Here is a 57,671-nt window from a genome sequence, read left to right as displayed (position 1 = left end):
GGCTGAGCAGCGTGCTGGATGTCAATGTGAGAAAGGTGATGAAGGTTAGTAGGTATTTCATTGGAGTTGTTTAAGTAGTTGCCGAAGGCCAGCTCAATATAAGTCAATAATGTTTGATTGCAATCAGGAATACGGCAGGGTATTCAGCAACAAACGCTACTGCCTGGCCCAAGCAATCTGGCATGAATAATGTATAAATGACTTTATTTACCTTTACTTTTTTGACTTATGAAAACTATTTTTTTAATGCTGCTACTTGCTGCGCTATGCACCGGATGTGTGAGTACAGGTGTGCTCTTTCAGGATGGAAAAACGGCTGGGAAGAAAGAATTCGATGGTGCCATTGGCATTTCCTACAATGTGGTTCCCTCTTACACCACCGACTCAGCCTCACAAACAGTTAAGCTAAATCCCTTCAAAGTGCCTGCGCCGTGGATCAATATTCAGGCACAGTATGGCCTGGCAGAGCGGCTGGATGTGGGTGGTTCTTTTGGCCTGGGCCTTTTTAGTGCCGGACTCAGCGGTTTCGCCAAGTATGCGCTTTTACCTAATGAAGGTGTTTTTCATCTGTCACTTTATGGTGGTGCGGGCTTTGCCGCCTCCACCGACAAAGTAGAAAATGGCACAGCCACATTTGCCCAACTGGTCGGCGGTATTCCCTTTAGTTTTGATGTTACTGAAACAAATACACTTGTGATCCAGCCGTTGTACAGCCACGATTTTTACAAAGTGAAAATTTCAGGCGACACAGTATATGACGACCGATTTGATGCACACCTTGTACATTTGGGGTTTGGGGTGATTCGAAAAAATTTGGACAAAGATAGGTCTGTGTTTTACAATGTCACGATAAACTATTCGCCATCAGAAAAGAGGGCTTATCCTACTTTTGGCGTGGCGATAAGGCTGTGATCGATAAATGAAGGAGGCTTATTAGACCATTTTTGAAGCGTTAAGCTTTTTGGAAATTGAGCTATCAACCAAATAGCTAACACAAGCAATGATACTGTTATCGGCAGAGGTGCCAGGCAAATTTGCTCCATACTCAAAAATAAACAGAAAATGCGGTTTGTGACTTTCGGCGTGGGGTCGTAATGTCAGGCTTCGCAATTTTTTTTAAATCCAATTGACTAGTTTAGAAGATCATTGAAACCGAACCTGACAAGTCTCAAAAGAAGATATGGTGTCATATGATAATGCCATTTCAGGAAGTAACTGGATAAAGCCGGTATTGATAATCGCTGGAATTATAGCTGCGCTTATCGTTTTCGAGGGTGCGCAGCAATATTATTACCTTCAGAGGTATAACCTTTTCCCTAACGCTAATATTACGCTTCTTGATTTGACCATTGGCCACCTTAAAAGTTGGCTGATCTGGATGCTGGTAGGAATTCCGTTGATTGTATTCGCCCTGCGGCACCCATTTGACAAGGAGGGTGACTACAAAAGTCAGGCACTTATTTATCTTGGATGGGTGTTTGGTGTTCTTTTGCTCTGCATTGCCTTCATCGCTATGGAGGAGGTGTTTTTTCAAGGTGGAGCCGCCACAATCGAGCGATTTATTGGCGGGCTTACGTTCTACACTTTCCAAAAAGGCCCCATTTTTCTTTTGGCTTACACCTCCCTGATTATAACGCTTCATTTTTTTGTGAACATACTGACGCTGGAGCTAACGGTGAAAGAGCTAAGCTCCATGAAGGTTAGCAATCAGTCGTTGTATGAGGAGCTGAAAGCCCAACAGTACGACGATGCTACTCAGTTCATTATTGTCAAAACTGGCAACCGCAGCAGGGTAGTGGCGCTCGACGATATTCGCTGGGTAGAGGCCGACGACTACTGCGTGAGGCTCCACACGAGAACCCAGGAATCGTACGTGCTTAGAGGTTCCATGAAAGCGATGGAGCAGGCCTTGCCTGGAAAGAAGTTTATCCGTATCCACAGGAAGTGCATCGTGAATCTCAATGACGTGGACGAATTTCTTTTCTCTGATACACCCGAAGTGGTGCTCACTGGTGGGATGAAACTGCCGGTGGCTGTTTCGAGGGTAGGACAGATCAAGAAGCATTTGAGCCTGTCGTAACCACCATAAGAGACTTCATTTACCGGTTTCACTTTTACCAGCCAGGCTAGCCTGTCTCCGCAAACCCACCCCCTGCCTTTCTCTTTTTTCGCCGCAATAACCTGGTCTTGACTGAATATCGACAGAAGATGACGCAAAATCGACAGTAGAAGTAGCTAGTATTGAGCACTTTTGGATGTCTGACGGATGTCACTAGTAACAGGCGTTCGATTTCTGACAACAGCTATGGGACTAGTTTTGAATTATCACCTTCAATAGCTATGATCCAACAACTTCCAAAGTCATTCAAGCGTTGTCAACCGCCTCATATGTCTGGCATGATGACTGGTTCATCCGCAAAGCGGGTGGTCAGTTTCTTGTTGGGTAACTTATTCACTGTTTTTACTTCATACGCTCAGGACGTTGTCATCACTCAAATGGCCCTGGAGCCCGATGGCAAAGTGGTGCTCAGGTACAACCTGAACGACGACCGGCTGGATAGGAAGTATTCCCTTTACCTGTACGCTTCTTCCGATAACTACATACAGCCACTGGCGCACGTGAGTGGCGATATAGGCGTAGACATTGCCGTAGGCGGCAACAAAACCATTACCTGGAATGCCAAGGAAGAGCTGGGAGACACCTTTGCAGGGGATGTAAGCCTGGAGCTAAAGGGCAATATCTATGTGCCTTTCATTGCTCTCGACAACTTCGACGATTACAAAGTGCTGAAGCGGGGCAAGCCCTACGAAGTCACCTGGACAGGCGGGCGTGGCGACAATGTGCTGCTGTTCGAACTCTACGAAGAGGATAACAAGATCAAAGTATTCGAAGAGCGCCCGAATGTGGGGAATACTACCATTATCATTCCCAAGGATGTGAAAAGTGGTAGCTACCGCTTCAAAATCAGTGATAGCAGGAACAGGGATGAGGTGGTATTCACTAAAGACTTTAGGGTAAAAGCCAAAGTCCCAATGGTAGTCAAGGCTGGTTTAGGTTTGGCACTGCTTGGTGGCGTGGGATATATCGTTTCGCTGGGTGGGACTGAGGCACCAGAGGAAAAAATTGGAGATCCGATATCTCCACCAAGTAAATGAAGAAAGGAATGAATAAAGTGAAAGTCTTTTTTATTGCTGTGCTTTTTTTGGACGGCCTTGCACAAAACCTTTTCGCTCAAACCACTTACTTTTCTTGGGAAAGTGGATCTCAGACAGGAAATCAACAACCAACCGTGTTCTATCCGCCGCCTGGAAGTAGGTATTCACCCGTTTCCTGGTCTGACGACGATGGTAATTTATGGTTGTTTGGTGGATGGGGTTTCGATAAAAATGGTGTAAATCTTTGGCTGAATGATTTCTGGAAATACGAATTCGCAAATGACAAATGGTCTTTTATAGGAGGTAGCGAGATCAACTATGCTGCTGGCATATATGGAGCGAAGGGAGTGGCCGCTTCTTCAAACTTTCCAGGTGCACGACAAGATGCTTTAACCTGGAAAGACACAGATGGAAATTTTTGGCTATTTGGGGGAAGGGGTGTCACAAGTCAAACAGGTATATCAGCTCAATTGAATGACCTTTGGAAATTCGATCCCACAACTGGCGAGTGGACGTGGGTTAGTGGGCGGGACTATGCTGGGCAGCCTGGTCAAGCGGGCATTTACGGTACGCTGCAAGTAAGTGATGACACTAACGAGCCTGGTGCCAGGTTTGGTGCTGCATTTTGGGAAGGAACATCTGATTTATGGATGTTCGGCGGCACGGGCATTGACAAGACGGGATCCTTTGGGAAATTGAATGACCTATGGAAATTTGATTTGACTTCGGGGCAATGGACATGGATGGGTGGCAGCGATATAGTCGAACAACCAGGAAACTATGGAACGAAAGGAACTGGTAGTACGACCAACATCCCCGGAGCCAGACAACAGCCATTTTTTTGGACTGACGCCAGCGGCAATTTCTGGTTGTTCGGAGGCCAAGGTTTTGACAAGCTGAGTACCGACGACGACCTTCAAGACTTATGGATGTATGAAGTCTCGTCGAATAAGTGGACTTGGGTGTCTGGTGCAGATATTGGGAATGGGGCAGGTGTTTATGATACGAAAGGCGTTGGTAACGAGAGTAATTTGCCTGGTGCCAGGTCAAGTGGTAATTCGTGGATCGATAGTGCAGGAGATCTTTGGTTATTTGGGGGCCTTGGTAATAAAGAAAATGGAGCGAGGGCTTTCCTTAATGATTTGTGGAAATACGAAGTGGGGACCGGGCTATGGGTATGGGTAAGGGGCAACCCGCTGGGTAGTTTAGAAGCATCTTACGGAACAAAAGGTGAAGGAACAACCACCACAACACCAGGCCCCAGGCAATGGTCTGCTTCCTGGGTTGATGAGAGTGATCAACTGTGGTTATTTGGAGGGATAGGATATACCGTTGGATTTGAGTTCGGTTCATTGAATGATCTCTGGAAATACGATATTTCCTCCGACCAATGGATCTGGATAAGTGGCACTGACTTGTTGGACCAATCGGGTGTATATAGTTTTTATGAAATTGAATTGGACACAAATGAGCCAGGTGGCAGAGAGAACGCCAGTTCATGGGCTGACGGCGCTGGCAATCTGTGGGTCTTTGGCGGAGTTTGCGACCAGCGTGACGAGGTGACAAATAGGGGAACTTTGAATGATTTGTGGAGATATGATATTGCCACCAAGAAATGGTCGATAATGACCGGGGAAGTTATCATCAATCAGGCTGGTGTGTACGGTACAAAGGGTGTTGGATCGGTAAATAATAGTCCGGGATCAAGAGCGGGAGGGCATACCTGGAACGACGGAGATGGCAATTTATGGCTATTTGGGGGGGTGGAAAAGGAAGGGTTTCAGGGTTATTTTAATGACCTTTGGAAATACGAGATAGCCACAGGTGAGTGGATGTGGGTCAACGGAAGCAACACTAAGAATCAGCCTGGGATTTACGGCACCAAAGGCGTGGCAGCCGAGTCCAATGTTCCGGGAGCCAGGGAGTTTGCTATAACGTGGTTTGAAAATGGCGACTTGTGGCTTTTTGGAGGGCGTGGCTTTGATAAAAATGGTACTTCAAGTATGCTAAATGACCTCTGGAAGTACGAAATATCGACTGGGCAGTGGGCATGGATGAGTGGAAACGATATTGTCAATCAGTCGGGAGTTTACGGAACAAAGGGAACTGGGTCTGTTAACAACTTTCCCGGGGGACATTGGCATTCCACGGGATGGAATAACCAGAATGGTAATCTGTGGTTGTTTGGCGGATATGGCTATGATAAAAATGGAGCTATTTCTGATTTGAATGACCTTTGGAAGTATGAAATCGGAAGCGGTAAATGGACCTGGGTGGCTGGAAGCGATATAATCAATCAGCCGGGAGTTTACGGTGAGTTGGAAATTGGAACTTTAGCCAACACACCTGGTTCCAGGTACAATGCTGTTAGTTGGACAGACGTCGCCAATAACTTATGGTTATTTGGAGGCAGAGGTAATGATACAAATACTGCTTCTGACGGGTATTTGAATGATTTTTGGAAGTTTGATATTGTTGAAAATGTCTGGATTTGGATGGCGGGTAGTAATGCCCGAAACGAGGAACCAAATTATGGAAGTCTTGGGGCTCCGACGGTCGACAATATTCCAGACGCCAGAACAGGATCCACAGCTGTTACTGATGAGAACAACAACCTTTGGCTTTTTGGTGGTCGACGAAATTATGGAGCTACCTTAAGCAACTGGGGTGAACATAAAGGCGATTTGTGGAAGATCGCATTTTCGCCTTTGCCTACAGAGATAACTGGTATTAGCAATGTCACGCAATCATCATTTACTCTTTCCTGGGCAGGTGTTGATGGCCTTTATCCGGCAAATGATTATCAGATTGATCTAGCGGCAGATGTTGGGTTCACCGAAATCGTACCTGAGTATGAGTCCCTTTCTACTACAAATACCAGCATCGATTTGAGTAACCTTTCCTCAGGGGTAACATATTTTGTTAGAGTGCGTGCTAGCAATGCTGTAGGTGTGTCTAAAAATTCCAGTGTTGGGTCGCAGCTCCTGATTCCTGCCAATCCGGTGGCCACGGCAGCAACGGGCGCCACTCAAACATCTTTTTCAGGCAATTGGGAAGCAGTAACAGGGGCATCCAACTATTACCTGGAGGTGTCTACTAACGAAAATCTTTCGTCTCCTTTGACCGGATACGACGGTGCAGTGGCCATTGCCTCTTCCAACACCAGCGAAGAGCTGAGCGGCTTGTTATCCGGAACGACTTATTATTATCGGGTGAAAGCAGGGAATGCAGCAGGTACTTCGGCTGCGTCGAATACTGTATCACAATTGACTTTGCCAGCCGATGCGGTAGCCGCCGCTGCCACGAATGTCGGCCAGACTGGCTTTACAGCGAACTGGGAGAGTGTGATCGGAGCAGCCAATTACTTTTTGGAAGTTTCAACCAATAGCGATATGTCGTCGCCGATAGCTGGTTACGATGGCACCACCGCCATTGCTTTTCCGGCTACAAGCAAGGCATTGCCCGACCTGGCATCCGGCACGACTTATTTCTACAGAGTGACTGCAAAAAACTCAACAGGGGCCTCTGCTGCCTCCAATATTATTTCTCAAATTACCATTCCCGCTAATCCAGTGGCAACAACTGCGACGGGTACTACTCAAACATCTTTTTCTGCCAACTGGGAGGCAGTCACAGGCGCATCCAATTATTACCTTGAGTTGTCCGCTAATGAAGATCTTTCGTCGCCTTTGGCCGGTTACGACGGCACTGTGGCGATTGCCTCTTCCAACACCAGTGAAGCGCTGACCGGCTTGTCATCTGGTGTTACCTATTACTATCGGGTAAAAGCCGGAAATGCGGCTGGCACCTCTGCTCCGTCGAATATCATCTCACAATTGACCTTGCCGGCCGATCCGGTTGTAGGTGCAACTACAACGGTCACAAAAGATGCCTTTACTATCACCTGGTCGGCAGTGGCAAGTGCTACAGGCTACCACGTTCAGTTATCCACTGATGATTTTACTTCCTTCATTGGCGGAGTCGATGGGAGTACAGTATTGACTGGGGAAAGCCTGATGGTCAGTGGCCTGCTACCAGCTACCGCCTACAAATACAGGGTACAGGCCGTCAATGCCACTGGTAGCACAAACTACTCTGCCCCCGGTAGTCAAACCACCAAAACAGAAAGTCCTGCTGCATCTGCTGCTACAAATGTGACACAGTCAGGAGTCACTGCCAATTGGTCGGCCGTGACGGGAGTGGTTAATTATTACGTCGAGATGTCGCCAAATGCCGACTTTTCGTCTCCTGTGGCAGGCTTCGATGGTACTGTAGCGGTTGCTCCGGACTTGTCTTCAGTAAGTGTGACAGGATTAACGGCTGGAATAACCTATTTCTATCGAATCATTTCAGAAAATGCTGGCGGTCGATCAGTACCCTCTAATACCATTTCTCAAATTACCATTCCTGCCAACCCTGTGGCATTTGATACGGCTGAAGAAGACATTACTGCTACTAGTGTCAAAGCAAACTGGAATGGCGTCGCTGGGGTGGTCACTTATGAATTGGAGTTCTCTCTTGACAACTTCGCCACGCTGGTGGAAGGATTTAATCCTTTGATTGTAGAATCTGCTACAACAAGTGTCATTGTTTCCGGTTTATTGCCTCAAACGTCTTATCAGTTCAGGGTGAGGGCGAGAAACAGCGCCGGAATCTCCGGAAACTCCAATGCCGTGTCGGTGTTAACCATCAGCAATGCTACGTCCCTGCCGCTGGCAGTGGCAGCACTAAGCTTCTCGCCAAAACAAGACAACACCACGTCTCAGACCTTGAACATTTCTGTCACAGGAGGTACAGCGCCTTATGTTGTGACAGCGAGTCATCGGGGATTACTTCAAAGTGAATATACTATTGCAACGCTCACGGAGATAACAACTGGCAACTACTCCTTCACCGTTAGTCCTGAAATGCTCGATGAAATGGGTGTGCAGTTTGAAATTACAGCCACCGATGGCAAATCGAACAAACAATTTAGAAACGGGAGTATTGCCCGGGCGTTTGGTGAGGCAGCCAGCCCGGCCCTCCCCTTCGAACGCTTTGGAGGCACCACACTGACCTGGAACCTTTTCACCATTCCTTATGAGCTGGACAATAAGCTGGTGAGCAACATCTTTGCTGACCTTGACCAAAACAGGCATGAGTTCGACTGGAGAATTGTGCGGTACCGTAACTCAACCAACGACTATGTCAATTTTAATACTGGTCAGGTAAAAGTAGGGGAGGCTTATTGGTTTAATTCCAAAGCCAATGTCAGCATCAACGTAGGGGCTGGCCAAACCACCGCCTCAATTCCCTTCCCAATGACTCTCCTGAAAGGCTGGAATCTCATCGGTAATCCTTATACTATTCCAATCTCCTGGGATCAAGTATTAGCTGACAATCCAGACAAAACAGGCATTGACCCCATCCGGCTTTTTAATGGCACTGCCCTGGTCATTGGGGACGTTGTGCAGCCATTTTCTGGAGGCTTTGTCTTCGCCGAAGAAGCCACGTCAGTGGACATCGACCCCATCGCTTCCAAGCCTAATGGCAGAATGCTGGCTGGAGAGGGCAGTATAGAAAGCACCGATATTGATGATTTGGCCTGGCTGTTCCCGCTACAGCTGAGCGATGGACAAACCATTACCGCCGTCGGCGGTGTGGGCATGCACCCAGATGCCCTGGAGTTGAAAGACGAATTCGACGGTATGGTACCCCCTCGTTTTATCCACTACAGCGAGATGTATACCACACACGAGGCTTATTTCTACCCGTACTTCTCCACTGATGTCGTGCCCACCAAAGGCGGCCACACCTGGAGCTTTACGTTATCATCAAACAAAGTAGTAGGACCAACCAACCTGACCTGGGACATGGAGGCTTTGCAAAACAAAGCCTCCGGTCTCTACCTGCTCGACCAGCAAAGTGGCAAGCTGGTGGACATGAAAACCACAGATAGCCATACTGTTGACCTCAGCAAAGGCGACTTTAAGTTTGAGGTCTACTTCGTTTCCGGCGGCGATCAGGTCATCCCTCACCAGTTATTGCTGGGCGATGCGTATCCTAACCCCGCCAGCACACAGACGATGATCCCCATACTGCTGCCAGGTGACGCTAATGAGCTGGTTGACATCGATTTGTCGGTGTTTGATATGAATGGGAACCGGATCACCACTTTAGCCAATGGGAAATATCGGCCCGGAGTGTATGAGTTTATTTGGGACATAGGAAGCCAGCAAAAGAGGTCTGTTAGTGGCATGTTCTTTTATCGACTGGACTTTAACGACAACAACAGGGCACCACTTTACAAAAAACTAATTCTGCGATGAGGAAGATAAAGCAAATTTTGGCGGTAGTTGGATTCATTCTTTTTGCTGTAGCGCAAGTCAATGGCCAGGTGGTGGTTGACAGAACCAACAAAGTATCGCTGGATTTTACGAAGCCCATCAAGGCAACGGTACTTCCGGAAGTCAATTGGGTGCTGCCACGCCTGGAGTATACGAATAGTGAGGAAAACAAGGTAGATATCAAAGCCAATGTGAGCAGCAAAGTGCCCTTGAAAAGGGTGACGCTTTCGGTTCTTACTTCGCTGGATGATGAACCTATGGCTACCATGGATATTCCCTTACTTAGCCCGACCTCAGCGGAATTTGAAAAGAATATGTACCTGAGCGATGGCCAGAACTATGTGAGGATCACTGCGGAAAATGTGGATGGAGGCATTGTGTCGGACGACCGGTCGGTTATTGTCGGCATGGATGCCCTGAAAGACGCCATTGCCATTGATAGAAAAGACTACGCCGTGCTGTTTGCTACAGATAAGTATGACAACTGGAGCGACCTCACCAACCCAATTTATGATGCAAAAGCGATAGGCAAGGAGCTGGAAGAGCGGTATGGTTTTGAGGTAAGGATTGTTGAGAATGCGAGCCAGGACCTGGTTTTCAATACGTTGAGAGAATATGCCCAGAAGAGCTACAAACCGCAGGATCAGCTTTTCGTGTTTTTCGCAGGGCACGGACAGTACGACGAAACCTTCGGTGAAGGATTTGTGGTAGCTCGCAACTCTATAGCCAACGACCCAGGCAAGAATAGCTATATCAGCCACAGCCGACTCAGAAATATTATTGACAATGTGAAGTGTCAGCACATTATGCTGGTGATGGATGTGTGCTTTGGCGGTACTTTCGATCCGGTGCTGGCCTCATCAAGAAGTATTTACGAGGAAATGGACAACTCCGAATTCATCGTCAAGAAGCTATCGCTGCGAACCAGGAAGTACCTGACCAGTGGGAGCAAGGAGTATGTGCCCGACGGCACACCGGGCAGTCACTCACCTTTTGCTGTAAGGATGCTTGAGGCGCTGAAGACCAGCGGCGGAGGAGACAGGTTGCTGACCATTTCCGAAGTAAATGTGTACATGCAGAAACTGCAAACCACACCAAGGTTTGGTTCTTTTGGTGCTGACGACCAGGGCAGCGAGTTTATGTTTATCGCCAGGTGAACAACATGCTGATGATGGTTGCTGATAATAAGCAGCACGCTGTTTAACGGCTAATGTAGCAGAACTATTTTTTTGGTGTCCAGCAAACAAGCGGGGCAGCTTTGGGCAAATACCAATTGCTTTTTTTTTGCCTTGGTACCTTTTTTCCCAGCACCCCACCTCTCTTTGCCAGCCTCACACAAATGTCATATTCCCGACTGACAAAGGTCAGGACATCAGGGATTTGTGGGGAATACCTTAGCATCACTGACCACCAAAAAAGAGCAAGTCATGAAAAATCTTCTCATACTCGGCGCAGGGTCCGCAGGTACAATGATGGCTAATCACCTCTCAAAGAAAATGTCATTAAAGAGTTGGAACATCACGATTGTGGACCAGTTCGATAAGCATTATTACCAACCTGGTTTCTTGTTTCTTCCTTTCGATGTTTACAAGGAACAGGATGTATACAGAGAAAGAACAGACTATTTGCCAGACAATGTTAATTATGTTCAAAAGGCTATAGATATCATTAAGCCCGAAATAAATCAGGTTGTATTGGCCGACGGGACTATCCTCAAATATGACTTATTGATCATTGCAACCGGGTCACAAATTGCTCCAGGTGAAGTAGAAGGGATGCAGGGTAGCGAATGGTATAAGTCTGTGTTCGACTTTTATACCTTCGAAGGATCCCGCAACCTACGTGACAAACTACGTGGCTGGAAGGGTGGGGATATGGTCATCCATATTACAGAAATGCCCATTAAATGCCCGGTGGCACCCCTTGAGTTTGCCTTTCTTGCCGATTGGTATTTCCACGAAAAGGGTATCAGAGACAAGGTGAATATTTACTATGTGACACCGCTCGACGGTGCCTTCACAAAGCCGGTGGCGTCTTCCAAACTAGGTCATTTACTAGAAGAAAAAGGCATCAACATCGTGCCCGACTTTGCCATAGCCAAGGTAGACAACGAAAATAAAAAGATTGTATCCTGGGATGACAAAGAAGTCGCATTTGACCTGCTTGTGACAATTCCTACCAATATGGGTGACGATGTAATTGCCAAATCTGGCATGGGCGATGACCTCAATTTTGTACCAACAAATAAACACACGCTACAATCCAGCAATTTTGAGAATGTGTTTGTAATTGGCGATGCAACCAATGTGCCGGCGTCAAAAGCGGGCTCTGTTGCCCACTTCCAGGCTGAGGTACTCACCGATAATATCCTGAGGTATATAGAAGGCGAGCCACTCAAAGAGGACTTCGATGGCCACGCTAACTGCTTTGTGGAAACAGGCTACGGCAAGGCCATGCTGATAGACTTCAACTATACGACTCAGCCAGTTCCAGGAAATTTTCCTTTCGCTGGCGTCGGCCCGATGAAGCTCCTCAAGGAAAACAAGGTCAACCATTGGGGGAAACTAGGATTCCGCTGGGTTTACTGGAACATGTTGATGAAAGGGTATAGTATCCCTTTCATTACGGCTCAGATGCAAAAAGCAGGAAAAGAGCTGGAAGAAGAAAAATTAGAAACTGTATAATCATCATAAAACCAAAAATGACTATGGAAGCTGTAATTGCAAACCGTCCCGTAGAAGTGAATGAACAAGGTTACTTGTTAGATATGAACCAGTGGGACAAGGAAATAGCACGTGGTATTGCTCTTGAAGAGGGCATTGAACTGACTGACCGTCATTTTGAAGTACTCAATTATTTGAGGAAGGAACAAGAGAGTGGCACGGCGTTGTCTATCCGCAGGGTCGGTAAATCAGGAGTGGTAGATATCAAAGAGTTCTATGCTCTGTTTCCAGAAGGCCCACTCAAGAAGGCCTCTCGCATAGCAGGTATTCCCAAGCCAGCAAGTTGTATTTAGTCACTTAAAAATTTGAACCATGGAAACTGTAGAAGCACCCGCAAAAGCCCCGACAAAAAAGGAAAAGAAGCTGAGGAAGATAATGATCATCAATTCTAAGGCAACTATCGACTCTGTGTATGCTGCCCTTATCCTGGCCAACGGCGCAAGGATGGAAGGTATCGAGTCAGAGATTTTCTGCACATTCTTTGGGCTGGAAATGTTGCAAAAAGATAAGATGGATCATTTGCATGTGGCCACCGTGGGCAACCCCGGGTTGCACATACCTACCATGATAGGTGGGCTGCCTGGTATGGAGACACTGGCCAGTACAATGATGCGTAAAGAAATGGACAAGCTGGATATTCCTCCGGTTAGCGAATTTCTCGAAATCTATAAGGCGTCTGGTGGCAAAGTTTTTGCCTGTAAATTGGCCATGGAAATGTTCCACCTGGAGAAAAAAGACCTTTGGGATGATTTGGATGAGGTGCTAACTGTCGGCGATTTTTACAATCGGGCTGACGAAGAGGGCACGCAGATCATTTTCGTTTAACAGTTCCAAGTTGTCTGAAAGGAGCCCGGGTTATTCGAACCCGGGCTTTTTTCGTTTTGTGTTTGGCTGCCCAGGGGCTATTTTAACTTCCCTTTATAAGTGCGTTTAAACTTCTCGTACCTGGGAATGGAAACTCCCCGCACATAACCACTGCCCGGGTTGTGCTCGATATAATCCTGGTGATATTCCTCTGCTCTGTAGAAAGCTTTCAGTTCCATTATTTCAGACACAATGGGCTTGCTGAACATGCCTGAGCTATCGAAGGCCTTTAGCGATTTTTCTGCTATGGCTTTCTCCTCCGGTGTCATATAGAACAAGATGGAGCGGTAAGAATTGCCGACGTCCGGTCCCTGACGGTCCTTGGTAGTTGGATCCTGCGACGTAAAGAATACTTTGGTCAGCTCTTCGTAATTAATCCTGGAAGGGTCGTAGTAGACCAACACTGTTTCAGCATGACCCGTCGTTTCAGTATTCACAAGTTCGTAGGTGGGGTTTTTGGTGTGCCCACCTGCGTAGCCCGACACTGCCGAGTCGACACCCACTACTGCCTCAAAGATATGTTCTGAACACCAGAAGCAGCCTTCTGCAAAAGCAGCGATGGCTTTTCCGGCAGGAGCCTTAAGGTCAACCTGACGTACGCCACCGTCATTTTTTGATTTTTGGGCATCGCAGGAATAGAAGCCTAATACGGCTATAAGTAGTGATGATTTGGCAAGAGTATTTCTCATGATGTTGATAACTTGGTAAATGGCCGATAAGTTTCAAAAAATACTATTCATTAAAAGTCCCGACCAAGACAGAATGGATGCTAAACCATCATCAACGGGTTATCTGGTTAACCTGTAGAGCAGGATCGCAGCTCTTTTCGTCTGCATCGGCAATGTCTTTAAATTCCCTGTTTCATTCACAGTATGGTCGTTTTTACCACCCATTCCCAGTCCATCTAACCCCATTTCGATGTAGTCAGAGGTAAATGAAATGTCGGCCGCACCAGCATTGCTTGGGTTTACGGGCTCTACAGCCATAAAACCCAGATCGGTGCTTACTTTGCTGAGTTGTTTCAATAACTCATAGTTGCCTTCGGTAGGGGCAAAGGGTGGGTAGCCTTCATCAAAACTGATGGTAGCATTGGTCTTGGGCAGGTGTTTCGCCACAACCTCTGTCATGGTTTTTTGAGTGCGCTGAAGTTGCTCAGGTGAAATGGTGCGAATATCACCTGTTACCACGGCATCCTTGGCTACCACGTTGCTTTTGCCGGTAGCTCTTCCTCCGTCTATAGATTCCTCGTAGGCGACGTTGGTGCCGCCAAGAATCATTCCCGGATTGAAAGTGAGGTACTCTTCTGTGCTTAGCGCTGCGTAAAACTCTGTCAGGATTCTGGCGGCTTCGTAAATAGCACCAGCACCTACCTCAGGTTTGAACACCTGAGAAGAATGGGCGGCATTGCCTGTTACTTTTAGCGTCCAACCTGATGAGCTTCTGCGGGCAACATTCGCTGTGCCTGGATTGCCGTCCCCATTTTCAAAACCAAGAGCGATGTCAGCCCATTTGGCTGCTTCTACCAGTTCCTGTTTCGAAAGGGAAAGCGGGTCACCACTCAGTTCCTCGTCGCCAGTCATCACCACAGTAATGCTCATGTCTTTTAGCAGGCCTGCATTATTAAGTGCTGACAATGCCTGAAGAATGATAATGTCGCCACCCTTCATGTCAGCAATGCCGGGCCCACTGGCTGTTGTGTCATTCAGTACTTTGTATTTTTGAAATGGGCTTTCCAGCTCAAATACTGTATCGAGGTGGCCGATGAGTAGAATTTTCTTTCCTTTTCCTGCCGTAGTTTTGGCTACCAGATGACCTGCCCTGTTCCAGGCACTTCCGTCTTTCCATTCTACTTCCATGCCAAGGGCTTTGAACTTGGGCATGAGTACGTCGGCAACGGCTTTCACACCATCGAAATTCATCGTACCGCTGTTGATGTTAATGATTTCCTCAAGTAGCTGAAGGGCCTCGTTGTTGTGTTGGTCGATGTATTTTGTAAGGCGTGTCTCTGTTTTGGAAACCTGGCCTTGTAGTGAGGTAGCAACAAAAAGTAACATGAGGAACACGATGGGCGAGAATGATTTCATAGCTACAATCTATTATTGGATAATATTACAGAATATTGCCCAATCGCCGAAGGCTTATCAAATGAACAACTCTTCCTCACTACGGGTTAATAAATGTTGTTACTATTTATTTTCCACGGTGAAATCGTAAGGGATGCCAAGTTCTTTGTAGAGTTTTCTCCTTTGTTCTTTATCGATCAGCAATTCTTCTCTGGCCGCATCAGCTACGTCAATAGCGATATCCCTTGGAACGACTATTACACCATCTCCATCAGCTACAATCACATCACCCGGCCTGATGTAAACACCGCCAACAACGACTGGCTCGTTATAAGAGTCAAGCTCATTCCGTCCCGGGCGGATACCTCGTCCTCTCTTTTCGTAGTTCATGTAAACAGGGATGCCTTGTTTTATCACTTCGTCCGTATCTCTGACACCGCCTGCCGAAACAATGCCGATTGCGCCTTTCGATTTCCAAATCATGCTGTTGTTCGATCCGGTCGATCCGGTATCACCATCATTGGCATTATCTATCACTATCACATGGCCTTCTTTTATGTCTTTTATAAATGGCTCTGCCGACACGTTGGTATACCACATATCTCTCCAATGTTTATAGTCGTCACGGCTCACATTGCCAGGATGCGGACGTCTTGTAGTAGGAACATACCTTACCGTAAAGGCGATGCCAACGAATTGGTGTTTGAACCCTTCAATGTCTTTCCAAAGAGGGGCTATTTTTGGGTCCATCAGTCCTACATCTGGCATGCCCAACATGTCCATGCCATCGGAAACGTCGGCAACCCGCAGGCCAGCGTAAAGTTTTATCAACTGATTGTCGGTTACCTCCCTGGTAGTTTGAGCGAAAATACCTGCTGGAGTAAGGAGGACGCATATAACTAAATGTGTAAGGTTTTTCATAGCAAACGTATTTTTCATTAGGGGATTGTCAAATTTAGCAAATCAGAGCTTTCTCGTAGCCTTTTTTTCTTCAAAAATGAGCTGAATTGTTGATTAAAAAAAGTCACTGCCTTGCGACAGTGACTTCGTCAATATATGATTTAGAGTAGGTTACAATCCCTGCATTTTCCAGCCATCACGGTAGTCTCTGCGAACAAACTGGTTGGCATCATCGAAGTTGGTGATTTTCATGTTAGGGCCATCCCACATGAGTTTGATGAAGCGGCCCGGGTAATCGAACTGGTCGTCTCTGCCACCTGGTCTCTTCTTCTGAATATCGTAGCTTCTTATGGCCAGGTTACCCATCAGGATACTCTCTGTCATAGGGCCTGCAATATCAAACGGTGAGCTCACTTCCATTTTGCCATACCCTGCGATACAAGCCTCCACCCACTGGAAGTAGTGGCCTGTGTCGGATCCACCAGGGACTCTGGCAAGTGTTTGCGGCACTTTTACCTCGTTCGTTCTTGAAGTTGGAAGCAACTTAGGGTCTCTGCCATAGGTGCTGCACATCATTTTGCCTTTGCTGCCGACCATGATGACTCCGTTGCCGCCATCCCCCATCATCTCATTAGGGCCAAGCTCTTCAGGTCTTTCAGGCTGGATGCCGCCATCCATCCAATGGAACTTAACGTCTGGTTTTCCTCCTGGGCCGGGGAAATTCATGATGACGTGAGAGGAAGGAGGACAGCTATCGGGGAAGTAGCCTCTCTTAAACTCGTCTACATATACGCTACCCACACTGCACTCTACAGAGCTTGGATAACCAAGCCCAAGCGTGCGGAAAGGAGGTTCAATAATATGGCAAGCCATGTCGCCAAGGGCACCAGTGCCGTAGTCCCACCAGCCACGCCAGTTGAAGGGCACCAGTTTATCTACGTAATCTTTTTTCGGTGCAGTGCCGAGCCATAATTCCCAGTCGAGTTCTTTTGGTATCGGAGCGCTTTGCGTTGGCCATGGAATGCCTTGCGGCCACACCGGACGGTTTGTCCAGCAAAATACTTCAGTTACATCACCAATAATGCCTGCATCATACCATTCTCTCATTTGACGTACGCCATCACCAGAGGCGCCCTGGTTTCCCATTTGTGTCACCACTTTGTATTTTTCTGCCGCCTGGGTAAGCATTCTGGCTTCATAAATATCATGGGTCAATGGCTTTTGCACGTACACGTGCTTGCCCATTTGCATGGCTGCAAGCGCCTGAACTGCGTGCTGGTGGTCAGGAGTTGATACCGACACTGCATCGAAGTTCTTGCCTTCCTTGTCGAGCATCTCTCTGTAGTCTTTATAGTATTTTGCTTTGGGGAAGTTCTTTCGTGAAGTCTCCGCTCTCCTGTCATCTACGTCACAAAGGAAGGCGATTTCGGCCTTGCCACTTTTTGCAAAATTGGCGATGTCGCTTGTGCCTTTGCCGCCGGCACCGATGCCTGCTACGAGCAGTTTGTCACTTGGGGCAAGGTATCCTTTGCCGCCTATTACGTATCGTGGTACTATGGTGAACGCAGCACCTGCGATAGCCGCATTTTTCATAAACGTTCTTCTAGAAGTGCTTCCTGAAGCTGGGGGTGTTATTTTTTTGTGGGGCATTTGAGTATAATTAGAGATATCACATTTAATTCAGTCCTTAATATAATCAAAATTGCTTCTTCATAACGGTTTTATTACAAACGGGGCATTATGAAATAATGAAGGGATCATTAAAGAGATTATTGAAGCTGGGTTGAGAGGCTGTTGTAATTAAAGGTAGAGAAATGAACAACTTTAGGACAAAATACGTTATATTAGTGGACAAATTACCCGAATATGAAAAAGCCAGGATACGAGCTCAAAGATGACAAGCCAATGGAAGTGCGTGAAGCTGCTATCGCATACTATGCCCTGCCGGGTAAATTTTCTCCCGGAGCTATTCTGGGCTTAGCTAATGATCAACTTATGGAGCCACTTCAGAGAGTTGCTACCTTCAGGAAGGGATTGAGCAAAGGTTCTTTTGACAGGCTGAAGCAAGTGACAGGTCTCGATTACGAAAATATGGCCAGGGCTTTGTCGGTCTCTTCAAAAACACTTCAAAGAAAGGATGTTTTCGATATAGTGCAATCTGAAAAAATGTATGAACTGGCTACTCTTTACGCCAGTGGCATTTCTTATTTTGGCCAGGAGGGCTTCCGGCGATGGATGGAAAGGCCACTTTTTAGCCTGGGAAATATAAAGCCTATTGACCTCATAGATGTATCAGAAGGAGTTGATCTGCTCAAAAATGAGATAATGCGAGTTCAGCACGGCATTGCTATATGACAATTTATAGAATTGCCAGGACTGAATTTTGTGATTTGTCAGGGCAGGGTGCCAAGATTTACGGTGGACGGTGGAATCGACAGGGCTTTCCAGCGCTATATGGTAGCAGCTCTGTTTCATCTGCTTTGCTGGAAAGGCTCACGGTAGATACTGAGCTCTTTTCCTCGGAACGCTATGTCTTATACTCGGTGATGGAGCTTGATTGCCCTGATGCGATGGTTAAAAAGTATTCAGCTGGCGATTTGCCCGAAGGATGGGATGCAATACCTCACGGGAATGTTTCAGAGGAGTTTGGTAGCCAACTTTTAGCTAGTGGTTTATTGTGTTTCGGCGTGCCATCGGTTGTGGACAAAAGTTCTTTAAACTTTATAATCAATCCAATGTCAAGAGACTTTGACATGATTGAAACAAGGATTCTTCCACTAAGCCTTGACCAAAGGATTGTGCGTGGCTAATGACAGGATAGCATGCACTTGCTAAAGTCCTCTGGAAATAGGCCTTGTCAAACAAGTGGGTCCACCACCACCCTTTACGCTGATTTCCTGACCTTTGTAGGTAATTACTTCGCAGTCAACATCTCTGAGCCTTTTTTCTGTTATTGGATTTCCCTCCACCATCAGGCATTGACGGGGAGTCAGCGCCAGCACATTGCAACCCATGGAATCAAACTCTTCTTCCGGCACTTCCACTAGCTGAAAGCCCCTTTCCAAAAGCAGATTTCGAAAGGCAATTGGCATCAATGGCGAATACACGACCGCCAGGTTCTTATCAACCGGGCTCAATATCGACATCAGGTGAAAAACGTCGGATGGGCCCCTGTAATGTGGTAATTCGGCTACTACCACCTCAACACCTTTCGGTTCAAGCATGGCTTTTAACTGGGAAATGCCCTCCAGATTGGTTCGATAGGTGTGTCCAACTGCCATGGTTTTGTTGTCGAGCCAGGCCACGTCTCCGCCCTCTAGTGTGCCTGGAGCCTCAATTTCCCCTAGAATGGTTATGTCATTGTCTGCAAAGAATTTCTTTTGTGCTTCAGGCTCTCCGGCACGGGCTTGTTTGCCCATACGGCAAATGATCATACCAAAGTCGGTGGCTATAGACGCATCCCGGCAGTAAAGCGAATCGATAGACAGCCCCTCGCCTATAGGCAGGTGAAGGAGTTCGGTACCGGTGGCTTTCAGCACTCTTTCAAACTTCTCATATTCTTCGTTTGCAAGAACGAAGTCCGGCTTTTGCAGATAGTTTAATGCCTGCCATTCCTGGTGCATTTTCTCCTCGCTGACAAATGCATGCACGGTAGGTTTGATAACCAACTTTGTAAGTCTTCCGAATTCTGAATGGCTACTTTTGCTCATATCATTTATTTTTTGCCAGGCGCTGGGTATTTTTTGTCGGCATCATCAATCACAATGACCCAGTCAGGCCCAGGTTGATTCTCTTTGACGAAAACGTTCCAGGTAGATATCCTGAACACGCCTGTGTTTTTTACTTTTCCATAGGGTATCGCTTCTCCGTTAACGGGGCTGTACCACCATACGAACAAGTTTCTTCCGTCGATTACATCCGTTTTGATAGAAAGATCCCGACTCATAGGTAGGTAGGCCATTATGTAAGTAGCGTCTTTCTTTCCCGGTTGGCCGTCTCTTGTAGCTTGCATGTGATCGGAGGCGTATTCATAATTTTCCTGATCAATCACCGACTGATCTGGAATTCGGGTCAAAAATGGGCGTGATTCCATCAGGTTTCTAAGGTGCTGCATCTGGCTTGCTCCGGGTTGCTCAAGCGCTTCATTCCAGGGCATGTTGGCATAAATAATCGGGCTTACGTCAGCTGTGTACATTTGCCAGATATTATTGTTGCCATACGTGTGGCCAAAGGCTCCGGCAAAGACTGACCAGTAAGCATATTTTCTTATCTCGTAATCGTTGTAACGAGGGTTAGCGGGATTGAACCATTCGTTGATGTCTTCATAGGCCGGTTCACCATTGAGTACAGGCTTGGGCGGGGTGAGGTTGTAGTCGTTTGCCACCCTGGTGTACACATTGTCAGAAAAACGCTGGTGCCCTGACTGCAGGATGTTGAAGTCCAACCAGTTGGTTTTGTGAAACCATTCGGAACTGGTTTGCTGGCCAGATGGGTGATAGCTGATGAGGTGGGCATTGCCAGCTCCTTTCTTCAATCCCTCTGCCATAGCATTCCAAATATTTTCCTTGTCGGTTGGAACCCTATCGCCGCCTAGTATCCATAACACATTCCACTGGTCTTTATACCTTTTCCCTAAAAACTCACCGTAGGTTCGTGCGTTGGATTCCGTGAAGATCATTTTATTATCAAACAAAGGGTGGGGTTGATCCTCTGCATAGGCTCCCCAGGTGGGAAGGAGTGCCATATACAAACCGAACTCTTCAGCTTTTTTCACGACATGATCCACTAGTTCAAAGTACTTTTCGTTGGGTTGCGAAGGATCGAAATCAACGAGTGGAAGATTTCCCTCAGCGTTGGGCACCGTCAGCCCGTTTATCTCACTGAGAATTACAGCCTGAATAGCCGTAAATCCTTTGCTGGCTCTGTTTCGCAGGTAGTAGTCAACCTCGTTTCGGTCAAGTCTGTGAAACAGCTCCCATCCGGTGTCTGCCAGGTAAAAGAACGGCGAGCCGTCTTCCTTTACTAAAAAGCGTTTGTTGTCGCTCACCTTCAAAGGCTGCGATTTGGCAGCTACTCCGAAAATAAGCAGTAGGCCCGTGATGCTTAAGGCGACGTTTAAATATTTCATTCGTTCGAAGTCAGTCTAGTTGGTTTAGTTTTTCCGAAAACATACAGCGGTATGCCGAGCAGCAGTGATACAAAACCCCAGGCAATGCTCTCCTGGCCTGCGCCGATCATCGCCCACATTCCGTAACCAAATGCGAGCAGACCCAAGCAAATATCCCAAAGCCGTTTTGCCGGGGGAATATTCTGGTTTCGGTTGACAATCAAAAAAGACGCTGCCGAGAAAAGGTACGGCACAAGGACGGTAGTGGCTGTTAACAGGATGAGGAACTCAAAGGCACCGGCCATTCCTCGGGAGTAGTTCATTACCAACAATATTGAAACAATAACACTTCCGATGATGAGGCCAACCGCCGGGGTGCCGTTTTTATTTACTTTGGCAAATATCCTGGGGAAATCGCCATTTTTTGCTGCAGCATAGGGGGTTTGTCCCTGGAGCAGAATCCATCCGTTCAGCGCTCCAAAAGTGGATATCAGGGCACCAATGGTGATGAGGTAACGGCCGGTATCCCCCCAAATCAATCCAGCGGCATCGGCGAACGGGGCGTTGGAATGTTGAAGTTCGGAAGGATGGATCATTCCCATGAGGGCAACCGAGCTCAAAATATAAACCCCGGTGGTAATCAACGTGCCAAGCATGGTGGCTTTTGGAACTGTGGTCTCCGGGTTCTGGATGCTTTTTCCGGGGATAGTTGCTACTTCCAGGCCCATGAAAGCAAAAAGTGTGATAGTGGCGGTGGCGGTGACTGCGCTGAAATTACTTACTTCACTAATATTGAAAGGACGAAAATTGCCAAAATCGACATAAAACAAACCGGCAATAGTTACCAATAATAAGGGAGCTAGCTTTAATACAGTAGTGGTTAGCTGCACATAGCCAGCTTCTTTTATGCCGAGGGTATTTACCCAGGTGAGCAGCCATACGACAGCCAGGCTCACTGCCAGGGAGTAGCTGGAATTATCGGCAAGCCGGGGGATCAGCACCGACAGGTAGCTAACGAAGGCCACCACTATGGCAGCATTGGTAGCCAGCGTGGATATCTGGTAGCCCCATGAAGAGAGAAAACCGGCAAAATGCCCCAGGCCTTTGGTGGCATAGGTGTAGGGCCCCCCATCTTCATTAGGGAATCGCCGACTGAGTCGGACAAAAACGAGAGCAAGAAAAAGTGCACCAATGGATGAAATCACCCAGCCAAGCAGGCTGATAGCCCCGTAGGCAGCCAGGGCTACAGGCAGGAAGAAAATACCCGAGCCTATCATGTTGCCAACAACGAGGGAAGTAGAAGTCCAGAGCCCTATTTTCTTTTCTTGCGACATAAGTGGATCATATTGTTGGGCAAGTTAGTTGAATAGGATGCGCAGCCCCGGATTCCGTCGAAATTAGTAAAAGATGAAGGTTAACCAAACCCATAATGAGTAGGCGAGGCCAACAGCAAGGAAGCCCACACCCAGCCACCTGTATTTTACGAAGCTCAGCCACATGTACACGCCAGTTAGTACGAATATGAGCAGGGCCAGGCTGGCGAGATCCATCAGCAGGATATACAAGCTATAGGCAGGAGGACCCCCGTATTTGTGTAGCCTATGGTAAGCCGTGACGCTTCCCATAGTGTTTCTGTCAGATACTTTGACCGTTGCCGTGGTATGGGTGCTGTCAAAGGAAATGATCGTTTGCCGCAGCATGCTTTGGTATTCGTAGTAAGTGGTGCCTTTGTTTGTCCAGGAATTGTGGAAGCGGCCGCTTATTTCCAGTTTATTTTTTAGTTGTTTGTACAGCTCCTCATTGCTCACGTCTGGCTTTTTCATTGAAATGGTCTTGATGTCAGGCGCAGGCTTCTCCTGATCAAACCATTGTGGATTGTTCATCAGGTAGCCGGTGACAAAATACATCACCAGAAACGTGATAGTGATGAAGGCAGCATACATATGGATCTGCCTGATAAGTTGATAGAGGTTTACCCGGTGAGCCATAAATAGATCATTAGTAGAACCGACATAGTAAAACTTCCGATGAGCCAAAACGCCGAAGACTTCGACCTCGATTTGCTGACCCACCAAAGGTAGATGCCACTCAGTGCCCAAAACAGTAGCGAGTAAACGGTCAGATCCTGATAGAGCCCCCAGGCATTGATCCACCAGGGTGCTCCGGGGACTTCTTCATGTAGCCCATGAAGTCCTTTGAGTCTTGATATGATTCTTGTGGAGTTGGTGGTTAGCTCGACTTCGGGGGCACCCCAGCCGCCTGCTAGTCGAAAGTCCCTGCCGAGGTTGCGTACATTCACCAGAAAGCTAGCTGAATCTATATGTGATTCCCACGGAATGAACCAGCCCATGAGGTGCAGAGAGTCTCGAAGTGCCTCACCTAGCGCTCGAGGGCTATCAAAGCTGTCCTCATTTAGGGTGATGGCTATACGCTCGGATTTGACCGGGGTAAACTCCTCTTTTAATGAGACATGGTTAAAACTGAGAGAGGACAGGGCGAAAATAAGCAGGTAAGGTGTGCAAAAAAGTCCCAGGTAGATATGAAACTGCAAGAGGTAATTTTTCACCTTCATAACTACAGCTTAAAGAAAATCTTCCTGTGATACAGCCAATAGCACAGATACCAGGTGAAGACCCAGGCCGCCAAAGCCGCAAATAAGGCTTGCCAATGTTCACCTGCGCCGAGCAAACCGGTGAAGCCGCCAGCGAAGACCGCCAGGGTCTTATTGAACCATTGGTGGCCAACAGTTTCGAAAAACAGGTATATGAATATTGAGTTCATTCCCACTACTGTGGCTATTAGTACCCCTCGTTGTTTTTTTCTGATATCGACCCACCAAAATAGAAGTGCCACCAAAAGAATTACCCAGCCAGCCGATGCAATAGTGAAAGAGCTGGTGGCGATTCTCTTGATTATAGGAGTGATACCAGCTAAATCCATTGCAAACCCGACAACCAAAAAGCCGAGTCCAGCTATTGATAGCCATTTTAGCTTCGCCGAGGCTGGCTTGTCCTCCATTAGCCATTTGCCGATTAACACTCCCCAGATGGTGTGCGCTGCGGTAGGAATAAAGTTGATGGTGACCCAGCCTCCGCCGTTGATTTTGCCCATCAGCACCATGTCCATGTAGTTGCCAAAGTTGTGCTGATCAACGAATGGTTGGTCGAAGCCGGGCATTAAAATGAAACGATACATAAGTTCTGTGAGCATCAGCAATCCAATTGAAACTGCGAATTGGAATGCAAATGATTTCCGAATGATCAGGTAAGCAATAAGTGTGGTTACCGACAGTTGTGTCAGCACATTCCAAAGCTCCCAAACCAGTTTGCCGCTGTACACACAATGCAGGGCTGTGCCTGCTATCAGCAACTTGAGGCACCTGATAAGTATGTGCTTCCAATTGTCTTCCCAGCTAATGCCCTTCTTTTCTTTCTGTAAATAGGAAAGATACATGGCCGTGCCTGCCATGGTCATGAAGGCCGGTTGTATCAAGTCCCAGAAGCGGAGGCCATTCCAGGGGTGGTGGAAAAACTGGATCATGACATAACTTCCAAAAAAACTCTCTGGGCTTAGTTCGTGGATGGAGTCCCACACCCGACAAGCCTCGCCTGCCAACAAAATCATGATCAGACCTCTCATGACATCAAGAGATACGAGTCGCTGGTTCGAAAGTGCTGGAGTAGTCATTGGCCTACTTTAACCTGTCCAGGATGTGATTGACAGCTTTTGGTGTCTCGCTGATGGCCTGCCCTACACTGTCGGCAAGCGATTGTTCGAGAGCTTGCTTTGCAGGAAGCGCATCCATTCCAAACTCTTCAAGCACGTTGGCTGCATACACCCGGGTAATCGCTCTGGGAGATTGCAGTTCGGAGACGCAGATATCAAGCGCTTCTTTCTTAATTCCCGATTTGTAAAGGGCTTCAGCGACAGCCAGCCGCACACTTGCCGAGGGATCTTTAGCCATTTTAAGCAGAACGGCTTTTGTTTCGGGTGATTTGTCCTCTAGTATCATGGTGCCGGTAACTGCCCAATACCTTACGGCTGCGTTGGGGTCATCAAGTCTCTTGATCAACTCCGGCAGTGCAGAAGGATCACGCATACTCGCCAGGTCGGCAGTTTCAATCACGTAATCCATCCGGAAGTCTTTGCCTCTCACATAGTCGAATACAGGCTGCACTTCCGATATTTCGGCTGTCATTGGCTCCGGCAGGAAGTTGGCATCCCTGATCTCTTTTACCCACCTAAGGTTCTCGTTGCGCAGCTCCAGCAAGGTATTAGTGTATGCCGGGTCGGTTGCCAGGTTGTTGATATTGTCCGGGTCTTTCGCAACATCGTAGAGCTCTTCGGCAGGCCTTGGCAGCCAAAACCTTGATTGCACGTCATTCAGCTCACCATTTTTAAAAGCCTTTTCCCAGGAAGGCATAGAGCGAGCCAGCCATAGGTAGTAAAGGTGCTGGCCATTGGGCTTGTGAGGCATGTAGTTCCTGATGTACCTGAACTGTTTGTCTCTTACACCTCTTACCAGATCAATTCTCTCATCCATTCGTCCCCGGTAGGCATGGGCATATTGCTTCGGCTCGGCCTGCTGGCTACCTAAAAACGGCTTGCCCTGCATATAGTCAGGCACTGTAACGCCTGCCAGACTTAGAACGGTTGGGCCAAAGTCCACAAAGTTAACCAAACGATCACTTTTAGAGCCCGCTGCTGATGGTGCCAGGTGCTTGTACTTCTCCGGGAAGTTGATAATCAAAGGGATGTGAAGCCCTGATTCGTACATAAACCTCTTGCTTCTGCCCAGCACTCCGCCATGGTCGGAATAGTAAAGGACAATGGTATTTTCTGCCTCTCCGCTTTTTCTCAAATCGGCCAAAATACCAGCCACTTGAGAATCCATTTGCTGCACTCGGTCGTAGTACTGTGCCCAGTCGTGCTCCATGTCTTTGGTGCGGGGATGGTATGCAGGCATGGGTACTTTGGTCGGATCGTGTTTCAGGTCTCCCCAGGGAATTGAATCGTGAATCTGACTTTCATGAGTAATGAAAATATTCTGAACATGGAAGAACGGTTGACCAGGCTGCCGGTTCAGGTAAGTCGCTTTGTTGCTGGATTCGTCCCAACATTCAGGTTGATCAACCGTATTGTAATCTTTTTTGGAGTTGTTGGTAGTGTAGTAGCCAGCATCCCTGAGGTAATTGGGAAAGAAGCGCATGTAATCTGGTATGGGGTAGGGGCTGCGCATAGGCAGGGTGCCCAGCGAGGCACTGTACATGCCTGTGATGAGTGTAGACCGGGAAGGGGCACACACTGGTGTGGTAGCAAAGGCGTTGGTGTAGAGAACACTGAGGGCGGCCAGGGAATCGAGAGTGGGGGTAGTAGCGAAATCGTCGCCATAAGCACCAAGAAAGGGGCTGTTGTCTTCGCTGACTATCCATAGTATGTTGGGTGGAGTTAGTTCTTCTTTTTGCTCGCAGGACCAAAAAAGACTAGTCAACAGGAGTGTGGCAATAAGGCTGCCTGGTTTTGCTTTATCAGCTAACATTGAGGTGCAGGTATGGTTACAACCCAAAAGATAGCAAAAAGAAATTACAGGGTTGTCTGAAGATTTAGTAGCGGCAAACAATGATAGTGGCACGGCGGATTGCGCCGATAAAACAGAAAAAGCCGGGCAAATATGCCACGGCCTTTACCCCTACCAAACTTAAATTATTGTCTTTTGCTGGGTAGCTTAGTTTCCTCGTCCTCTTCTCTGAGTAGCTGCTGGGGCTGCTGGCGCCGCACCACCTCCATCGCTGTCGCCACCGTCACCTTTCAAGTCGTCATTTTGAATGGACTTTCTTCGGCGCTGTGGGCCATCAGTAGTTATTTTACCAATGCGATAGCTGAAGTTCAACGAGAAGCTGAGATTATTTCTGATATCAATGCTGTTTTGTACGATAATAGGGGTAATGGTTTCGCTCTTAACCTTGAGCTTTGGGTTGAGGAAGTTCTGAACCCCCAGACCAATGCTTCCACGTCTTTCATTGAAATCTTTCTTAATACCAAGGTTATACATCCCAAACCCACCTCTATAGCCTTGTAGTTCGGTTCTTCTCAGACGGAAAAAGCTGAACATTTGCAGACCATATCCATTGCCCAGGTCGTAGTTTCCAAAAAACCTTCCGCTGATGACAATACCCGTATTGCTGGCATTGTAAATGGGGTCAGGGTTGTTGTTTGAAAGTACAGCATAGTACACATCTGAACCACCATTGAGCATTAGCTTTCCAAAGTTGATATTGGCAGAAAGGTTGATGCCGTACGCATCTTCCTGGCCAATATTTTGGTAGGTGGTTCTGATGGTGTCGCCTCTTACATCACGCACGCTGCTGATGGCGCCAGTGGTATTGCGGACGAAAAGGGCTGTTTGTATAGAAGACCTTTTGAAGTAGGAGCTGTAGCCCAACTCATAGTTGTTGGTGTATTCAGGGTCTAGTTCTGGGTTTCCAACTGAAATATTCAATGGATTAGAAGCTTGTATGTTAGGGTTCAGAAACCTGATGGATGGGCGTTGGATTCTTCTGTTGTATCCCAGTTTTACCATGTTGCCGTTTTCCAGTTTCTTTGACAGGTTAACGCTTGGCACAATAACACCGTAAGATGGAATGTCGATGTCACTTTCAGTCTTGGTAAAAGCGGTTATAGTAGTGTATTCGTATCTGGCGCCTGCTTTCACGCTGTAGTTTTTAGGCAGGGTGGCAGTGTAGGACAAATACCCTGATGTAATTCCCTGTCTGTAGTCAAGGTTGTTGTTGAGTGTAGTCCCTTCCAGCTGTACGTAGCTGCCATTTTCACCATCGGCACTGAGGTAAGTGTAGTCGCTGACAGCCGTTCTCATGATTTGCTTGGCACCATATTCAACTAGCTGTTTGTCACCAATAGGGCTGGCGTAGTCAATTTGTAAAGTGGTTTCTTCATCATAGCTGTCGTTGAGGTTTTTTAGCCTGGTCAACAGTGTTTCATCGTCTACGTCGTAATTGTAGTTAGTGAAGTCATTGGTTCGGTCGTTTATACTCCACATACCCATGATGGTCAGTTCTTTCTGGGGCTTATTAAATACGTGTGTGTATGCCAGGCTTACATCAATATTGTTCGATAAATCCTTTGTTGTAACATCCTTTAACGTTTCCCTAACTAAAACACCGTCCTGAAAAGATTCGCTGGTTAGATCATCCTGGGTACCCCTGCCATTTCTGGCTCCTAGCTGTACTGAACCAGTCAGATAGTTTTTATCATTGAAGTCATAATCAAGACCAAAGGTGTAGCGTCCAAATAGCCTGTTGGAAGTGGTACTTGCTTCTTGAGTGGTAAAGGTTTCTACCCCATTGCTGATTGTAGTTTGCCTGTTTTCAAAGCTACCTGTGGTATTGTACTCGGACCTGCCGAAGCCGCCCAACGAGAGTCCCAATTTCTTGGTTTGTAGGGCGCCATTTAGCCCAAGGTTCGATCCCCGGAGACCTACACCTGTATTCACATTCAGTGTAGCACCCTGCAAGTTATTCTTCTTGGTGATAATGTTTATAATCCCTGATGTTCCTTCGGCATCGTATTTAGCTGAGGGGGAGGTGATCACCTCTACCGACTTTATTTCGTCTGCGGGGATTTGTTTCAAAGCGTCAGCAATGTTGGCCGCCATGATTGCCGAGGGTTTGTTGTTGATCAACACCCTGATATTTTCATTGCCCCGAAGGCTCACGTTGCCGTCCATGTCTACCGAAAGCATTGGCACACGTCTCAGCACGTCTGTAGCGTTGCCGCCTCTCGTGGTCGCATCCAATTCGGCATTGTAAATAGTCCGGTCGACTTTTTCTTCGACCATGTCACGCTGACTCACGACCGAAACTTCCTGAAGCACCTCAGTGGCAGATCCCAGTTTGATGACACCAAGATTTACTTTGTCTTTTTTGTCTTCAACAGTGATCCCTTCAATTACCTGCCTTTCATAGCCGATGAAAGAAATAGCTACATTGTACGTACCGGCCTCAACTTTTGATATTTTGAACTGACCTTTGTTGTCGCAGACAGCGCCGTCGATGGGCTTGTCTGTTGCAGGGTCAATAAGTGAAACAGTGGCAAATTCTACAGGCTGATTTGTTTCAGCATCCAGCACAACTCCCTCAATTTCGCCATTCCCGGCATCAGTTGCGGCTAAAGGTGTGCTTCTATAACTGGCCTCGCCCGGAGTTTGAGCAGGGGTATTTTCTACCGTCGCCGACTGGGCTAGTGCAAGTCCTACGCTGCCAATTGTAAACATGATAGTAAGTAGCTTTTTCATGCTAAGGATCCTATTTGACTTTATGTTGTATGTTAGTTTCATTACTTCACTGATTTTTTGTTCAGGTATGCCTGAAATGTTTCTTTGTATGCGTCTGCAATCGTGATGCCCACTTGTCCAATGACCACTTTGTTTCTTTCTATCAGGTCAATGCGGTCTAGTCTCACAATAAAAGACCGGTGTATTCTCATGAATTGTTGAGATGGAAGCTGCTCTTCTAATGATTTCAAGCTCATCAATGTCATGACGGGCCTTGTTTGATCCTGAAGGAATATTTTTGCGTAGTCTTTCAGTCCTTCGATGTAAAGCACCTTCTGCAAGTCGATTTTTACCAGTTTATATTCTGATTTGACAAAAAGGGCATTGGGATCTGTTTCCGAGCTACCGCCTGACGTCACTGATATCCATTCTCTGGCCTTGTTTGCCGATTTCAGAAACTCCTCGTAGTTAAAAGGTTTAAGCAGATAGTCGATGGCATCTACTTTGAACCCTTCAAGGGCATACTCTTCAAATGCCGTAGTGAAAACGACTTTAGGGCCATTTTTTAGTGATCTCGATAGTTCCATGCCAGTAAGCCCAGGCATTTGAATGTCGAGAAACAGTAAATCTATTTTTTCAGCGGCTATTTTTTCCAAGGCCTCATACGCACTACTGCATTTTCCAGCCAGTTCAAGAAATGGCGTTTTTTCCACATAGCCCTCAATAAGGTTGAGTGCTAATGGCTCATCGTCGACAATCAGGCAGCGAATCTTTTTCATAGCTTAATTTTTAGCTCTGTTTTATAAATGTCATCCGCTATGTCATGGCTAATGCTGTATTTTCCAGCATACATCAAATCCAGCCTTTTTTCAAGATTGACCAACCCTATGCCAGAACCACTTTTGTCGTCCATAGTTTTTGGTAGGTTAGGGTTTGCTACTGTAAATGTCACTTCGCCATTTGCCATTACCAGCTCAAACTCAATGGTTCCTTTTGCCGATCCGCTGGCTCCGTGTTTGAAAGCGTTTTCCACGAGTGGAAGGAAAAGAAGTGGAGTGATGGTGGCACCCTCCTGCACCTTGCCAAAAGTCTTTTTTACCTTGATATTAGCCGGAAGCCTTATCTCCATCAGGTCAATAAACTTCTCCAGAAACTCTACCTCTTTTACCAGTGATACTTTGCCTTCCTTGGCCTCGTAAAGCATGTAGCGCATCAGCTTGGCCAGGCTGTGAATAGTTTCCTTCGCTTTTTCAGGAGAGCTGTCTACAAGCGAGTATATATTGTTAAGGGAGTTGAAGAAAAAGTGAGGCTGCAACTGATACTGAAGATAGGTGAGCTCTGAATGCAATTGCGCATTTTCAGAGTTTCTCCTTAGGTTTTCTGATTCAATCCACCGCTGCGTCATTCTCACAGCCATGCTAAGTCCAATAGTGATGATGGCCGTGATCGACTCCCAGTAAACTGAGAATATTTTAAAGCTTGAAGAGTGAGGTTTGTCGTGGCTTTCAAAAAAGATTTCTCTGATTTGACTGTGCAGAAAAATGCAGACTGCCACCAGCAGAATATTAGAAAGAATAAAACGAAGCCCTTTTCTATCGAAAATGAATTTTTCAATAAAGATGAAGTAATTCACATAGAAAATGATGACGGAAAATCCCATTGGCGCCCAGGTTCTGCGTGCCACAATGCTAATGTCGAGTGTGTCGCCATAAAAAACGAAGACGGGAAAGAAAAACAGAATGAACCAAACTCCAAAATGGAGGAGTATTCTTAAGTTCTTTCCGTTGGTTTCTATAATTGCCATGCGATGAGTTTTACACTGAAGACAGTGTCAACAGCCTATTAAACATACAAAGATGGCTTAGAGTTAACCCTCAGCAGTCACTAATGGACGTAAGGAGAGAATTTGAGGAAGAATGGCTGATTTTTGAGGATGGCTTTCAGCCAGTTTCTTTAAAAAATAAAAGTGAAGCCCGTTTCCAGACTTCACTTATCAGATTTTTCAGGACGGGAAATGTGGGAATGTTAGTACACTCTGCCTATCATCTCATGTTCTACAATGGCTCTTTTTAGTTCCAGGAAGTCGACTTCACCCTGGTGCTCGTACACCACCTTGCCTCCCGGCTCTACCAGTGCTGTGTAAGGCAATGCGCCGTCCCAGCCGTCACCAAACGCTTCAACCATAGCATAGTTGTCGCCGCCCGTAAATATATAGTTGGGTACTCCCGATTCCTTTTTATCAAGAAACTCGAGCACTTTATCTCTCTTTTCCAGCTTATCAGCCGAGATGGATACAAATTCGAAATCACGGGCACCGTACATACGTTGGATGGCGATGAACTCGGGATACTCCAGCATGCACGGGCCGCACCAGGTAGCCCACACATTGATAAGTCTTAGTTTTTTCGAGTCGTCGTTTTTTAGCAAAGTTTTGATGCCTGCCAAATCGATGTCTTCAACCTTCACCTCTCTGCTGTTCCAGTCTTTGTCTACCCGGTCTCTCATGTCTGTTTTCCATCCCCACTTTGTGGAGCAGCCAAAGACTTTTGTTACCGGCTCAGCTATAGGTTTTCCTTCAAGGGTGGCGTCTATTGCGGCTCTCAAATCCTCTGAGTTGGTTGTGCCGGGTTTTTCCACTTTGTCAAGACGACCATTGTAGGTCAATGCTCTGTTGCTGTCGAAAACAAAAGCGTGAGGAGTAGCGACCGGGCCATATTGCAGAGAGGCTTCTTCAGTGTCGCCGTCGTACAGGTAAGGAAAATTGTAGTCCATATAGTCGGCTCTCAGTTGCATGGCCGTATAGTCGTCGTTCAGGTCGGTGTACCCTAGTTCTTCGTAGAGTAGTCCCATAGGGCTGTTGGGTGAAATGGCTATCAGCTTCACACTTTTGCCTTTGTAATCGTTCACAACAGCTTTGATGCGGTCTTCGTAGGCCTGGGCAGTAGGGCAGTGGTTGCATGTGAAAATGATCACAAGCACACTGGCATCGCTGAAATCGTCAAGGGTGTAGAACTTTCCATCAACACCTGGTAGGTTGAAGTCCGGGGCTTTTGCTCCTATTTCAAGCGTAGTCACTTCTCTTTTGGCAATGAACTGCGGATTGGCAACAAAAGCGGGCTTCATTTCACCCGATGCTTCCGTTTCACTGGCTTCGGCACTTTGGCTTTCATTTTTATTGCTTTGGCACGCAGAGAATATTGTGGCAAATACAATAATGGCAGCAAATGAATTCTTTAGAATTTTCATAGTTTCAATAGTAACAATATTAGCACGGTTTCGTGTCTGTCGGTTTTTCGAACTTATCAATAACTTTCGCCAAAGGCAATGAAATGTATTGTTAGGAAGAGAAATTCATTGGGGAATGGGCGAAATACCCCCTAAACAGAAAGAGTGGACGTTTGTCCACTCTTCATTTTGATTATGTGCTAGTCTTCTGATTTATTAGCTCTCTTCTTTTTTGAACACGTCGTTGAACTCCTTTTTTACATTGTTGACAACTGTGGTTGCATCTTCTTTGATGCCATTCCAATTGTCTTTGGTAGCCTCTTTCACGTCTTCCAGTTTGGACTGAAGCTGCTCCTTTTGATCATTGAGTTTTTCTTTGAGCGTTTCGCTTTCCTCGTCCATTTTGTCCTTCAAACCTTCGAGCTTCTCATCCAACTCGTCAATCTGATTTTCAATTTTGGCGGTAAGCTTCGCCTTTTCAACTTTGATCTTATCAGTCGCATTTTCTACAGCTTCTGTTGCATTCTCTTTCATGTCCTCAGCCCCTTTTTTTGAGTCCTGGGTACAACTAAATAACAACATCGACAGCATAGCTGACATCAATACACCTCTTAGAATTTTCATAGTTTTTAATTTAAAATTTATAACTGGTTACAACTAGTTATAGCGTTTTTAAAACTATTTTGTTTCATTCGTAAGTGTAAGTGTCTGATTTTAAGAGGTTAACAAATGGCTGGTTTATAGCTTTTTCCAGCGTTCCACTGTGTTCGGTACGGGATCAATTGTTTGCAAATATTCGTAAATGGCTCCCAAGTCCTGTTCGGTCATGCCAGCGTACATGGTCCATGGCATCACAGTTTGGAATTCACCTTTTGCCATGTCCACATCAGGTAGGACGTAGGTGGAGTCGGTGTAAAGCTTGAACCGTTGGATAAAGGCTGCTTTTGTCCATTTGCCGATGCCCGTTTCGTGTGGGGTAATATTCATGGACGATACCATATAGCCGTTGCCCATGTTGAATTCAAATCCGCCTGCAAACAGCTCGCCCACCACTTGCCCGTTTTCCTGCTTGGTGTGGCATTCGGCACAGCCTGCGGCATTTGCCACATAGGCGCCGTACTCGACTACATTTTTCGGGTCTGGTATTTTCTTCGGACTGGCCGCTGCTGGCATAGTATTGATGATGAAATTGACGGGAAAATCGGCGGCGGAAGACTCGGGATCAAATGCTAAGGGAGTGAGTGATCGGACATAAGCGATAATAGACTTAATATCCTCAGTGTCCATTTTGCCATAGTACTTGTAGGGCATTACGGGGAAGAAGGCTGTTCCCTGTTTGCTAACGCCTGTTGTAATGGCTCTGTAAATTTCTCCGTCCGTCCAGCTTTCCAGGTGATAAGGCGTGATATTTTTCGAAACAAACCGACCCGGGAAGCCAAAGCTCTGATCAAAAAGTTCACCGCCTCTGCCTTCAGTACCAGGTATAGGAGGTCCGGCAAACTTGCTCCAGTCACGTGTGGAGTGGCAATCGATGCAAACGCTTACGTGGTTAGCGAGGTAGCGGCCTCGTTCAATTTGCTGTTCGGTACCTTCAACTGATATCTCGGGGGCAGGCCCCACGTCAGGAAGTGCAAATTTCAGGTAGGACAAGCCTGACGCAATTATCAGGATTAACACACTGATGACGATAATCGTCACCTTTAGAATCTTATTCATACTAGATAGAGTTGGTTAGCTTACAAAAATGTCCAAGGCTGGAAAAAGCATAAAAAAACCGTCACCAAAATACAATATCAGAAATTAAAAACGAAAGGATTTCGAGCCGATTGCTAGCCGAGGAACATCTCCTGCATGGCTTTCCAAAGCTTTCCTTTTAGCGCAATGGCTTGTTCGAGGGCAGCCAGGCTGTCGGAGGCCAGGTACTGCTGTCCATCCCTTTTGATGACTGAGTATTTTGAGGTGGAGACTGGTAACTCCACGCCGAACGAGAGTACCTTGCTGAAGGAAACTGTTTGTGCTGGATTGGCTTTGTAATCCGATTCGCTGATGAGCACAGCACTGCTCAGGTCTATGCTAACTGCCCCTGTGATTTTGGTCAGTAGCTCTTTCTGCGACGTTTCGAGTGCCTGAAAAGGTTGTTTGAGAATGATTAGCGTGTTTTGTTTGGGGGCGGCTGGTTCAGCCATTGGAGTTTTTGTCTCCTCCGGTTTTGTAGCTTCAACAGGGGCCGGCTTTTCTGCTGGTGCCTGAGCACTTTGCTTTTCACCAATCAGGTAAAGCTCTTCAGTAAACAAAGCTTTCAACGAAGTCGGATGGAGATCAGCGCCCATAGTGATTTAGCTTAGGTCTTCAGGTTTTAACTTAAAAATAGACTTCAACTCTACGGCATCCTCAGGCTTCATTCTTTTTGCCAGCACCAGCCTTAGCTGACGGCGGCGAAGCGCCCCTTCGTAGAGCTCTTTTTCAAATTCCGTTTCAGGAGTTAATTCCGGCACATCAATGGGTCGGCCGGTTTGGTCTACAGCCACGAAAGTGAAAAAGGCGGTGTTGCTGTCGATTTTTTTATTGCCAGGAATGTCTTCGGCTGTCACCTGAATATATACTTCCATAGAGGAACTGAATGCACGTGTTACCCGGGCCTTGAGTGTTACCACATTTCCCAGCCGTATGGGCTTGCCAAAAGAAACGTTGTCAACGGAGGCTGTTACCACGATGCGGTTTGAATGCTTTTGCGCTGCAATGGCGCTTACGATGTCCATCCAGTGCATCAGCCGACCTCCCATGAGGTTGTTGAGCGTGTTGGTGTCGTTGGGCAACACCAGCTCTGTCATGACTACTTCCGATTCTTTTGCACTCTTTGCTTTTTTTGCCATCTCCTTATTTTTTGCCCCAGCCATGCTCGCCCAGTAATGGCACAAAGCTAAAATTATCGAAAGTTTCTTTCACCAGTTTGTTGCCTTCTTTTTTGGTTATCCGAATCATTTTTTGGCTTTTGTCATCACCCACCGGTATTACCAGCCTGCCTCCCGGCTTTAGCTGCTCAACAAGTGCAGTTGGAATTGTGGGCGCTCCCGCAGTAACCAAAATAGCGTCGAACGGAGCAAAGTTAGGCATGCCCTTCGACCCATCACCCTGGAAGAAATGGGCTTTATACCCCATTGCGGGTAGAAATTTACGAGTTCTTTCATAAAGCACTTTGTTGTACTCAATGGTGTAGACCTCAGCGCCAAGCTCCAGTAAAATACAGCACTGATAGCCAGACCCGGTGCCAATTTCCAGAACTTTACTTCCTGGCCCTGCGCCCGTTAGCTGTGTTTGAAACGCCACAGTGTAGGGCTGAGAAATGGTTTGATCTTCCCCAATGGGAAAGGCCTTGTCCTGATAGGCGTGTTCTACAAAGGCATTGTCGAAGAAAAAGTGACGAGGTACTTTGCCAATGGCATCGAGCACCATTTTGCTCTTGATCCCTTTTTCAATTAACGTATTTACAAGTCCTCTTCTTAGCCCTTTGTGCCTGTAGCTGTCTTCCATTCTGACGGCAATTTAGTTGAATTGACAGTACGGGTCACAGAAGGAGATAGGTTTTGTTCATTACTTTTGAAAGATATTGGAAAAGGCTACCGTGGGGAGCTTTTGCCAATTAAATTCGCTGGATAATTAATAATTGAGATGTTTACAGGGATTGTTGAAACTACAGGGAAAGTAGAGAAAATAGAAAAGTCAGGAACCAACTATACTTTCACAATCGAAAGTGCGATTAGCGCCGAGCTAAAGATAGATCAGAGTGTGTCTCACAACGGTGTTTGCCTGACGGTGGTTGGCGTAGACGGTGGAGCGCATCAGGTTACGGCTATCCACGAAACCATGGAGAAGACTTCGCTGGGGCTGCTGGGAGAAGGCGACCTTGTTAACCTGGAAAGATGCATGCTGGCCAATGGTCGGTTCGATGGCCATATCGTACAAGGGCATGTTGATCAGGTTGGCGTTTGTATAAGCAGAACGGAAGAAGACGGCAGTTGGCTGTTCGACTTTAAGTATGATGACGCATTGGGCAATGTCACTGTCGAAAAAGGCTCCATTTGTGTCAATGGTGTAAGCCTGACTTGTTTTAACTCAAGAAAAGGGGAGTTTAGGGTGGCCATTATTCCCTATACTTTTGAGCATACAAATTTCAAAAATATCAGCAAGGGTACTAATGTTAATCTTGAATTTGATATTTTGGGGAAATATATTCAAAGAATATTAAAAGGATACTAATCGACCTGAACCTTCAACCTTAAGAATTTACTATGGAAGTTAAATGCATGGTAGTGGATGATGACCCGCTGGCGAGAAAGCTGGTTAAGCACTATATTGAAAAAACGGAATTTCTAACGTTGAGCTATGAGCTTGCCAATCCCATTGAAGCCAAAAACATACTGGTAAAGGAGGATGCTGACGTCGATTTGCTGTTTCTGGATATCCAAATGCCAGAAATGTCAGGGCTCGAGTTAATGGAGTCGCTGGACAAATCTTATCAGATTGTGTTCATCACTTCCGAAGAGCAGTATGCGGTGCAGGCGTTTGAGAATAGCGTGGTCGACTATCTGGTAAAGCCTTTTGAGTACCCACGTTTTTTGAAGGCTGCTACCAAAGGCAAAGAGAATATTGAGACACTTCGCAGATTTGTAGAAAAGCAGACCCACGTTTTTGTGAAGTGCGATGGCAGGCTTGTGAGGATTCAGCTAAGCGACCTGCTGTTTGTTGAAGCACTGGCTGATTACGTGATCTTCAATACAAAAAAAGGAAAGTACATTGTTCACTACACAATGAAGGGGATAGAAAAGCGACTCCCGACCACTTCCTTTGCCAGGGTGCACAGGTCGTACATTATTAATATCGACAATGTCGACCATCTGGAGGAATCGAATATCATGATTGGCGATAAGAGTGTGCCGGTCGGAGCTTCTTACAAGGAGAAATTTATCAAGAAGCTAAACATGCTTTAATCTACCTGTTTTTCTTCCAACCAGATAAATGGTATAGGCTGCGGCAATACCCACAAGGGCTCCCACAAGTAAATCGCCGGGATAGTGTACACCAACATAAATCCGGCTATAGGTTACTAAGGCAGCCCAGGCGAACCACACAAAGTGCCAGTAGGATTTGCCTTTGTGCAACAAACTGATGAATGCGGCCAACGCAAAAGTGTTGGCTGCATGTGAGGAGGCAAAACCAAATTTGCCGCCGCATCCGCCGACAAGGTGTACCAGCGAGGAAATGCCTGGGTCATGACATGGTCTCAGCCTTTCAAAAAATGGCTTCATTAAACCAGACGTGAGTTGATCTGCAATTGCAATGGTAAGTACGATGGCAAGTATTGACCAGATCGCTTCCTTTTTTTGCTTGTAGATCAGCCGGATAATGAGAACGAGGTAAAGCGGAATCCAGGTATTCCTTCCTGTTATCAGCAGCATGGGGCCGTCGAGCCAAATGGCGTGGTGTGCATTGAGCCACAGAAAAAATTGTTGATCTAATTCAATTAGCCAGTTCATAAGACCAACCAGTTAACCCCTTTCTTAAGGGACAAAAGAGTGTCATGTTCGGGCGTACCTGCTTCAGGCTGGTGGTTGTACTCCCAGCCAGCCAATGGCGGCAGGCTCATCAGAATCGACTCAATACGTCCATCTGTTTCTAATCCAAATTTTGTACCCCTGTCGAGCACGAGATTAAACTCCACATAGCGGCCTCTTCGCAGCATCTGCCAGTTTTTCTCCCGCTCACCATAAGGCTGCGAGCTATTGCTGGCCATAAAGTGCGTGTAGGTAGGTGCAAAGGTGTTACCCACGTCTTGCACAAATTTCCATCGGTCTTCCATCGAAATTCCATGCTCCGCTTTCAAATGGTCGAAGAATATCCCACCGATGCCACGGGTCTCGTGGCGGTGCTGCACATAGAAATAGTTGTCGGCCCATTCCTTGAACTTTGGGTAATAAGTCGGGTTGTGCCTGTCACAGGTGTTTTTGAGCGCCAGGTGGAAATAGACGGCGTCGTTGGGGTTTATATAGTGTGGGGTGAGGTCGATGCCGCCGCCAAACCAGCATACGCCGTTGCTCATTTCAAAGTACCTAACGTTCATGTGAATGATGGGCACAAAGGGATTGGAGGGGTGGAGAACGATGGACACGCCTGTAGCATAGAAATCTGCCTGGTCGAGGCCAAAGGACTGAAGGACTTTTTCGGGTGTTGGGCCCCATACCGCTGAAAAGTTAACGCCTCCTTTTTCAATTACTTTCCCATTTCTTATCACCCGTGACCTGCCGCCGCCGCCGCCAGGCCTGTCCCAGGCATCCTCTTCAAAGGAACCAGTGCCGTCGGCTGCTTCCAGCGACAGGCAGATATTATCCTGTAAGCCCTTAAACCAATTTGTAATTTCTTCTTTTCCAGGCATAGCTTCAACGATATCAATTCAATGGCAAATATAGGAGAACCACAAAACTAGAACGGGTACCCGATTCCAATATTCAGAATAGTCTGTTCTTTTTCGCCAAATGGGAAGTTGGTCAGCAGCTTATCGAACACCCATCTTTGTCCGGGAGGCCTCGCAGGATCATGTATCTTGGCTCCCGCATCGAGCCTGAGGATAAGGAACGAAAAATCAAACCTCAGGCCGAAGCCTGAGCCAACTGCGATTTCTTTGGCGAATGACTCAACTTTGAACTGGCTTCCGGGTCTGGTGGCGTCATCTCTGAGCGTCCATACGTTACCTGCATCAATGAAAAACGCCCACGATACAAAACTGAAAAGCCTTCTGCGATATTCTAGACTCGTTTCAAACAGTATTTCACCAGGTTGTTCGAAGCTGTAGTCGTAAAGTCCGTCATTTTCTGGATTATCGTTGAGTGGTGGCGTGTAAGAGCCCGGGCCAAGCCGCCGGGGGCGCCAGGCTCTGATGCCATTGCTGCCACCGGCAAAGAAGTACTTTTCATAGGGAAGCACTGTGTTTATCCCGTAAGGCACTGCCACCCCAACGTTAAAGCGGTAGGCGAGATCATGCTTCGAGGAAAGGTTGGTGACCTTCCGGAAGTCGAAATTAGCTTTGGAAAATTGGTAGTACTCCAGCCGGTCGTTCATCAGATTGTCCTCATTGAAAAACCAGAGAGTGTTTCCGCTGGTCTCGACAAAAACCCTGAAAAAGCTGGCGTTGCCTTTAGTAATGCCATAGCTGTTGTTGTTGACAGCCAGTGAGAAACTTGTACTGCCAACATAAGATGGATTGAACGAGTTGATCAGTAGATTACCTCTGCTTGCATAGTCTTCCAGCAGGTCTCGGAAGGCTTCGTTTCTCAATTCAGAGTCGATAAAGCTGACGTCGGCAAGTGTTAGGTTGAAAAGGTGCTTATTGTCCTTTTGCCAGATATATGCCCAGGTCGAGTTGAAGTTGGTTCGTTTGTATTCACGCCTGTCGGTAACGGTTGTACCTACCAGCCACCGTGTCCTTGGGTTGAGTCGACCCTGGTCTCGGCGCCGGCTCCAGGAGGCCGGAGTGATAAACTGTGGAAAGGTTAACGCAAGATTTCCTCCATACTCTTTGCTGGAATAGACGTCCTTGACGTTAGTGGGCGAAGCGACGCCTTCGATGCCAAACCGGCCGGATAGTTCAAGTATTTCCAGCCCTTTGAATACATTCCTGTCCTTTATGTTGGCGTTGAGAAACGGGCCGGGAAGTCCCTGACTTACATTGACGCCAAACTCTGTTGAGGTTTGGAATTTCTGAAGAGGGCTGGTATAGATATTAGCGATAAAGTGAGTGCCTACTGTGTCGTAGTTGATGTTGACAAACTTGAAGATGTCAAGGTTAGCCAATTGCTTTTGTGTCTCGAACGTGTTGGCCCTGCTATACATACTATCTGGATAGATGAACACCCTCCAGTCAAGTATTTTTTTGTTGTACCGTTCCTCATAGAAGCTATAGTTAACACCATGATACATCCGGTTACTTCGCTTCTCGCCAGGGATATTGATATTGGCATCAGTAATGAAGTTTACCGAGTCGATGACAAATCTTTTATGATCATTTTCCTTTACCAGTGATTTTACTCCAATTTCAATGAGAACCTTTTTGTCGCCCAGGCTTGATGTGTCTACCTGAAAAGAAATTAATTGCTTATTGAATCTGTAGTACCCCTTGTTCACAAGAGATTCATAGACTCTTTCCCGTTCACTCGCCAGCTCCTTTTGGCGATATCTATCGCCCTTCACTAACAGTGATTTATTCTCTGAGTTAAGTACAATGTCCTTGATCTCATGGTCGGGTATACCGTAAAATATCGAGTCAATCACATAGGGTTTGTTTCTGTCGAGCTCATAGGTCACCGAAACGAGTTTTCCCTTCTCTTTTAGTGATGAACTAACACTGGCATTGAAATACCCTTCTGACTGAAGGTAGGAGACAAGCTGCTGCTCTGTTTGCTCTCTCAATTCAGGCTTGAAAACAGCGACCTCTTCACCCCACCGCATGAATAAATTACCTTCTTTCAGGGTTTTGTCAATTTTAGCGACCTTCTTGATTTTTCTTGATTTAAGAAGCTCTGCTTTCTTCTGTTTTCCTTTGTCTAAAGCTTTGGTAATCTTGGCGTCATACCTGGCAATTGCACTTTCTTTCTTGCTTTGGTACTTCGCTGAATCGAACCTGTGTTGTCCCCAGTAATAAACATTCACATAAAGTGACCAGGGAAAAATAGGTGTGCGCCGGTTGGGTTTTTGCTGGAATTGAGCTTCGAGTTCATCTATATTCAGGCCCTTGGCGTTTTCTACCGATTCTTTGTAGAGTAGTTTCTCATCCTCCTTCAGGTATCTCACTCCCAGGCAGCCAGATAAAGTGCCCGAAAAAGCAGCAGCAATAATGGTTATTAATACTAATTTGCGGATTGAAGCCGTCACGGGAATGATTTCGAAAAACAGGGCAAAATTCATTAAATCGCTGCAATTAAAAAAATTCAGAAAGCAAGAGGGGCTTTTTGTGGTAGAAGGTGGCAAAAGTGTGCTCGAAGTTCTGCAATCAAATTTCACGCTCATAGAACTGTATGTAACCTCTTCCTTTTACGCAGAAAACGAATTTATTTTAAAACTGGCACCTATTCCGGTCGAAATAGTTTCGGAGCGGGAGCTGGAAATGGCCAGTGGTTTACAGTCCAACAATGCTGCATTGGCAGTTGTTCAAATGCCTGCTTATCAGTTTGAAACACCCGCTGTCTCGGAATTTGCTCTTGTTTTGGACGATGTGAGGGATCCTGGTAACCTTGGTACCATCATCAGGATAGCCGACTGGTATGGCATCGGCAAGGTGTATTGCTCTCCGGAAACAACTGACCTGTTCGCAGGGAAGGTGGTGCAGGCATGCATGGGCTCGCTGACGAGGGTGAAGGTATTTTATACGGAACTGTATGCGCTGTTGAAGGCGTATGACGGGCCTGTGTATGGTGCTCTTTTGAATGGGAAGAATATCTACAGTGAAAGGTTCGATCAAGGCGGGCTTATTGTGATGGGCAATGAGTCAAATGGTATTTCCACTGCTTTGCTACCGCTGGTGAGCCACCCTATTACGATCCCGGGGCACGGTGGTGCCGAGTCGCTCAACGTAGCTGTAGCTACTGCCATAGTTTGCGACAATGTACGCAGGCCAAAGAGCTAGTTGGCTGCTTTTACATTGATAGCAAAGGCCCGTGCCGGGTTGACCCGCAGCAGTTGGTCTATGTCTTTTTCCGAAAAATCGTTTTGCTTCAAAAGAGGAATGAGCTCATCAAAAATGGCTGTGAACCCCCTGAAGTCGCCTCCATTTAATTCGCCGGGGCTGTACCAGCCAGCGTCGTGGGAAATCAATACTTTGTCTAAAAGGCCGTTTTTCTTGCAATGGATTAGTCGCTTCAAGTGCTCTTCCACACCCCAAACTACCCCGTCAAGACTTATCCAGGCGCCCAGGTCATAAGCTTTTTTGTAATAAGAAAGATCGTTTTCGGTTTGGGCATGTACCCAAATGAAAGCAGACGGATCAACACCTTCGGCCTCTAGCAGGGCAATTTCTTCCAGGGCAGGCAGTGCCGGGCCAGTATGGGAAGCAATGGTCATTCCCGTGGCCAGGTGCGTGATGGCAGCTGCACGAACAAGCTTTTGATCCACGGTGGAAAGCGGCACGCTGCTATTGACACTGATTTTAATAAAGCCCGGTTTGACGCCGGATCCTTCAATGCCATTCTTGTATTCGTCAATCCACCTTGCTGCCAGCTGCTCTGCCGTTTCTGTGAATGCATGATCAGGCAGGTATTTACTGTCAACCGCTCCATAGTAACCGGTGTTGGTCAGGATCGTCAATCCAGACAGTTCGCTGAGCTCTTTCAGCAGCCAGGGATCCCGTCCCAGATAAGCTGGAGTGCAATCAATAAAGGTGTCGACGCCTCTTTCTTTGGCATCTACCAGAAAGGGCAGCGCTCGGGCAATCACGCTGTCCCGGTTCCAACGGTGGTAGCCGACGCTGTCGGCCCCTATAAAGTCGACCAGGATGTGTTCGTGGATGAGTGTCGTCCCCATTTCACTGGTGGGCATTTTTCCGTCGACGGAAATGACTTCAAGCTGTTGAGCAGCCGGAGTGCAATATGACAAGGCAACCAGGACGGCGATCGATAAAAGGGAATAGAGTCTCATCAGAAAAAGCCTTTACTTTTCGCAGCAGCGTCTTCAATCAGCGCTTCTGCATCTTTTTTGCCCAGGTACCGGTCGATGAAGTAGTGGGCCACATAAAGCAGAGGCGTGAGCAGAATGGCCACGCTGAATTTGTAGATGTAGTTGATGGTGCCTACTGCCGCAAGCTGGGAGAGGCTCCAGCGACCACCTTCAGGAGCGAGGACGTAGAAAGCAATGCCAAGCACCACGAAGCTATCGATGAACTGACTAACAAGCGTTGACCCGGTGGCCCTGAGCCAGATCATTCTTGATCCCGTGACTTTGCGAAGCTGATGAAACACATAGACATCAAGTAGCTGACCTATGAGGAAAGCAACGAGTGACCCTATAATGATGCCAAGCCCTTGTCTGAAAATAACTTTGAAAGCGTAGTTGATATTGAATGGATGGCCTTCACTGTCGGTGCCATTGACGTCGAGCCAGAAAGCGGCGGGGTCGAGCAACGTTACGAGGTAGATTACCAGAAAAACGTAGGCAATGAAGCCAGCCGTCATGTAGCTGATCCTTTTTACACCTTGCTTGCCGAAGTATTCATTGATAATGTCGGTGGTGATGAAAACGACAGGCCAGATGACGGCACCAGCCGTGAGGTTGAAATCGAGGACAAAGTCTCCAAAGAGATGAATTTGAGCAGGAGGCAGTCCAAAAGTGCCTTCTGCTGAGAAGATTTTGACCCCAATAATCTCTGCAACAACGGCATTGGTGAGGAAAATGCCGCTCAGAACGATGAATAGGTTGGTTCGTTTGTTGTTGAGTGTTGGCTCCATCTGTTTGTCAGGCGGGGGAAAAGTCAGTCCCCTCAATACCAAGATACGATTCTTTAAACACAGTCAATGCTTCTTCCAGTAAAGGATTTAATTCTTTGTAGCGGGTGCTAAAGTGCCCCAGAATCAGCTTACCGACGCCTGCTTTCAGTGCCAGGGTAGCTGCCTGCCCTGCCGTGGAGTGAAAAGTCAGCTCAGCTCTCTCTTTCATGTCCTCCATAAAGGTACCCTCGTGATAGAGCATATCGACACCGCCGATGTATTGGATGAGCGACTCGTCGTATTTCGTGTCGGCACAGTAGGCGTATGAATAGGAGGGGCGGGGAGGAAGTGTTACTTCGCTGTTCTTGTATTTGATGTTTCCCTTTTCATCCAACAGGTCTTCTCCGTTTTTTAGCTTAATGATAAAGGTGGGTGTAACGTTGGGGGGAAGTAAGGACTTCTCAATCCGCCTGTTTTTTGGTTTCTCCCGAAAAAGAAACCCACTACAGGCGATTCGGTGGCTGACAGGAAAACTGCTGACAGTAATTTTCTGATTTTCCAGAAGCACCTCACTTGTGCCGGGCACCCATTCTTTGAACTGAATGGGGAAGTTCAGTGTGGTGTTGGAGTACCTGAACTGTAGACTGAGAATTTCAGATAGCCCTGGCGGGCCATAGAGGAAGAGCCTGGCCTTTCTGCCATACAAATGCATGGTTGATAACAGCCCTATCAAGCCGTAGTAGTGGTCGCCATGCAGGTGGCTGATGAAAATATGATTGATTTTGGTCGCCTTTACTTTGTATTTCTTCAACTGAAGTTGGGTGGCCTCGCCGCAATCGATGAGAAAGTGCTCGTCATCAACCACCAGTACTTGCGACGTTTGGTTTCTGTTGTGCGCTGGAGCGGCGGAATTTGACCCAAGAATTTTTAATACAAAGCTCAATGGAGACTATTCTTCTTCCTCCTCGAGTCCGCTTTCAATTTCATGCAGAAATACCGTGTCTATTGCCTCTTCCTTGGTAGGTACTATATTCAATACCTTGTCAAGCTGCGATATCTTAATCAGCTTCACCACGTGGTCGTTCATGCCAATCATAACGAAGATTCCGCCAGCTTCTGAAAAGCAGCGGTTGCCAACAAGCAATGCACTCAGGCCAGAAGAATCGACATATTTTACATCGGAGAGGTCGAGGATCATGTTGGAGCTGCCTTCGGCTTGCAGCTTTACAAATTCGGATTTGTAATCCGGGGCAGTAGAGGTATCCAGTTTTTCCTGCGTAATTTTTAAGATGCTGTATTTTTCGCTCTTGTCTAACGAATACTTCATGTGTGTATGTGTTTACTTCTACTTACTAATTTCTTTAAGGCTCTTTAAAACGTTTGACTCTATGGTTGATTCAACCCCAGCATAGCTGCGTTTCTGAAATTTCTCGCCTGTTACTTTCTCAAAAAGTTCAATATAGCGATGTGAGATCGAGTTTACTACCTCATCTGACATTTCCGGCACATTTTGACCTTCTTTGCCCTGAAATCCATTTTCAATCAGCCACTGCCGCACAAACTCTTTGGAGAGTTGCTTTTGAGGCTCTCCTTTTGCCTGGATTGCCTCATAGGTGTCGGCATAAAAATACCGGGATGAATCCGGTGTGTGTATTTCGTCAATTAAATAGATGGTGCCATCGTGCTTCCCAAATTCGTATTTGGTGTCTACCAAAATAAGTCCCTGCGAGGCCGCATACTCTGAGCCCTTTTTGTAAAGCGCCTGTGTATACTTTTCCAGTTGCAGGTAGTCGGCTTCCGATACTATTCCCTGCGCTATGATTTCCTCCCGGGAAATGTCCATATCGTGACCCTCTGAGGCTTTGGTGGTGGGTGTGATGATGGGAGAGGGGAGCTTGTCATTTTCTTTTAGCCCTTCTGGAAGAGGCACTCCGCAAACCTGACGCTTCCCTGATTTATATTCTCTCCAGGCATGACCGGCCAAATATCCCCTGATAACCATTTCTACTTTGAAGGGTTCGCACTTCACACCAATCGTGACATTGGGATCAGGTACTGCAGTTACCCAGTTCGGCACCACGTCCCTGGTTAGTGCCAGAAACTTGGCCGCAATCTGGTTCAGGATTTGACCTTTGAACGGAATGGCCCTGGGGAGAATGACGTCGAACGCTGAAATGCGATCGCTGGCAACTACTATCATCAGTTGGTCGAGGTAGTACACGTCCCGCACTTTGCCTTTGTATTTACCGGTGACGCCGGGGAATTGAAATTGGGTTTCCTTGAGGGCTTCCATAAGGGTGACAAATTTATGGATGGGTGGCGTATTAAAAAATTTTCTTTTTTGAAATGTAACAGAGATCAGATGGCGGGCTATTGCTCCTTGATTACCTTGCCCAGTTTATAGGTAACCGTCTTTTCCAGCCTTCCTTTGCGGTCGTAATATTTCCATGTGCCATTTTTTAGGTTTCTCACGTAGTTTCCTTCTTCTATAAGGTCGCCTGACTTATCAAAGGCTTTGTGTGAACCGTGCTTCCTGTCGTATTCGTAGTAAGTTTCGTAAGCAGTTTTTTTATTGGGGTGGTAGCCTATTGTCAAACCATGCTGCTTGCCATTCTTGAAGTCGGCTTCCTCCGTTATAACCTCTTTCGAACTATATGTTGTCCTCTTGCCATCAAGTTTGTCGTCGATGTAGTTTTCTCTGACGAATGATCCATCGGCAATATTGTAAAGCGTCCACTGCCCTGAGCGGACGTCCTCTTTGTAGGTTTTAGTGGAGAGAAGCTGACCTGAGGCATTGAACTCTTCAATGGTGCGGTCTTTCTCGTTGTTGGAGTAGTCAGTTGCCGTTTTCACAGCGCCGTTGGGATGGTAAGTGTAGTTTTTCCCTACCCGGGCTCCTTCTTTGTACACCAGCTTTTGTGAGGGTGTTCCGTCTTCAAAAAAAGCGTTTGCAGCGCCACTTAGTTTTCCCTGCACGTAGGTGCCGGCGTACTCCAACTGCTCATTCGCATAGTAGGTTTTGTAAGTGCCGTTTTGCAGCCCGGCCTCATTGTAGGCTTCAGTTTTTAGCGTGCCCGAGGGATAGTATGTTTTAAAATGACCATCCAGCTTCCCCTTTTTATAATAGGCCTCTGTTTCTTTAGTTCCGTTTTCGTAGAACGTTTCGGTGGTGCCGTCCTGTAGCCCGCTTTGGTAGTGGATCACCTCTTTCTTAACGCCGCTGGGGTAGTAATTCACCACCTCACCATCGGGCTTGCCGCTTTTGAATTCAGTGGAGGATTTGACGACCTCATCTTCGTAATAGGAAATAATTTGTCCGGAAAGCGTGTCGTTTTTAAAGATAGCGATTTGAAGCAGGTTGCCGTTGGGATGATACACTTTTGTTTCTCCCTGCCTTAACCCGTCGATGTAGATGGTTTCTCTTTGCAGCTTGCCGTTGTCGTAGTAGTTAAAAAACGTGCCGTTTCGCTTCCCTTTTACGTAATCGCCTTCGATGATGACTACACCCTCCGGGTTGTATTTAAGATACTTGCCATCTATTTGGCTGCTGTCGGCATTCAGAACAAAGTATTCCTCATTTTTAAGGCCTTTGATTCGGTCGTGATAGGTGGTGATTTTGGTTTGGCCGGCCACCACCAAAGGAAGGAGAAGCATGGTAAATAGAACGCAGTTTTTCATCATGCATCAAACGGATTTAAAATGAGCGCCGCTTGATAACGTTACGGCGCCATTTTCATTTTTCACTGGCTAAATTTTTTCAATGACAATGGCAGAAGCGCCACCACCACCGTTGCAAATACCTGCTACGCCAATGGTGCCACCTTCCTGATGTAGCACACTGTTAAGCGTGGTGATAATCCGGGCGCCGGAGCAGCCAAGTGGATGCCCCAATGCCACAGCGCCTCCAAACACATTTACTTTGGCAGGGTCCAGCTCCAATTTTCTGTTGTTGGCAATCGCCACTGCGGCAAAGGCTTCATTTATTTCGTAGAAGTCGACATCTTTTTTAGTAACGCCAGCCATTTTCATCGCTTTTGGGATGGCAAGGGCCGGAGAAGTGGTGAACCACATGGGGTCTTGCGCTGCATCGCCAAAGCCTCTGATTTTTGCGATGGGGATGAGTCCCAGCTCTTTTGCTTTGGCTGCACTCATGATGATCAGGGCAGAAGCGCCATCGTTGATGGTCGACGCATTGGCGGCGGTTACCGTGCCGTCTTTTTCAAATACAGGCCGCAAAGAAGGTATCTTGTCGAAGTTCACATTTTTGAACTCCTCGTCCTCTTTCATTAAAACAGGGTCTCCTTTTCTTTGAGGAATTTCGACCGGGATGATCTCATCTTTGAAATAGCCGGCCTCAGTGGCGGCTGCTACCCTTTTGTAACTATTGATTGCGTAGGCGTCCTGCTCCTCCCGGGTGATCTTCATTTCTTTGGCGGTATTCTCAGCGCAGTTGCCCATCGGGAAGCCATTGTATATTTCCCATAGTCCATCGTGCATGAGGCCATCAATCAACTGACCATGACCATATTTGTAGCCGTAGCGTGCTTTTGGGATATAATAAGGCACGTTTGTCATGCTTTCCATGCCGCCAGCCACCACTACTTCATTCTGCCCAGTCATGATAGACTGCACTCCAATCATCACCGCTTTCATGCCTGAGGAGCACACTTTGTTGATGGTGGTGCAGGGTACATTTTGCCCGATGCCAGCACCCAACGACGCCTGACGGGCCGGAGCCTGCCCCAGGTTGGCCGAAATGACATTGCCCATGAATACCTCACCGACCTCTTTTGCGCCAACACCAGCCTTTTCCAACGCACCTTTTATAGCGATAGAGCCAAGCTGAGTGGCAGACAAGCCAGCCAAAGCGCCTCCAAAACTTCCAATGGGCGTTCTTACTGCTGAAACGATAACTACTTCCTGCATAATGATATAATTTTCGGGTTAATGAATTGGGGTGTATTGGGCGGCTTTTCTTATAACAATGTCAGCCTGGCTGTTGGCTGCAGCCGAGGCTTTACCAGTCGGGCTTTCCGCTTTCTGGCTTTTTAACACCTTTTCGCTTGTTCTGCTGAATATACTGAATCTCGCTGTTTCGCATCGCTTCGAGGATCATCTTGGCCTTTTCTTCTGAGATGTTCATCTCCTTCAGCTTATCAGGGTTGATCTGAGGAGGCTGCTTTTCACCGTCTTTGTTCTCTTTGTCCTGCTGTTCGGCGTCTTGTTGCTCCTTCTTTTTTTGCTCCTGGTCTTTCTTTTCTTGTTCTTTCTTTTGCTCTTCGCTCTGCTGCTCCTGGTCTTTTTGCTCTTTGTTCTCGCTCTCCTGGTCTTTCTTTTCCTGATCCTGCTTCTTCTGCTCTTCGTTCTTTTGATCGTTGTTCTGATCTTTGTCCTGCTGATCTTTCTTCTCGTCTTCTTTTTCTTCGTTCTTCTCCTTGTCCTGCTGCTGATCGTCCTGGTTTTTTTCGTTGTCTTCGGCGATCTGGCGTTTCACCAGCTGGTAGTTGTATCTGGCTTCTTCATTGGTGGGGTCAGCCTTCAAAGCTTCCTTAAAGAAGCTTAGCGCAGTGTTCCTATCGCCTGGCTTGTTGCTGATGATGCCCATTTGGTTGTAAGCCAGCGACTTCAGGTCTTTTTCCTTGGTGTTGATGAGGCGCTGGTACTGACTGAAGGCCTGTGCTGAGTCGCCCTGCTGAAAAAGTGAATGGCCGAGGTTAAGAAAAAGCTTGTCTTCCAATACGCCCAACGAATCGGTAAGCATGGTGTAGGCCTGAGTGGCCTTTGCATAGTCCCCTGCCAAATAGGCTTTCTCTGCGTCTTTCTTCAGTTTGTTAACAGTGGCGATGTCATTCACGCCCGGAATGATGACCGCTATCACCAATAAAATGCCTGCTAATGCCTTCATATTTTCATGGTTTTCACTGAAATGAGGTAGTCAAGAGCAAAAAGGGCCAGTCCAATGGCCAGGAAATAATAGTACCTGTTGGCCGTAACGTCGACCTGCCGGGCATCTCTCATTTCGCCTTCTATCTCATTGATTGTATTTATTAATCTCGAAACGTCGTTTTTAGTTTCATTGATCTCAAAGTACTTGCCGCCGGTTTTGGTAGCCACGTCTTTTAATGAGTTGCTATTGAGTCGAGTAACAACGTCGTTACCTTGATTGTCTTTTTTAAAGCCTCTTCGGCTCAATATCTTGCTCCCCTTGTCGGTACCAACGCCCAAAGTGAATAGTTTGATACCTGTTTGCTCTATTTCCTGCGAAATCTGGTCAGTTTCTTCGCCGAAGTCCTCTCCGTCGCTGATCAGTATAATGATCTTCGATTTCTGCTGCGTAAGGGGCGATTCTTCGTCGTTCAGCTTGCTAAGTGCCATCCGAAGGGGAGGGCCAAAGTCGGTGCCGGTGTTGGGCACAAGGCTGGTGTTGAGCGTTTCTATGAAGATGTTGAGTGCCGACTGGTCGTAAGTGAGCGGGCACTGCATGAAAGCCTCGTTAGAAAACATAATGATGCCCATGCGGTCCGAGTTGAAGGCATCGGTGATGTTTTTTAGCTCGAATTTTATTTTCTCCAGCCTGGTGGGTTGCACATCAAATGCATCCATGGACACGGAGAGGTCTACACAGAAGAAGATGTCTTTGCCCACTGACTTGATTTCTTTCTTGCTGTCGCCAAAGGAAGGTCCCATGAGGGCGACGATAAAAAGGAAAAAATAGATGGATCTGAGAATGACTTTGCTCAACACTATTTTGGAGGAGCTTCCCACTGCCTTGGCGACATAAAGTACCCGGGCCAGGTAGGCCAGGTAGAGGATGCCAAAAACGAGGCAAAACGTTAATTCAAGTAATCCAAACGACTGATACCAACTCATACAACACTATTTGGGCAATGCCACAGCTTTTATAACACCGGAAGTGGGGACAAATATATAAAATGAACGCTGGGAGGCTAGCAATTCACATTTTTTAACAGGGGAAAAAGAATATCATTTTTTTAGTGCTGAGGTTTGCTTCCGTCAGAAAATGTCCGTTATCTTTGCAACTCTTTTTCAGAACAGACCTATGGAGAGATGGGTGAGTGGCTGAAACCAACAGTTTGCTAAACTGTCGTACTGGGTAACCGGTACCCCGGGTTCGAATCCCGGTCTCTCCGCATTGATTGAGGTCCCATAGCTCAGCTGGATAGAGCAACTGCCTTCTAAGCAGTAGGTCTCAGGTTCGAATCCTGATGGGATCACGAAGAAAAATTTAGAGCCTTCAGTTGACACTGGAGGCTTTTTTTGTGTCCGTACTTTATCTTTTCTATAATAATCGTGAGAGCTTAGCTGGATAGAGCCACTGTCGAGTACGCCCAGTCGGGGACACCTAGTCTTCTAAGCAGTAGGTCTCAGGGCTGGGCGCCCCCGGCTGGGCGCCCCCGATCCAATCCTGATGGGATCACGAAGAAAATTCAGAGCCTCTTTCGCAAGGAAGAGGCTTTTTTGTATGTCAGGCATGGGCTTTTGTCTGGCGGGGCGGGAGTCCGGATCAAGCAAAAAGTCTCGGGGATTAACCTTTAACCGCAATACCCCGAGTGGTGATAAAAAAGCAAAAGGCCCAAGCCTAGCCCGACCGGGCGGGACGCATTGAACCAGTTTTGCTTCTTTGTTGTCTAACATCCGCTGAATGGAATAACCTTCCTGTTGGGGCACACTCCACAGGTTTATTGATTAATCCATTATAGACCTGTAGCTATAGAGAACAATCTTTACTATTCATGATGGCCGTCATTATAAGGTTGTTATTGACGAGCTATCTTGTTATAAACTTCAATAGCAATGGTCACAAAACCCTACAAAATATACAGAAAGGTTAAATCGGCAAGAATTTGGGCTGCTGTATTTCTTGGCCTCATGGGAATAGCCGCATGTTATGGTGGTGCTGCATTAGTGATTGACTCAAGTGGCGAAACGTTAGGTCTTTCAGTTTCGCTCCTTTCCGACACCAATTTTGATAGCTATTTTACGCCTGGATTAATACTTTTCTTTGCTCTTGGAATGCTTAGCCTCTTATCGTTCGTTTTTACAATCATCGACCATAAATATTATCCGAATCTAATATTCAATCAGGGTTTTATTGTAATCGGGTGGATCATGATGCAAGTGTATCTACTGAAGATTTTCCACTATCTACAGTTGGTTGTTGGGGTTATTGGAATTTTGTTAGGTTTTCTGGGCGTGTATATCAAGAAGTGGAAATAAGGAAACTATGGTATTTGCCGGTTTCAAAGAAGTCTCCTTCTGCTTCAAGGTTGCAAAGATTTTATCAGTTCCGATGTGGCAGATGCCCTGCATCAGAAATACTTCGTTCGTAACACATGAATCCGTTGCCGGTTTTTGACAGCGTTCCTTTCCATTCTGCCTGGCTGCGCTTTTCTGCCGCTAGAAGAAGGCTCTTCATATCTAATCTCTTCATATCTAATATTTCCTTCGATCTCATTAAAAAATCTTGCGGCATCAGCTATCGGGGTAAATGTATTTGTGCTATAGTTCACAATAGCTTACGTTTATCAGGTTGAATTTCCTTTTTTATAAAGTTATTCCGTATAACTATTAACTGCGATGATCCCAATCACCATGAAAGTTGGATTTTCATCATCAGATCAATGGGGAACTTGTGCTTTTAAGTTGGTGTGAAAAAAGTACACCCGTGACCATAATCACTGTTTCCATTGACCCGAGTCATGGCCGGAGTCGATTCTTCAACATAGGTTTACCGAACCGTTGAGAGCCAAAATCCGGGTTATAAAAGACTTCACCGCTTTTTTTCCAAATTCACCGATGGTCGGCCTGGCCAGGGTGGGGGGTAAAAATGTGTCTCCCGGAGAAATGACAAGCCAATTGAAAGCGTAGCGTACAAAGGGGCCCGATGGTTTTGCTATTGCCGCTGAAGCCAGGAACGAATTCCTTGTGATTAACTGTACCTCTGGTAAGCTGCGGAAGCTATGTCGTTGGATGAATGCAAAAACACTGAAAAACCTTTCTGATATTAGAGGGCAGTGCAGAAGTGTCATTGAGCAGCTTACATTAGTTGAAAGAATCCGATCACCTGTCTTGAATGACTATAAAGTACTTGAAGGGAAAAATGGCGCTCATTTGCCACAGACTACATCACGACTGTAGATGGTCGGTGGCGCAGTAATGTAACATAGCACGGTTTTTTATGTGGCTCTCAATAGTAGGTTTTCTGGTAAGTGCATTTTTCATCTATCTCGGTGGACGGAGGTTATCCTTATACGGTGACATTATTTCAAAAGAGACCGGACTTGGAAGGATTTGGATTGGCCTCATACTGATGGCGTCCGTTACTTCTTTGCCAGAGCTTGTGATAGGCATAAGCTCAGTGACAATTGTTGGCTCTGCCGACATGGCCGTGGGCAATGTGCTGGGAAGCTGCATATTTAATCTGTCTATCCTCTCATTAATGGATGCGATTTTGCCGGGCCAGCCACTTTTCACCAGGCTGGCCAACAGTCATGTGCTGGCAGCAACGCTCTGCACCATTTTGCTTGCGCTGGTTGGCATAGGTCTTTTTTTACCCAACGAAATCGTGATCCTGGATTGGATAGGAGTCACCTCCATCGCATTTATCTTTGTCTACCTCATTTCGATGAGAATGCTGAACATCCATGGTTTGAAGGAACAGGCAAGATTAAAGGCAGCCCAAATGAAGCTGTCTTTTGAAGGGGGAGAAGATACACCCGAAAAGGAAGATTTAAAGCACATGGAGATAGGGCTTAACCGGGCCATATTATACTTTGCCCTCAACGCCCTTGTGGTCATCGCCGCTGCGTTGGCTTTGCCCTCATTTTCTGTAACAATAGCTGAAGAATCCGGGCTGGGCGAGTCTTTTGTGGCTACTTTGTTTATGGCTGCATCTTCTTCTTTACCTGAAATTGTCGTCTCAGTTAGTGCTGCCCGGATGGGTGCAGCCGATCTCGCAGCTGGCAATCTGTTTGGTAGCAACATTTTTAATATTATGCTACTTTCGGTGAGTGACCTGTTTTACACGCAGGGCAATCTTTTGAAAGATGCTTCGGAAGCGAATATTGTGACAGTTTTTGCTATCACCATCATGAACGCCATAGCCATAGCCGGGCTCACTACCAGAGTGGAAAAGAAAGAACTCCATTATCTGACCTGGGACACACTTTTCATTTTTCTGATCTACCTCGGCGCTTTGGTATATCTATTTTACAGCGGCTAGCATCCTAAGAAGATACACCGGAGTGGTGATCCAACCTTCCGTTTCTTTGTGACCAAAATCTCAGCTCATGCTGACCTCAGTCATTAGTCTTTGCGCTGCTTTGATCTAGCTTAGCTGTATCAATAAAACTAAAAACAAGGAGGTTATTATGAGCTTAGCATTAAGAACCCGTGCGGGCGTACCAACATTGCTTTCCGATTGGCTTCGTCCGGCCCTTTTCGATCGTGATATCTTTGACTTCGATGGAGACTTATTCCCCTCAAGGCTGGGAGTTAATACGCCATCAGTAAATGTTAAAGAAACACCCAAAGAATTTCTGCTGGAAGTAGCGGCCCCGGGCCTGGAACGCAAAGACTTCAACATTGAAGTGAAAAATGGAGCACTGTGCATTAGTGCGGAGAAAGAGGACGAAAAAGAGGAACAGGATGGCTACTATAGAAGAGAGTATAGCTATAATTCTTTCAGTCGGTCGTTCTCTCTTCCTGACAATGTGAAGGAAGATAAAATCGATGCAAAGTATGACAAAGGTATTCTGAAAGTTTCCCTTCCGAAAAAGAAGGAAACACCTGCAGAACCTGTGCATAAAATTGCTGTTTCCTGAGTGTGGAAAATGAGAAAGCAGGAGAGGTAGTCATTTGGGTGATTATATTCTCCTGTCTTCTCTTTTAAGGTTTGCTTTACTCTTTAGATTGGCGCTATGAAAGTAGATACCAAATGGATTGATGCCCTAACTGGCGTCAGAGATGAGCCGTGTATTTCCATTGTTGTTCCCACCTTTCGGATTTCTCCGGGCCGGAGGCAAAATATTGAAATGGTAAAAAAAGCGGTTGAAAAAGCCAGGTTGCTTATCAAGCGCCTGAAGCTCGGAGAAGATGTTAAGGAAATGATGGTTTCCAAAATAGAAGAATGGAGCAGTTCTATCGATCGGCTTCATCCGCTTGATGGCGTTGGTTATTTCATTTCTCCATCAGTTGACCGGTCAGTGCTGTTTCCATTTCAGGTCAGCGAAATAGTAACAGCAGGCAATAGCTTTGAGGTGAGAGACCTGATCTACCTCAGGCAATACATCCGACTGTTTTACGTCCTGGTTTTAGGCAAGCAATCGGCGAACCTGCTTGAGGCAATTCATGACGGCTATGAAGAGGTGACTGACGAGTATTTCCCGTTAAAGATGGTAGAAGAATACGAATATGCCGGGTCGGCAGTTGGAAGTTCCATTGGCTATGGCATGAAGGGGTTCGAAAATGACAAAGGCGAACAAATAGCTGTTCGCATTCGCAGCATGTTCAAGGAGGTTGACAGGCATCTTCGCCAGTATCTTCACGGGAATGACACTGATTTTGTACTGGCTGGAACCGAAGAACTGATAGCTGAGTACAAAGGTGTATCGGACAACACAAGTCGGCTTGCAGGAGAGATAACAGGGAGTTTTGATCAGGAGGGATATGATGATTTGTGTCGCCGTGCCTGGCTGGCATTCAGCGATTTCCATAGCAAAAAGCTTTATCGGCTCATTCAAAAGTTCAGAGAAACCGCACCAGCGCTGCGCTCGGAAGGATTGCGCAATGTGTGGAAGGCGGCTGAAGAGGGAAGAGGGCTGCACCTGCTGGTCGAAAAAAATTTCAGCCGAAGAGGTTACGTAAAGGCAGGGCGCCTGCTGCCATATTTTCATAAGCCAGCTGGTGAGTCAGTTGCCATACCCGATATCGTAGATGAAATTATTGAAACAGTGCTGTTAAAAAATGGCGAGGTAAGCTTTGTGAAAGATGACAGCCTGGCTGAGTGGGGCCGCATTGCTCTGTTCCATCGCTATTGAATTCAATTAGCAAATAAAATACACCCAATATGGAAGCCACCCTGATAAAGACAAATCATGCCGGGTACTTCGAAAGACAGGTGACCCGGTTGCTTGCAGGTGCTGGCATTGCTGTTAATGGGCATGAAAGCCATGATTTGCGTGTTCATAACCGAATGTTTTACGAAAGGGTGCTGTCCGAAGGTTCTTTGGGGTTAGGGGAATCGTATATGGATGGCTGGTGGGACTGTGACCGCATTGATATCATGATGGCCAAAATAGTAGAGGCGGGCCTGGCCTCGTACCACAGTTTGCGCTTTTCAAACTTCATCGCACTGCTGAAAACAAAGCTCAACAACCAGCAGTCGAAGGAAAACGCCCTTCGAAGTGCTTCGTTCCACTACAACCTCGGCAACGACCTTTTTTCCGCCATGCTCGACAAAAACCTTACCTATACTTGTGGTTACTGGAAGGATGCAAACACCCTTGAGGCGGCCCAGGAAGCCAAGCTTGACCTGACCGGCAGAAAGCTGAATCTGCGCCCGGGCATGTCTGTACTGGACATTGGCTGTGGATGGGGCAGCTTTGCGAGATATGCTGCCGAAAAATACTATGTGCAAGTGACGGGAATCACCTTGTCGGAAGACCAGCTGTTGTTAGGTAACCAGCTAAATGATAGATTGCCTGTGAAGCTTAAGCTCCAGGATTATCGTGACCTTACAGGACAGTATGATAGAATTGTGTCGCTTGGGATGTTTGAGCATGTAGGTTTGCACAATTACCAGAAGTTTTTTAAGATGGTGAAGAAATGCCTTAAACCTGACGGACTTTTTTTACTGCACACCATTGGCTCCAATGTGTCGGCGCATAATGCAGATCCGTGGCTTTCAAAATATATATTTCCCAATGCGCTCATTCCGAGCCTGGCGCAATTATCTTCTGCTACCGAAAAACATTTTGTACTGGAAGACTTGCACAACTTTGGCCCTGATTATGACAAGACACTGATGGCCTGGCAGAGAAACTTTGCCGACAACTGGCACAAGCTGTCGGATCACTACACGGAACGGTTTTACCGAATGTGGAATTACTATCTGCTAAGTTGTGCAGGCACATTCAGGGCACGCAAAAATCAGCTTTGGCAGTTGGTGTTCAGCACCGGTTTGACCGCCCAATATGCGTCTGTCAGGTGAGGTTCGATAGCTCACTGGCTTCATAGCTTTCCTCTACGACAACCTGACCCGATTTGTCATAAAGATAAACCGGGTCAGCTTCTTTTGTCAACAGGAAACCATCCTCATCGAATTGAACCCGGTGAACCCGGTTTTCACCGTCTATTTCGGCAAAATAGGTTACGCACCCTTCGGCATCCCGCACTTTCTTAATAACCTGAGTTCGATTAATAAAACGTTGAAATATTGGGGAGGAAAAATAGATAAAACCAGTGCGCTTGTTTATATTTAAGTATCTGACATTCAAAGATATACAAGCAAAGCACATGGTTCTATCTGACA

At 46.7% G+C, this 57,671-nt stretch carries 53 protein-coding genes and 2 tRNA genes (1 of these 55 running past the window's edge); 20 read left to right on the top strand and 35 right to left on the bottom strand.

The annotated features are described in order from the left end of the window. Positions 1–61: the 5' end (the start) of a DUF3500 domain-containing protein gene (locus tag GC130_RS18650; RefSeq protein WP_151999863.1), read on the bottom strand. Its footprint begins 1,007 nt before the window's first position; the window shows 61 of its 1,068 coding nt (coding positions 1–61); it begins with the start codon at positions 59–61; the stop codon falls past the left edge of the window. Positions 62–228: 167 nt separating this feature from the next. On the opposite strand from GC130_RS18650, the gene GC130_RS18645 reads away from it, so the two are divergent. The 8 genes from GC130_RS18645 to GC130_RS18610 all read left to right on the top strand — a co-directional run bounded on the left by GC130_RS18645 (position 229) and on the right by GC130_RS18610 (position 13,030). Beyond that, entirely contained in the window at positions 229–912 is a 684-nt protein-coding gene (locus GC130_RS18645; RefSeq protein WP_151999862.1) for a hypothetical protein, read from the top strand. A gap of 268 nt (positions 913–1,180) precedes the next feature. Beyond that, positions 1,181–2,080 carry a LytTR family DNA-binding domain-containing protein gene (locus tag GC130_RS18640; RefSeq protein WP_151999861.1) on the top strand — a complete coding sequence of 300 codons (900 nt, stop codon included), beginning with the start codon at positions 1,181–1,183 and terminating at the stop codon, positions 2,078–2,080. Between the two features lie 260 nt (positions 2,081–2,340). Continuing rightward, a complete protein-coding gene (locus GC130_RS18635; protein ID WP_151999860.1) occupies positions 2,341–3,156 on the top strand; it encodes a hypothetical protein in 816 nt (271 codons plus the stop codon). Between the two features lie 8 nt (positions 3,157–3,164). Further along, the gene (locus tag GC130_RS18630) at positions 3,165–9,464 is read left to right on the top strand and encodes a kelch repeat-containing protein (protein ID WP_193217909.1); all 6,300 of its coding nucleotides are present in this window, start codon (positions 3,165–3,167) and stop codon (positions 9,462–9,464) included. Next, complete coding sequence (locus tag GC130_RS18625) at positions 9,461–10,639, top strand: caspase family protein (protein WP_151999858.1); 1,179 nt, start codon at positions 9,461–9,463, stop codon at positions 10,637–10,639. Before GC130_RS18630 ends, GC130_RS18625 begins: the two co-directional genes overlap by 4 nt. 270 nt (positions 10,640–10,909) lie before the next feature. Then, positions 10,910–12,166, top strand: a complete 1,257-nt coding sequence (locus GC130_RS18620) for an NAD(P)/FAD-dependent oxidoreductase (protein ID WP_151999857.1) — start codon at positions 10,910–10,912, stop codon at positions 12,164–12,166. A 23-nt stretch (positions 12,167–12,189) separates the two neighbouring features. Next, entirely contained in the window at positions 12,190–12,498 is a 309-nt protein-coding gene (locus GC130_RS18615) for a TusE/DsrC/DsvC family sulfur relay protein (protein ID WP_151999856.1), read from the top strand. A 19-nt stretch (positions 12,499–12,517) separates the two neighbouring features. Continuing rightward, positions 12,518–13,030: a DsrE/DsrF/DrsH-like family protein gene (locus GC130_RS18610; RefSeq protein ID WP_151999855.1), complete on the top strand. Its 513-nt coding sequence runs from the start codon at positions 12,518–12,520 to the stop codon at positions 13,028–13,030. Between the two features lie 77 nt (positions 13,031–13,107). On the opposite strand, the gene msrA is transcribed toward GC130_RS18610, so the two are convergent. The 4 genes from msrA to GC130_RS18590 all read right to left on the bottom strand — a co-directional run bounded on the left by msrA (position 13,108) and on the right by GC130_RS18590 (position 17,682). Further along, positions 13,108–13,758 (bottom strand): peptide-methionine (S)-S-oxide reductase MsrA, encoded by a 651-nt coding sequence (msrA, locus tag GC130_RS18605; RefSeq protein WP_151999854.1) that lies wholly within the window; start codon positions 13,756–13,758, stop codon positions 13,108–13,110. A gap of 99 nt (positions 13,759–13,857) precedes the next feature. After that, complete coding sequence (locus GC130_RS18600; RefSeq protein WP_151999853.1) at positions 13,858–15,153, bottom strand: M20/M25/M40 family metallo-hydrolase; 1,296 nt, start codon at positions 15,151–15,153, stop codon at positions 13,858–13,860. A 102-nt stretch (positions 15,154–15,255) separates the two neighbouring features. Then, entirely contained in the window at positions 15,256–16,053 is a 798-nt protein-coding gene (locus GC130_RS18595) for an RraA family protein (RefSeq protein WP_151999852.1), read from the bottom strand. A gap of 150 nt (positions 16,054–16,203) precedes the next feature. Continuing rightward, positions 16,204–17,682, bottom strand: coding sequence for a Gfo/Idh/MocA family protein (locus GC130_RS18590; RefSeq protein WP_151999851.1), 1,479 nt, complete (start codon positions 17,680–17,682; stop codon positions 16,204–16,206). 216 nt (positions 17,683–17,898) lie between these two features. Here GC130_RS18590 and GC130_RS18585 point away from each other — a divergent pair, with 216 nt between their 5' ends. Both GC130_RS18585 and GC130_RS18580 read left to right on the top strand, forming a co-directional pair. Then, on the top strand, positions 17,899–18,387 hold the full coding sequence (locus tag GC130_RS18585; RefSeq protein ID WP_226940543.1) for an antitoxin Xre-like helix-turn-helix domain-containing protein: 489 nt from the start codon (positions 17,899–17,901) through the stop codon (positions 18,385–18,387). Next, positions 18,384–18,842, top strand: coding sequence for an RES family NAD+ phosphorylase (locus tag GC130_RS18580; protein ID WP_151999850.1), 459 nt, complete (start codon positions 18,384–18,386; stop codon positions 18,840–18,842). Before GC130_RS18585 ends, GC130_RS18580 begins: the two co-directional genes overlap by 4 nt. A gap of 21 nt (positions 18,843–18,863) precedes the next feature. Here GC130_RS18580 and GC130_RS18575 read toward each other — a convergent pair whose 3' ends face one another. The 16 genes from GC130_RS18575 to GC130_RS18500 form a co-directional block, all read right to left on the bottom strand. Next, positions 18,864–19,742, bottom strand: coding sequence for a dimethylarginine dimethylaminohydrolase family protein (locus GC130_RS18575; RefSeq protein WP_151999849.1), 879 nt, complete (start codon positions 19,740–19,742; stop codon positions 18,864–18,866). 5 nt (positions 19,743–19,747) lie between these two features. After that, positions 19,748–21,160 carry a glycoside hydrolase family 140 protein gene (locus GC130_RS18570; RefSeq protein ID WP_151999848.1) on the bottom strand — a complete coding sequence of 471 codons (1,413 nt, stop codon included), beginning with the start codon at positions 21,158–21,160 and terminating at the stop codon, positions 19,748–19,750. Further along, the gene (locus GC130_RS18565) at positions 21,157–22,473 is read right to left on the bottom strand and encodes an amino acid permease (RefSeq protein ID WP_151999847.1); all 1,317 of its coding nucleotides are present in this window, start codon (positions 22,471–22,473) and stop codon (positions 21,157–21,159) included. The genes GC130_RS18570 and GC130_RS18565 overlap by 4 nt, the downstream gene beginning before the upstream one ends. 63 nt (positions 22,474–22,536) lie before the next feature. Next, a complete protein-coding gene (locus tag GC130_RS18560) occupies positions 22,537–23,127 on the bottom strand; it encodes a PepSY-associated TM helix domain-containing protein (RefSeq protein WP_151999846.1) in 591 nt (196 codons plus the stop codon). Then, positions 23,112–23,711, bottom strand: a complete 600-nt coding sequence (locus tag GC130_RS18555; RefSeq protein WP_151999845.1) for a hypothetical protein — start codon at positions 23,709–23,711, stop codon at positions 23,112–23,114. The genes GC130_RS18560 and GC130_RS18555 overlap by 16 nt, the downstream gene beginning before the upstream one ends. 2 nt (positions 23,712–23,713) lie before the next feature. Then, complete coding sequence (locus GC130_RS18550) at positions 23,714–24,826, bottom strand: acyltransferase family protein (protein WP_151999844.1); 1,113 nt, start codon at positions 24,824–24,826, stop codon at positions 23,714–23,716. Between the two features lie 4 nt (positions 24,827–24,830). After that, the gene (locus tag GC130_RS18545) at positions 24,831–26,678 is read right to left on the bottom strand and encodes a sulfatase-like hydrolase/transferase (RefSeq protein ID WP_151999843.1); all 1,848 of its coding nucleotides are present in this window, start codon (positions 26,676–26,678) and stop codon (positions 24,831–24,833) included. Between the two features lie 186 nt (positions 26,679–26,864). Beyond that, a complete protein-coding gene (locus GC130_RS18540; protein ID WP_193217908.1) occupies positions 26,865–29,450 on the bottom strand; it encodes a TonB-dependent receptor domain-containing protein in 2,586 nt (861 codons plus the stop codon). Between the two features lie 41 nt (positions 29,451–29,491). Beyond that, the gene (locus GC130_RS18535; RefSeq protein ID WP_151999841.1) at positions 29,492–30,208 is read right to left on the bottom strand and encodes a LytTR family DNA-binding domain-containing protein; all 717 of its coding nucleotides are present in this window, start codon (positions 30,206–30,208) and stop codon (positions 29,492–29,494) included. Next, entirely contained in the window at positions 30,205–31,233 is a 1,029-nt protein-coding gene (locus GC130_RS18530; protein ID WP_151999840.1) for a sensor histidine kinase, read from the bottom strand. The genes GC130_RS18535 and GC130_RS18530 overlap by 4 nt, the downstream gene beginning before the upstream one ends. 221 nt (positions 31,234–31,454) lie before the next feature. Further along, positions 31,455–32,675, bottom strand: a complete 1,221-nt coding sequence (locus GC130_RS18525; protein ID WP_151999839.1) for a redoxin family protein — start codon at positions 32,673–32,675, stop codon at positions 31,455–31,457. Positions 32,676–32,870: 195 nt separating this feature from the next. Beyond that, a complete protein-coding gene (locus tag GC130_RS18520; RefSeq protein WP_151999838.1) occupies positions 32,871–33,278 on the bottom strand; it encodes a hypothetical protein in 408 nt (135 codons plus the stop codon). 114 nt (positions 33,279–33,392) lie between these two features. Beyond that, the gene (locus GC130_RS18515) at positions 33,393–34,370 is read right to left on the bottom strand and encodes a c-type cytochrome (protein ID WP_151999837.1); all 978 of its coding nucleotides are present in this window, start codon (positions 34,368–34,370) and stop codon (positions 33,393–33,395) included. A gap of 113 nt (positions 34,371–34,483) precedes the next feature. Further along, the gene (locus GC130_RS18510) at positions 34,484–34,984 is read right to left on the bottom strand and encodes a hypothetical protein (protein ID WP_151999836.1); all 501 of its coding nucleotides are present in this window, start codon (positions 34,982–34,984) and stop codon (positions 34,484–34,486) included. Positions 34,985–34,990: 6 nt separating this feature from the next. Further along, on the bottom strand, positions 34,991–35,527 hold the full coding sequence (locus GC130_RS18505) for an acyl-CoA thioesterase (RefSeq protein WP_151999835.1): 537 nt from the start codon (positions 35,525–35,527) through the stop codon (positions 34,991–34,993). Positions 35,528–35,531: 4 nt separating this feature from the next. Next, a complete protein-coding gene (locus tag GC130_RS18500) occupies positions 35,532–36,185 on the bottom strand; it encodes a protein-L-isoaspartate(D-aspartate) O-methyltransferase (RefSeq protein ID WP_151999834.1) in 654 nt (217 codons plus the stop codon). 138 nt (positions 36,186–36,323) lie between these two features. Between GC130_RS18500 and GC130_RS18495 the strand changes: the two genes are divergently transcribed. Next, positions 36,324–36,911 (top strand): riboflavin synthase, encoded by a 588-nt coding sequence (locus GC130_RS18495; RefSeq protein WP_151999833.1) that lies wholly within the window; start codon positions 36,324–36,326, stop codon positions 36,909–36,911. A gap of 32 nt (positions 36,912–36,943) precedes the next feature. Further along, complete coding sequence (locus tag GC130_RS18490) at positions 36,944–37,642, top strand: LytTR family DNA-binding domain-containing protein (RefSeq protein WP_151999832.1); 699 nt, start codon at positions 36,944–36,946, stop codon at positions 37,640–37,642. Here the strand turns inward: GC130_RS18490 and GC130_RS18485 are convergent. Genes GC130_RS18485 through GC130_RS18475 form a run of 3 tightly spaced genes read right to left on the bottom strand, consistent with a single transcriptional unit; the run spans position 37,628 to position 41,609 of the window. Further along, a complete protein-coding gene (locus tag GC130_RS18485; RefSeq protein ID WP_151999831.1) occupies positions 37,628–38,188 on the bottom strand; it encodes a phosphatase PAP2 family protein in 561 nt (186 codons plus the stop codon). The two genes, GC130_RS18490 and GC130_RS18485, sit on opposite strands and share 15 nt — an antisense overlap. Continuing rightward, positions 38,185–39,084: an oxygen-dependent coproporphyrinogen oxidase gene (gene hemF, locus GC130_RS18480; protein WP_151999830.1), complete on the bottom strand. Its 900-nt coding sequence runs from the start codon at positions 39,082–39,084 to the stop codon at positions 38,185–38,187. Before hemF ends, GC130_RS18485 begins: the two co-directional genes overlap by 4 nt. Positions 39,085–39,131: 47 nt before the next feature. Beyond that, positions 39,132–41,609, bottom strand: coding sequence for a BamA/TamA family outer membrane protein (locus tag GC130_RS18475; RefSeq protein WP_151999829.1), 2,478 nt, complete (start codon positions 41,607–41,609; stop codon positions 39,132–39,134). On the opposite strand from GC130_RS18475, the gene GC130_RS18470 reads away from it, so the two are divergent. Next, entirely contained in the window at positions 41,581–42,327 is a 747-nt protein-coding gene (locus GC130_RS18470) for an RNA methyltransferase (RefSeq protein WP_151999828.1), read from the top strand. The two genes, GC130_RS18475 and GC130_RS18470, sit on opposite strands and share 29 nt — an antisense overlap. Here GC130_RS18470 and GC130_RS18465 read toward each other — a convergent pair. The 9 genes from GC130_RS18465 to GC130_RS18425 form a co-directional block, all read right to left on the bottom strand. Then, a complete protein-coding gene (locus tag GC130_RS18465; protein WP_151999827.1) occupies positions 42,324–43,334 on the bottom strand; it encodes a phosphotriesterase in 1,011 nt (336 codons plus the stop codon). The genes GC130_RS18470 and GC130_RS18465 overlap by 4 nt on opposite strands. After that, positions 43,334–44,140: a queuosine precursor transporter gene (locus GC130_RS18460; protein WP_151999826.1), complete on the bottom strand. Its 807-nt coding sequence runs from the start codon at positions 44,138–44,140 to the stop codon at positions 43,334–43,336. The genes GC130_RS18465 and GC130_RS18460 overlap by 1 nt, the downstream gene beginning before the upstream one ends. Before the next feature lie 7 nt (positions 44,141–44,147). Then, positions 44,148–45,062, bottom strand: a complete 915-nt coding sequence (locus GC130_RS18455) for a ribonuclease Z (RefSeq protein WP_151999825.1) — start codon at positions 45,060–45,062, stop codon at positions 44,148–44,150. 6 nt (positions 45,063–45,068) lie between these two features. Next, complete coding sequence (locus GC130_RS18450; protein WP_151999824.1) at positions 45,069–45,446, bottom strand: STAS domain-containing protein; 378 nt, start codon at positions 45,444–45,446, stop codon at positions 45,069–45,071. An 18-nt stretch (positions 45,447–45,464) separates the two neighbouring features. Next, positions 45,465–46,412: a phosphoribosylaminoimidazolesuccinocarboxamide synthase gene (locus tag GC130_RS18445; protein WP_151999823.1), complete on the bottom strand. Its 948-nt coding sequence runs from the start codon at positions 46,410–46,412 to the stop codon at positions 45,465–45,467. 77 nt (positions 46,413–46,489) lie between these two features. Beyond that, positions 46,490–47,800: a toxin-antitoxin system YwqK family antitoxin gene (locus GC130_RS18440; protein ID WP_151999822.1), complete on the bottom strand. Its 1,311-nt coding sequence runs from the start codon at positions 47,798–47,800 to the stop codon at positions 46,490–46,492. Between the two features lie 66 nt (positions 47,801–47,866). Continuing rightward, positions 47,867–49,045: an acetyl-CoA C-acyltransferase gene (locus GC130_RS18435; protein ID WP_151999821.1), complete on the bottom strand. Its 1,179-nt coding sequence runs from the start codon at positions 49,043–49,045 to the stop codon at positions 47,867–47,869. Between the two features lie 91 nt (positions 49,046–49,136). Beyond that, the gene (locus GC130_RS18430; RefSeq protein ID WP_151999820.1) at positions 49,137–50,024 is read right to left on the bottom strand and encodes a tetratricopeptide repeat protein; all 888 of its coding nucleotides are present in this window, start codon (positions 50,022–50,024) and stop codon (positions 49,137–49,139) included. After that, positions 50,021–50,989, bottom strand: coding sequence for a VWA domain-containing protein (locus GC130_RS18425; RefSeq protein WP_151999819.1), 969 nt, complete (start codon positions 50,987–50,989; stop codon positions 50,021–50,023). The genes GC130_RS18430 and GC130_RS18425 overlap by 4 nt, the downstream gene beginning before the upstream one ends. Before the next feature lie 192 nt (positions 50,990–51,181). Here GC130_RS18425 and GC130_RS18420 point away from each other — a divergent pair. From GC130_RS18420 to GC130_RS18410, 3 genes are all read left to right on the top strand, one after another. Next, positions 51,182–51,270, top strand: a tRNA-Ser gene (locus tag GC130_RS18420). 10 nt (positions 51,271–51,280) lie between these two features. After that, positions 51,281–51,354, top strand: a tRNA-Arg gene (locus tag GC130_RS18415). Between the two features lie 580 nt (positions 51,355–51,934). Continuing rightward, positions 51,935–52,357 carry a hypothetical protein gene (locus GC130_RS18410; protein ID WP_151999818.1) on the top strand — a complete coding sequence of 141 codons (423 nt, stop codon included), beginning with the start codon at positions 51,935–51,937 and terminating at the stop codon, positions 52,355–52,357. 64 nt (positions 52,358–52,421) lie between these two features. Here GC130_RS18410 and GC130_RS28650 read toward each other — a convergent pair whose 3' ends face one another. Continuing rightward, positions 52,422–52,571 (bottom strand): hypothetical protein, encoded by a 150-nt coding sequence (locus tag GC130_RS28650; protein WP_193217907.1) that lies wholly within the window; start codon positions 52,569–52,571, stop codon positions 52,422–52,424. A gap of 747 nt (positions 52,572–53,318) precedes the next feature. Between GC130_RS28650 and GC130_RS18405 the strand changes: the two genes are divergently transcribed. The 4 genes from GC130_RS18405 (at position 53,319) to cfa (ending at position 57,350) form a co-directional block, all read left to right on the top strand. After that, entirely contained in the window at positions 53,319–54,362 is a 1,044-nt protein-coding gene (locus tag GC130_RS18405) for a sodium:calcium antiporter (RefSeq protein ID WP_151999817.1), read from the top strand. 148 nt (positions 54,363–54,510) lie between these two features. Then, complete coding sequence (locus GC130_RS18400) at positions 54,511–54,963, top strand: Hsp20/alpha crystallin family protein (protein ID WP_151999816.1); 453 nt, start codon at positions 54,511–54,513, stop codon at positions 54,961–54,963. 96 nt (positions 54,964–55,059) lie between these two features. Further along, positions 55,060–56,178, top strand: coding sequence for a hypothetical protein (locus tag GC130_RS18395; protein WP_151999815.1), 1,119 nt, complete (start codon positions 55,060–55,062; stop codon positions 56,176–56,178). Between the two features lie 29 nt (positions 56,179–56,207). Beyond that, positions 56,208–57,350: a cyclopropane fatty acyl phospholipid synthase gene (gene cfa, locus GC130_RS18390; protein ID WP_151999814.1), complete on the top strand. Its 1,143-nt coding sequence runs from the start codon at positions 56,208–56,210 to the stop codon at positions 57,348–57,350. On the opposite strand, the gene GC130_RS28910 is transcribed toward cfa, so the two are convergent. Further along, positions 57,343–57,671 (bottom strand): hypothetical protein (locus tag GC130_RS28910; RefSeq protein ID WP_226940542.1); only part of this gene is annotated, 329 nt, incomplete at its 5' end. The two genes, cfa and GC130_RS28910, sit on opposite strands and share 8 nt — an antisense overlap.

Origin of the sequence: Imperialibacter sp. EC-SDR9 (assembly GCF_902498805.1) — a bacterium.
GTDB lineage: Bacteria > Bacteroidota > Bacteroidia > Cytophagales > Cyclobacteriaceae > Imperialibacter.
The sequence above is the reverse complement of the archived record's forward strand: the minus strand, read 5'-3'. Positions and strand labels throughout refer to the sequence as shown.

Coding starts and splice junctions, on each gene's coding strand:
- GC130_RS18645 (WP_151999862.1), top strand. CDS start 229: ATGAAAACTATTTTTTTAATGCTGCTACTTGCTGCGCTATGCACCGGA.
- GC130_RS18640 (WP_151999861.1), top strand. CDS start 1,181: ATGGTGTCATATGATAATGCCATTTCAGGAAGTAACTGGATAAAGCCG.
- GC130_RS18635 (WP_151999860.1), top strand. CDS start 2,341: ATGATCCAACAACTTCCAAAGTCATTCAAGCGTTGTCAACCGCCTCAT.
- GC130_RS18630 (WP_193217909.1), top strand. CDS start 3,165: ATGAATAAAGTGAAAGTCTTTTTTATTGCTGTGCTTTTTTTGGACGGC.
- GC130_RS18625 (WP_151999858.1), top strand. CDS start 9,461: ATGAGGAAGATAAAGCAAATTTTGGCGGTAGTTGGATTCATTCTTTTT.
- GC130_RS18620 (WP_151999857.1), top strand. CDS start 10,910: ATGAAAAATCTTCTCATACTCGGCGCAGGGTCCGCAGGTACAATGATG.
- GC130_RS18615 (WP_151999856.1), top strand. CDS start 12,190: ATGGAAGCTGTAATTGCAAACCGTCCCGTAGAAGTGAATGAACAAGGT.
- GC130_RS18610 (WP_151999855.1), top strand. CDS start 12,518: ATGGAAACTGTAGAAGCACCCGCAAAAGCCCCGACAAAAAAGGAAAAG.
- msrA (WP_151999854.1), bottom strand. CDS start 13,758: ATGAGAAATACTCTTGCCAAATCATCACTACTTATAGCCGTATTAGGC.
- GC130_RS18600 (WP_151999853.1), bottom strand. CDS start 15,153: ATGAAATCATTCTCGCCCATCGTGTTCCTCATGTTACTTTTTGTTGCT.
- GC130_RS18595 (WP_151999852.1), bottom strand. CDS start 16,053: ATGAAAAACCTTACACATTTAGTTATATGCGTCCTCCTTACTCCAGCA.
- GC130_RS18590 (WP_151999851.1), bottom strand. CDS start 17,682: ATGCCCCACAAAAAAATAACACCCCCAGCTTCAGGAAGCACTTCTAGA.
- GC130_RS18585 (WP_226940543.1), top strand. CDS start 17,899: ATGAAAAAGCCAGGATACGAGCTCAAAGATGACAAGCCAATGGAAGTG.
- GC130_RS18580 (WP_151999850.1), top strand. CDS start 18,384: ATGACAATTTATAGAATTGCCAGGACTGAATTTTGTGATTTGTCAGGG.
- GC130_RS18575 (WP_151999849.1), bottom strand. CDS start 19,742: ATGAGCAAAAGTAGCCATTCAGAATTCGGAAGACTTACAAAGTTGGTT.
- GC130_RS18570 (WP_151999848.1), bottom strand. CDS start 21,160: ATGAAATATTTAAACGTCGCCTTAAGCATCACGGGCCTACTGCTTATT.
- GC130_RS18565 (WP_151999847.1), bottom strand. CDS start 22,473: ATGTCGCAAGAAAAGAAAATAGGGCTCTGGACTTCTACTTCCCTCGTT.
- GC130_RS18560 (WP_151999846.1), bottom strand. CDS start 23,127: ATGGCTCACCGGGTAAACCTCTATCAACTTATCAGGCAGATCCATATG.
- GC130_RS18555 (WP_151999845.1), bottom strand. CDS start 23,711: ATGAAGGTGAAAAATTACCTCTTGCAGTTTCATATCTACCTGGGACTT.
- GC130_RS18550 (WP_151999844.1), bottom strand. CDS start 24,826: ATGACTACTCCAGCACTTTCGAACCAGCGACTCGTATCTCTTGATGTC.
- GC130_RS18545 (WP_151999843.1), bottom strand. CDS start 26,678: ATGTTAGCTGATAAAGCAAAACCAGGCAGCCTTATTGCCACACTCCTG.
- GC130_RS18540 (WP_193217908.1), bottom strand. CDS start 29,450: ATGAAAAAGCTACTTACTATCATGTTTACAATTGGCAGCGTAGGACTT.
- GC130_RS18535 (WP_151999841.1), bottom strand. CDS start 30,208: ATGAAAAAGATTCGCTGCCTGATTGTCGACGATGAGCCATTAGCACTC.
- GC130_RS18530 (WP_151999840.1), bottom strand. CDS start 31,233: ATGGCAATTATAGAAACCAACGGAAAGAACTTAAGAATACTCCTCCAT.
- GC130_RS18525 (WP_151999839.1), bottom strand. CDS start 32,675: ATGAAAATTCTAAAGAATTCATTTGCTGCCATTATTGTATTTGCCACA.
- GC130_RS18520 (WP_151999838.1), bottom strand. CDS start 33,278: ATGAAAATTCTAAGAGGTGTATTGATGTCAGCTATGCTGTCGATGTTG.
- GC130_RS18515 (WP_151999837.1), bottom strand. CDS start 34,370: ATGAATAAGATTCTAAAGGTGACGATTATCGTCATCAGTGTGTTAATC.
- GC130_RS18510 (WP_151999836.1), bottom strand. CDS start 34,984: ATGGGCGCTGATCTCCATCCGACTTCGTTGAAAGCTTTGTTTACTGAA.
- GC130_RS18505 (WP_151999835.1), bottom strand. CDS start 35,527: ATGGCAAAAAAAGCAAAGAGTGCAAAAGAATCGGAAGTAGTCATGACA.
- GC130_RS18500 (WP_151999834.1), bottom strand. CDS start 36,185: ATGGAAGACAGCTACAGGCACAAAGGGCTAAGAAGAGGACTTGTAAAT.
- GC130_RS18495 (WP_151999833.1), top strand. CDS start 36,324: ATGTTTACAGGGATTGTTGAAACTACAGGGAAAGTAGAGAAAATAGAA.
- GC130_RS18490 (WP_151999832.1), top strand. CDS start 36,944: ATGGAAGTTAAATGCATGGTAGTGGATGATGACCCGCTGGCGAGAAAG.
- GC130_RS18485 (WP_151999831.1), bottom strand. CDS start 38,188: ATGAACTGGCTAATTGAATTAGATCAACAATTTTTTCTGTGGCTCAAT.
- hemF (WP_151999830.1), bottom strand. CDS start 39,084: ATGCCTGGAAAAGAAGAAATTACAAATTGGTTTAAGGGCTTACAGGAT.
- GC130_RS18470 (WP_151999828.1), top strand. CDS start 41,581: ATGATTTCGAAAAACAGGGCAAAATTCATTAAATCGCTGCAATTAAAA.
- GC130_RS18475 (WP_151999829.1), bottom strand. CDS start 41,609: ATGAATTTTGCCCTGTTTTTCGAAATCATTCCCGTGACGGCTTCAATC.
- GC130_RS18465 (WP_151999827.1), bottom strand. CDS start 43,334: ATGAGACTCTATTCCCTTTTATCGATCGCCGTCCTGGTTGCCTTGTCA.
- GC130_RS18460 (WP_151999826.1), bottom strand. CDS start 44,140: ATGGAGCCAACACTCAACAACAAACGAACCAACCTATTCATCGTTCTG.
- GC130_RS18450 (WP_151999824.1), bottom strand. CDS start 45,446: ATGAAGTATTCGTTAGACAAGAGCGAAAAATACAGCATCTTAAAAATT.
- GC130_RS18445 (WP_151999823.1), bottom strand. CDS start 46,412: ATGGAAGCCCTCAAGGAAACCCAATTTCAATTCCCCGGCGTCACCGGT.
- GC130_RS18440 (WP_151999822.1), bottom strand. CDS start 47,800: ATGATGAAAAACTGCGTTCTATTTACCATGCTTCTCCTTCCTTTGGTG.
- GC130_RS18435 (WP_151999821.1), bottom strand. CDS start 49,045: ATGCAGGAAGTAGTTATCGTTTCAGCAGTAAGAACGCCCATTGGAAGT.
- GC130_RS18430 (WP_151999820.1), bottom strand. CDS start 50,024: ATGAAGGCATTAGCAGGCATTTTATTGGTGATAGCGGTCATCATTCCG.
- GC130_RS18425 (WP_151999819.1), bottom strand. CDS start 50,989: ATGAGTTGGTATCAGTCGTTTGGATTACTTGAATTAACGTTTTGCCTC.
- GC130_RS18410 (WP_151999818.1), top strand. CDS start 51,935: ATGGTCACAAAACCCTACAAAATATACAGAAAGGTTAAATCGGCAAGA.
- GC130_RS28650 (WP_193217907.1), bottom strand. CDS start 52,571: ATGAAGAGATTAGATATGAAGAGCCTTCTTCTAGCGGCAGAAAAGCGC.
- GC130_RS18405 (WP_151999817.1), top strand. CDS start 53,319: ATGTGGCTCTCAATAGTAGGTTTTCTGGTAAGTGCATTTTTCATCTAT.
- GC130_RS18400 (WP_151999816.1), top strand. CDS start 54,511: ATGAGCTTAGCATTAAGAACCCGTGCGGGCGTACCAACATTGCTTTCC.
- GC130_RS18395 (WP_151999815.1), top strand. CDS start 55,060: ATGAAAGTAGATACCAAATGGATTGATGCCCTAACTGGCGTCAGAGAT.
- cfa (WP_151999814.1), top strand. CDS start 56,208: ATGGAAGCCACCCTGATAAAGACAAATCATGCCGGGTACTTCGAAAGA.